The sequence below is a fragment of the Verrucomicrobium sp. BvORR106 genome (assembly GCF_000739655.1).
In the GTDB taxonomy this organism is placed as follows: Bacteria; Verrucomicrobiota; Verrucomicrobiia; order Verrucomicrobiales; family Verrucomicrobiaceae; genus Verrucomicrobium.
Window position 1 is genome coordinate 57,672 of the sequence record NZ_BATR01000069.1, and the last position, 55,444, is coordinate 113,115.

Genomic DNA, 55,444 nt, shown 5'->3' on the forward strand with positions numbered 1-55,444 from the left:
ATCCAAAAAGATATGCAGTTCGACGCACCCAAAGTTCTTGAAGCGCTGGATGCGGAATGGCGATGGGTGTTGCTGAAGATGGATGCGGTCCTGGCAGTGAGTTCCATGGGGAATGTCCTGCTGCGGAGCGTGAACAGATGCTATTGGCGGGTATGTCCGGAAGAACTGTCGGCGGTGAGGTTTGCTGCCGATGACGACGAGCTTGAGGCCGCCTTTGCCGATCCTGAACAGAAGTCTGACTGGCAGATGGCGGCCCTGGTGGAGGAATTGGTGGGGGCTTAAGGCGAGCCGGCAGTTGGAGAGTGCTTTGGACTTGTTGTGCCAGCAGTGCTTGGTGGGAAGTATTCTGTGAACAACATTCGCCGCCGCGGCCTGTATGAGTATTTGCGATTTACCGGTGACATCGGGAATCAAACCAAAGAGATGAAGGATGGAGAAAAGCTAGTGTTTAGGTTTGAGTGAAGGCGGGGTGGAAGCTGGTGATGGCTTGAAGCCGATCCGGCGACCCTCCGGGACGCGAGGGCGGTGGAGGAGGATGATCCGGTGGTTGTCTCCACCGGCTACAGTCCAGGCGTCCCTCCGGGACGGGGACTTCGAAGGCAATGGTAAGGAGGAGTGGCAGGTGGGGGAAAGTGCCTGTGCATATTTGTCTTCGCCCGATGTCTGTTTCAGTCTGTAGGGCATGCGCTCCACGTGTCTCGCATTGCTCCTAAAGGTGGTAATACCGCAAGTTCGGATGGCCCTACGACCCAGGGTGGCTGGAAGTTTGATGCAGGTTAGAGTTGATCGAATTGTCAGGTGCATGACTCTTGCTGAAACACCGTGCGGGCCCTCATGAGCAAACAAGTCACTCAGATTACATGGCTTCTCGCATGCCTAGTGGCCGTCACCGCCTTTGCGACGGAGCCGAAGTCCGATGACGTTCCGAAGACGATCGCATCCGTGATGGATGGCACCCCTAGGGTGACGTTCTCCCCGTGCCCGGATGAACCGCAGATTGTGGCGGCTTACAGTGAGAGGGAGCCTCAGTGGTGGGGACGGTTGCAAGTGTTTCACCGCAAAGGAGACGCCATTCCCTGGGAGTACGTCTTTCCGGAGGACTACGAAGAGTATCGCGGGCACTATGTGGTGCGATTCCGCTGGGTTCGGCTGGAGCGGATCGCAAAGCCCGTATTGGAGGTGATCGAGAGCACCCATATGGGCAACGGCTCATTGCGAATCTGGGAGGTGGAGGGGCGAAAGTTGCGACTGATGCTGGATACGACGGTGCGGGGGCGCTTCTGGTCGGTGCCGGAGGCGTTTGGCGTGCCAGAGAATGGAGAGGCCCGCTTCGAGGGCGACCACTTGCAGGTGGAGTACCGTCGTGCGGCGGATAAGTCGTCGGATGTTGTCTCTTTGACGGGTACAGTGGCGATTCAGGATCTTGAGGGGAGAGCGTTGCCTTCGCGGAGGTTTGAGCAGATCTGTGTGTGGGATGCGGAGAAGCGAATCTTTGTGGCGCAGAGTCCGACGACGCCGTGAGCAACGTGACCGGGGAATTTGGAGGACTTGGTGACCAGGTAGCGTTCGGCACGTGCAACCACTGAATCCAAAGCTTGCGCCGGTTTGAACCGTCAGGCAGTTTGGCATATGAAGCAACCCGAGATCAAAGCTGCGTTGATTCGTGCATTGGAGGACGAAATGGATTCCCCCCTTACGGCACTCGGTTATCACCGACCACCCAAAGGACTGGTCTATTCGCGGCAAGAGGGCGGAATGAAATGTCAGTTTGCCTTCGAGTTCGCAAGTAATCCAAGTTACGCGGTTGGGGCTATAGCGCATCTGACTCCTGCCCTCCGAACGGCCAATGCTCGAATCTCGGAACTCGCCCTTCAATTGACGGAAGATCCTTGGCTTCTCGCGAATGCCCCAGACGTGATCCAAAACCAGCGCCTTACGTTGGTGACGAAGCCGCACATGCCGGAATGCTATCTCGCTAATTTTTCCCAAGTGAGAGACGCTACAAAAGGAATCCTTAGCAAATTCATCGAGCACGGTCTGACATTTCTCGAGGATTACTCGACACCGAGAGGCATTGTGAGCCAATATGAGGCCGGAGATTCGCGGGGGTTGCTTCAACAGCACTATTATGTCTATGTCGTAGCTGCGTCGCTGCTGGAGGGCAGGACGGAGGTCGCGAAGACGATTGTGGAGGACAAATTTTCGAAACCCGGAGTCAAGAAGCGATTCGAAGCCCTCTGGAGGAACGTGAATGCCTGAGGGCGTGTCGCGGATAGTGAATGCTCTCAAGTTAGTTTCGTTCCAATGATTCAAGCAGGCAACAGAGTCAGGTTTGTGAAGATGCCGGATTGGGTGGCTGAGCTTCCTGAGGAAAGCCGCCGCATCTTCGAATTCTGCTTGGGGAGAATCTACTTGGTTAAAGAGGTCGAAGAACGAGGGCTGTGCGTTGTTGACGTGAGCCCGGAGGTTGATGAACGGTTTGGTGGTTTCATGAATGACCTTCGGCTTGAAGAGGATTGTTTGGAGCAGTTGTGATTCTGGGTATTGGTGGCACTGCTGTGAATGAGCGGAGCTGGGAGATGATGGGTTCCGGTGAGTGTCTTAAGGTGGAGAGGGAGCGTGGTCGGCTTCCACACCTGATGGATCGTGTGGCGATGCACCCAGGGTTGACTCGCTTAGGCTCGTCCAACCACTGGGCTGTGGTAGATATCCCTTTCAGCGTCAATAACCGATTAAAATCGGAACAGTGTTCCAGGGAAGTTGGATGCCGGAGGCGACGTCGCTGGCATCCGCTCCGGGATGCAATACTGAATCTGAACTTCCGGAGGTATCAGTCGCTACGCTCCTTCAACCGTCCGGCTAATGGCTTTGATGCCTCCGGCATCGGGCAATCCGGGCGGGGCCACCATCAGATCGTCAAAGTCGACAAGCCAACTTCCCGATGAGGGATGAGCTTCGAGCGGTGCCAGGTGTTTTTAGCGAGGATCGGGCGAAGGCTTGGAGAGCGTGGAGTGAAGCCGATCCGGCGTCCCTCCGGGACGCGTGGGAGGGGGGGCGGTGTGGTCCGGTGGTTGTCACCACCGGCTATAGTCCAGCGTCCCTCCGGGACGGGGGCTTTGAAGGCAATTGTAAGGGGGAGTGGGAGATGTCCGTGACTGGGTGCGCTCGTGAGTTTGGAGCTGGGTTGCGGAGTTCTGGGAACTGGCACTGAGGAGGCCTCCATACACGGAGGAAGATGACAGGGGAGCGGCGAATTGGAGTGGACGGCATGATCAGATCGCGATTTTTTCGATCTGTAGGCCGCCATAGATCTGGTGGTGGGTCAGAAGCTGGGCTAGTTTGCTGTGGAATTTTATCCTTCCTTCATTCCAACCACCTCTCTGAACCTCACTATGGACGGCAAAACTCTCGTCACCCGCATCGCCCTGTTGATCATCGGCTTCTCACTGCTCAATGCTGTCTTGTGGGGCGTCTTGGTCGGCACCCGTGGCCTTGCTGGAAATGTGGCGGGTCTGGTGGTCAACGTGGTGCTGGCCGTGTTTCTCATCTCTGGCCAGGGGTGGGCGCGGTGGATCACGGCTGCTCGTTGTGGGGTGGGGGCCATCATCACGTTTGCCTCATGGACTCAGCTGGGGAATCTGAACGTGAGCTTTTTCTCCATCATCCGTTTGTGGCTGCTTTTCTCTGTCCTGTTCTCGGCCGCGATCGGGGTTTATCTTGTGCTCTCAAAGCGGGTGAATGATCACTTCAATCCGGGGTCGGGCTTTTGATCGACGGAGCGGAAATGACATCGGGAGATCAAAGAGACTGCGGCATGACCCAGCTTCTGCGATTTCGTGGCTCGGTTAACCGAGATCCGGGCATTGAGGTCTGGATGGATGGGCATGCTGGTGAGTTATGCGGGATGGCGCGTCGATGGTTTGAGGTGATGCGCCAGTGTGGCGATGACGTGCGGGAGGTGGGCCGGGGCAAGGTGATGGGGAGGCGTGAAAGTGGCGTATCGCATCTGTTATGGAGGATTTTGTTCCCAGTTATGAGGTCGTTGATGCGGTGGAGCATCAGAAGCTACACGCGGCGACCTTCGAGTTGCCCGATGAATGGAATCGTCAGCGCCTGGAGGTGGGAGAATGGGGCAAGGTGATGTTTCGCTTTCCCGTTAATCGTGATCCTGAGGTGGAGCGTCTGTGGGTGCGCGTCACCGGGTACACGTCGTTGGGTTACAAGGGGGTGCTCGACAACGATGCGTCAAACACTGAGCTTATCAGGACTGGTGAGGTGATCGAGTTTGAGCCGAGACATGTGATCAGCATCTGGCCGCCGAGGTTCTATTTTGATTCGCTGACGTTGGAGGAAGACGAGGGGAATGAGGGAGAGGCGAAGTGAGGGGGTGCGAGGCCGCGTGATGTGAGAGATGGGTCTCCGTGTGAGTCGGGGGTGGCAGTTCGTTTTTGCCGGCTTCCCCACCTGATCTTGATGGGGTGCGGGTACCCAGGGTTGACTCGCTTAGGGCTCGTCCAACCGCTGGGCTGTGGTAGATATCCCTTTCAGGGATGAGCTTCGGAGGGGGGCGAGGAGACGTCGTGGGCGGCTTGTAGAGTGAGCCGCGTAAACGCGGTACTCCAACCCTGTTTGCGGATCTTGTAGGGATGCCAGGGGGTGTTTTGGTTTGGCGGGACTCGTCTGCCGGGAGTCGGAGAACGGAAGCCACGGCGCGTTTGCCTCGAATCAATTCTTTCCTAAAACCTCTGTGCCCTCTGCGTCTCTGTGGTTAAACCTGAACCCGCAAAACAAAAAAGCATGCCCTCTTGCGAAGGCATGCTTTGGGGTGTGATTCCTGAGCTGAACCAAACCGGAGGCAGACGCTGGTCTGCGCCTTATTTGCCGGCGGTTTTTGGGGCGTCGGTTTCGGCGGGGAGGGACTTGTCCTTGAGCCAGACGTATTCCTTCCAGGCGCCTTCATAGAGGCGGACGTTGGGGTAGCCGGCCACGTGCTTGAGGTAGAAGCGCAGGAGGCTGCCTTCGCGGGAGGTGCCGCAGTAGCACATGATCTCCTTGTCCTTGGTGATGCCGGCGGCTTCGAGGTCGGCCTTCACTTCGGAGAAGGGTTTGAACTTGTGGGTGTTGTCCTTCTCGGTGAGGCGGGCCCAGTGGAAGCTCACCGCGCCGGGGATGTGGCCTTTGCGCAGCCAGACTTCGTCCTGGCCGAGGTATTCGTTGATGGGACGGGCATCCACGAGGATGACGCCTTTTTTGTCCTTTTTGGCGATCACTTCATCTGCGGTGAGGGCGACTTCGGGGTTGCCTTTCTCCGGGAGTTTCCCGGCGGGGTTGCCGAAGTATTCCTGGGTGGGCTTGAACCCGGCTGCCTTCCAGGCGGGGAGGCCGCCGTCGAGGATGCGGATGTTCTGGATGCCTTCCTTCTCGAGCACGTGCACCACCATGGTGGCGCTGAGGATTTCGTCGTTGGGGAGGGCCTCACCGGTGGCGTACACGATGTGGAGGCGGTCCTTGTCGGCACCAGCGCGCACGAGGAGGGCCTTGGTCAGGTCCTCGGGCAGGTACTGCACGGGCACGGCATGGTCGGTGCCGCGCAGGGTGTCGAAGTTGATGTGGTGGGCGGTGGGCAGGTGGCCGCGGAAGTAGTCCTTGTAGCCGCCGCGGGTGTCGAGCACGATCGGGCGCTTGGCGGGATCCGGATTCTCGATGAGGGCCTTGGCGTCGGCGGGGCTGATGAGGCCGATCTCGGCCTGGGCCATGCCGGCGAGGAGGGTGGTGACGCCGAGCACGGCGGCAGCGAACAGAGTGGGTTTCATGGGTAGGTTACTTGTCGACTGAACAGGTTTGCGGATGAGGAAAGGGGAGGATCGCTCCGTGAGATCTAGAACTTGAAGACGAAGTTCAGCTTCACGGTGTAGATGGTGTCGCCATCGTCGAAGGGCTGGCTGGCCCAGGACTCGAGCACGACGTTCTCATGCACGGCGTAGAGGAAGCCGAGACTGCCCATCCACTGGGACTCGTCCTGGACCTGGGTGAAGTCGCTGCGCAGGGTGAGGTCGCGCTCGAAGAGCTTCACGGTCTTGTCCACACCGAGCAGGACGCTGTTGTTGTCCGTCTGGAAGCCGTAGCCGGCGTGGGCGCGGAAGAGGCCGCCGAAGTCATGCGAGAGCACGAGGTAGCTGAAGGGATCGCCCGCGCGGTCGCGGTCGTCTTCCGTGATGGCGATGTTCGCCACGCCGATGCCGAGGGAGGGGAGGCCTTCACCGAAGGGGAGGCTGTACTTCGCCTGGAGCACCACGGGGCCGCCCTTGTCCGGGAGGATGTGGGAGTCCGCGCCGAACTCGAACTTCTGGCCGAAGAGGTCCAGGCCGGTCTTGAAGCCGAGGGTGAGGTCGGCGTCCTTGTCGTTGCCGAAGTTCGTGAAGCTCTGGATGACGAGCACGCCGGGAGGGGTGACGTCGGCGGTGGGGATGTTGTTCAGGCCGCTGGGGGTGGCGAAGGCCATGGGAGAGGCGGCCAGGGCGGTGCAGAGGGCTGCCAGGAGGCGTGTTTTCATCAAGGAAGGGTTGAGGATGGCGTTGGAGTGAGGGTGTTGTCGGGCTATATGCGCATAAGCGCAGGCAGACAAACAAGCGAGTCACTGTGGATCTTGCAATCCATTTGTGACAGTCGCGTTTGGTGGTGGGCACCCCACATTGGCAGTTGCACCCGCGCGACAGCCGCCTTTGTTTCACCCCAGTGAGCCAAAATCCCCCTGCACGTACCAAACCCGCGCGCATCCTCGTGGTTGAAGATGCCAACATCATTGCGCTGGCCATGAGCTACGCCCTGGAGGGGGCGGGTTTTCATGTGGATCTGGCCGCCGATGGCGAGGAGTGCATCGTGAAGGTGCGGGAGGATCTGCCGGACCTGATCTTGCTGGATATCATGATGCCCAAGATGAACGGCATCGAGGCGCTGAAGATCCTGCGGGCGGACGAGAAGACGAAGGACCTGCCCGTGATCGTGTGCAGTGCGAAGGACTTCAAGACCGAGCGCCAGGCGGCGGCGGAGCTGGGAGCGCTGGACTACCTGATCAAGCCCTTCAACCCCGCGGATCTGGTGCGGAAGGTCTCCGCCGCCCTAGGCGGCACAATGGTGGCCGATGCGCGAGCGGCGGGAGCGGGGGTGCTGCCAGCCTCAGCGGTGCCGATCAGCTACCAGCCGGTGCTGGACACGCGGCGCACGCACTTCACCCTGTGGGGCACGCGCGGGTCCACACCCACCGTGGGGCATCGGTTCCAGCGCTACGGCGGGAACACCTCCTGCATGTCTTTTGCGGTGGGGAATGACCTCCTCATCTTTGATGCCGGGAGCGGCATCCGGGAGCTGGGAAATCACATTCTGGAGGGCGGGCCGCGGAAGTTGCATCTCTTCATCACCCACACGCATTGGGACCACATCCAGGGTTTCCCCTTCTTCACCCCGGCGTATCTGCCGGGCTTCGACATCACGGTGTACGGCTCCACGGGTTTTGGGAAAAACCTGGAGGCGCTCTTCCGCGGTCAGCTCGATCGCGACTACTTCCCCGTGCAGATGGAGGACATGCGGTCCAACTTGCGCTTCCAGCACATCAGCGACAAGCCGGTGGAGATCGGCAATGCGCGGGTGACCTGGGAGTTCTCCCACCACCCGCTGCCGACGGTGGGCTACAAGGTGGAGACTGGCGAGCAGTCCGTCGTTTGGATGCCGGATGACGAGTTCCTGCAGGGTTACACGGGCGCGCCCCATGCCCTAAGCCGGTATCACCCCCAGGTGGCACCGTTTGAAAAGATCGTCTCCTTCCTCAATGGGGTGGACGTGGTGCTGCATGAGGCCCAATACATGGCGGACGAGTACCCGTCCCGGATCGGCTGGGGCCACTGCTCCCTACCGAACGCGTGTGCGCTGATGAAGCTGGCGCGGGTGCAGCGCTGGATCGTGACGCATCACGACCCCATGCATGATGACGTGTTCCTGGACCGGAAGCTGTGCCTCACCCGGCAGATCCTGGAGGACATCGGCCACGCCATTCCCGTGTCGCACGGGTTTGATGGGATGACGGAGTTTCTTTGAGCGGGCTCCCAGGCCGGTGTGAAATCGGCTTGCCTCCCGAGGGGGCTTTTCGTTAGGCTGGCGCAGCCCCTGAGCCGGGCTGCCCCCGTATGCCCACGGTCGAATTCACCGCCAATCTCGCCCGCCAGACGGCCTCTGCTGCGTGCGAGGTTTCAGGAGACACGGTGCGGGAGGCCCTGCTGGCGGCGTTTGAGCGGCAGCCCCAGTTGCAGGGGTACATCCTGGATGACCAGGGGGCGTTGCGTACCCATGTGGTGGTGTTTTTGGATGGGCAGACCCTCCGGGATCGCAAAAAGTTGTCGGACCCTGTCTCGCCGAACTCGGAGATATTCGTCATGCAGGCGTTGTCTGGCGGCTGAACGAAGCCGCTGCTCGCACCTCTCCCTCCCCCCTTCATTCCACCATGAAACTCTATCTGGGCACCCGCAAAGGATTGATCGAAGCTGAATCGACCCCGGACGGAGGCTGGCGGCTGGGCCGGGCCTCCTTTCTGGGGGTGCATGTGCCCATGCTGCTGCCGGATGCGCGGGACGGCACCCTCTATGCGGTGCTGGAGCACGGCCACTTCGGCACCAAGCTGCAGGCCTCCCGCGATGGCGGGGCCACGTGGGAGGAGCGGGCGAGCCCAGCCTACCCGCCCAAGCCGGAGGGGGCGACGGAGGTGTTGTGTCCCATGAGGCAGGTGCCGGTGCCGTGGAATCTGGAGAAGATCTGGTCGCTAGAGACCGGCGGAGCGGACCAGCCAGGAGTGCTGTGGTGTGGCACCATCCCGGGTGGGCTGTTCCGCTCAGAGGACCACGGGGCCACCTGGTCCTTGGTGGAAAGCCTGTGGCAGCACCCGAAGCGGGCCAAGTGGTTCGGCGGCGGCTATGACTGGCCGGGCATCCATTCCATCCTGGTGGATCCGCGGGACAGCCAGCGGGTGCTCCTGGGCATCTCCTGCGGCGGGGTCTGGGAAACGGCGGATGGCGGGGCCTCGTGGGAGTGCATCGGAGCCGGTCAGCAGGCGGACTACATGCCTCCGGAGCTGGCCGGGGACCCAGACGTGCAGGATCCGCACCGCATCGTGCGGAATGGAGCCCAGCCGGACGTGGTGTGGATGCAGCACCACAGCGGCATCTTCCGCTCTGGGGATGCGGGAAAGAACTGGGAGCGCCTGCGCACGGCGGATCCCGGAGACTTTGGCTTTGCGGTGGCCGTGCATCCGGCGGATGCGGCCACGGCGTGGTTTGTGCCGGGGATCAAGGATGAGCTGCGGGTGCCAGTGGACGGGGCGCTGAGCGTGATGAGGACGCGGGACGGCGGGCGGAGTTTCACCCCGGCGCGGGAGGGCCTGCCGCAGGAGCATGCGTACCATCTGGCCTACCGGCATGGGCTGGCCGTGGCGGAGGACGGGCGGACGCTGGCCTTCGGCACCACCACGGGCTCCGTCTGGACCAGTGCGGATGGCGGGGAGTCCTGGCAGCGCCTGAGCGCGGAGTTGCCGCCTGTGTACTGTGTACGGTTCGGCTGAGGCAGGCCGGGCTTGCATCCGGGCGGAACAGGCTGCAAGAGGTGTATGTACGCCTGCTCGTTTCGCGCCCCCCTTATCCATGAAAGTAAAACTCCACTCTCAGACCCATGAATGGCATGAGCGGGATGAAGACAACCGCCGTCTGCACTTCCGCGCCTGCTGGGATGCGAGAAAGTGGCACTTCTTCCACACGACGAATGAGATGGATGAATGGGAGCCGCTGCCCGAGCCCACGCTGGAACACTATGAGGCGCTGCGGGACGTGCTCTGGCGCAAATACCAACGCAAGCGCCTGTCCTGGCGTTTTGTGGAGGAGATGGATGTCCGCCTGGGCGAGATGAGGTTGCAGTTGGGATTGCCGCCCAAAGGGGCGGAGGAGGAGGATTGATGTCGGTAAGACGGTAATTCAGTGATTCGGTAGGACGGTAAATCAGTGGAGTGGTGGAGTTAGGGAGTGGTGGAATTGCCGGAGAGGCAATGGGGAAGTGCCGTCCCGGTTCTTGTTCGCAGGTAGTTGCGGCATCAGGAGACGAGGCGGAAGGTTCTGCGACCCCTTCAGGGTCGGGGGATGTTTTGAGGTGACCGGGGGTGTCAGTCGCTCCGCTCCTTCGACCCCCGGCTACCGTCTGTGATGCCTTCGGCATGAGGGGCTGGAAGTGATGAGGTTGGGAGGGCGCCTTGGGGCTGGTGATGTTGGAGAGACGCCTGACTGAAGGCTTCTGCAAGATGCAGAAGCCGGCACGCTGGAAGCGTGCGGTCCCCAATGAGACTGACTCTGGGGCGACGCTGCGAAGGAAGTTTGGGGAGCGCACGAATCCTGCGTGCTGTTCCCGGCATTTTGCCGGGAGCGTCGGTCGAGGTGGGAGACAGCGGTTGGGTATCGCTCCTTCCAGCAGCTGAACCCGGAGGGTTCGCCACGAGTAGCCACGGGTCGACCGAGTGAAGCGAGGGCTACCCGTGGTTTGCCCGGCCCGCAGCGCTACCGCGGAGCGGTAGTCCCATGGCGTTGCGCATCCCCTGACCTCTTTCCGCGAATTCGCGTCCGTCGGCGCATGTCCGCTCAGGCCTACCGCTCCGCGGTAGAATTTCGGTCGCATTCATGGCGAACCCTCCGGGTTCAGGGCGGTCTTGGTGCCGTGTTGTGCTTTGGTGCGGGCGGCGGGGACGGGCTTCGGTGGCAGCCGTTGGGGGCTAGAAACTCACCAGGTGTGGCCAAAGCGGTGATGCTCACCGCAGTCCCAAAGTCCCGCAAGCGGGACCAGGTGTTGGGGGATGGTGAGGTCGGGGAGCGTCTGGGGGGCTTGAGAGGTCGGAGGGATGTCTTGAGAGGCCCCTGAGTTTTGCGGGCCGGTAAAGGATGCGGGGGTTCCCAGCCCCGCTCAGTCGAGCGTCTGGTGAGGTGGCGTGGGGGTGGATGTCCGGGGTGGAGCGGGCGATTCTGCGACCCTTTCAGGGTCGGGGGTTTCTTTGAGAATACCGGGGGGTGTCAGTCGCTACGCTCCTTTGACCCCCGGCTACCGTCTGTGATGCCTTCGGCATGGGGGGCGGGGGATCGTGTGGTGTGGCGGGAAGTTTGAAGTCGAGCGTCTAGATGAAATCGGAAGCCGAGGAAGGGTTGAGAAGTCTGGAGACGATCAACATCTGGCCCCGCTTGCGGGGCTCTGGAGTGCGTGCGTGAAGGGCCGCTTTGGTGGATCGGTTTGCTCCCTTGAACCTGGTGGGAAAGCAGGGCTGGCTGGCGGTAGTCTTGAGGTAGTGGGGATGGTGTTGTCGGCAGGCGAAAGCGGCGCTTCACGCACGCACTCCACAGCGACTTCGTCGCCAGGCGTTGGGAGTGGTGAGATTGGGAGGGCGTCTTGGGGCTTGTGATGTCGGAGGGACGTTTGACTGAGGACTTCTGCAAGATGCAGAAGCCGGCACGCTGGAAGCGCGCGGTCCCCAATGAGATCGCTCTGACGCCAAGGGCGTCAAACAAAGTAGCCCAGGGTCAGGCGAGGCACGAGCCGCCACCCTGGGTACATGGGCGGGTGGACCGGAACTCCGAAGTGAGTTCTACAAACCGTGGCCGTATCCCTGAGTTCGTTCACCGTGTGCAGGAGAGGCACCTTGGGTATTCTGGACGGTCTGTAGAACTCCCTTGGAGTTCCATCGCTATCCAATCGATACCCGGGGTGGCGACCGCTTCGCGGTCTGACCCCGGGCTGTTTTGTATCACGCCGTTGGCGTGGGGGTGCCGTTGTGCGAACTCGGGATCAGTCTCCGCTTGGTTCCCTGTATCTTGTTAACCTGACGCATGCGCTACGCGGGAGACACAAGAGTGGGCTGTGGGATGCTTGCGCTCCTCCCGGTGGCACACACCGCACCGGCTGGAGGCTGGAGGCTGGAGGCTGGTGTCGCGGCTACTGCCGGCCTTTCGCCTCGGCGGCGGTGCCGCCGCCGAAGGGGGCACCCAGTCGCAAGGAGACGTGGACGTCGGGGAAGAGGTACGTTTCTTCCTGAACCGCGCGATTGTGCCGGATGCGGCGGGAGAACCAGAGGGAGGCTCCGCCGAGGGCGGCGAGCACGAGGATGACGACGGTGGCGAGTTGTCGGTCGTCCTTGGTGAAGACCTGGAGGCGCTGACGCCGGGTGGTTTCCAGATTGGTGATCTGGGCGGCGGTGGCTTCGATCACGGCGACCATCCGTTCATCCGGGACGGGGTTCCCGTTGGCGAAGATGGTGCTGTTGCGCAGGACCATCATGGTGATGTCGTCCGCAGGGTAGGTGTTCCAGAGTCCGGGGGAGACGGCGATGGCGGGTTGGGAGGAGCCGCGGTCGAAGGCGAAGACGAGGCCGGGTTCACCCCCGAGCCAGAGGAGGGCCAGCCTCTGGGCGCGCTGGCTGACGGTGATGCCGCTGGTGTAGGTGAAGGTGGCAACGGTGATCCTCACTCCGGTCTGCTGTCGGCAGGTGGCCAGGAGGGAGGTGAGCTTCGCCGTCTGCTCGGGATTGAAGAGCCGGGCATCATCCAGGATGGAACTCGGCGGCAGGGGCGGCAGAGGCTCCTGCGGGGCCGCAGCCTGACTGGTCACGGCCAGCAGCCATGCGAGCAGCGGCAGCAGCAGGAGGATGGGGTGACGCATGGCGCAATTCTCTCTGGTTTCTGGTGGGGAGCAAGAGAATCCAGTGTGTCAGTGCGTCAGTGCGTCAGTGGGCAGTGCGTCAAGGTGTTGGGGGCGGGGTATTTAGAGGGCGGGCCTCAGCTTGCGGGAGTCGGGGGTGGCTCTTGGTGAGCTTGCTTATCCCTTGCCCCTTATTCCTTATCCCTTCCCCCATGCTCCATCACCGGCGGGCGGTGATGGAGCGAGGAGTTACGGTTTTGGGACCTTGAGGGTGGTGTCTCAGGGCTTGGCCGCGGCGGCGGCTTCTTGAGCGGGCTTCCACTGCCAGGCTTCGTTGAAGAAGCCGGCGTCGGTGATCTTGCCGGGAGTCACCACATTGGGCGCTTCGCTGAAGTTCACCACGGCCCAGTCGGGCAGCTTGGGCACCTGGCGGGCGTTGTTCAGGTAGTCGTACTCGCGGTAGGTGAAGCTGCTGTTGATCACCACGTAGCGGGCGGGGTTGAGCGGGTTCGGGTAAACAAGCACGGGAGCGTTCTCGCCGGCGGCGTGTTTCTTGCCGTTCACTTCCAGGCCCTCGGCGGTCCACTTGATGGGCAGCTTGTCGGCGATCTTCTTGAACACGGCGTTGCTGGAGGGGTCACCCCAGAGGATAAGGTTGTTGCGGGCGATGTCCTCGTCCTTCACCTCGGTGTCCTTCTTCTGCGGGGCGTCACCGCGGAACTGCTTCTGCCACTCCACCACAGCGTGGTTGAGCTCGCTGCCCACCCATTTTTCCACGGCGGGATTCAGGGCCGGACCGGTGGGGGTGACAAAGAGGAATGCATCCATGAAGGCGTCATCCACCGGGCCGCTCAGGCCGTGGCGCTTGGCCAGCACGTTGCCAGCGGCAGGGGCGACAGTTGTTTCCGCGATCTGCCACTTCCCGTCCTTCTTCTGGAAGGAGGCGGTGTAGGAGCGGTCCAGCTTGGGCGTGCCGGTGGTGAAGGGGGTGCCGTCCAGGGTGATGGTCACCTTCTTTTGCAGATGGAAGGGGCTGTGCCCGGCGTCGAAGTTCAGCGTGAGCGCGGTGATCTTGCTGGTCTTCACCTCCACGGAGGCGTCGCCCTTCACCACGGCATCCACGCGGCCTTTCTCCCAGTGTTCTTCCAGGCCGTCCACGGTCACCCAGTTCATCTGGTTGTAGCGGAGGGTCTTGGTGGCGAAGTGCACCTCCGCAGGGGTGCGGTTGCGGCCCAGGGCGACGATGTCGGCCAGACGCCGCTCGATCTCGATGAGGCTGTCCGGATGGATCTTGTGCGCGGTCTGCGGCCCGATGATGTGGGTGAGGTCCAGGCCCTCAGCCTTGAGGAAGCGGTCCATGATGTCGGCCGCCTGCTTCTGTTTATCAATCTCGCCACTGTAGGCCACGGTGGGGCACTGCATGAGGTTCAGGGCATAATCTGTGGCGTCATACCAGCCCCAGAGCTTCTTGTGCCACCAGGGGACGGTGTTCACATCCTCCGTCTGGAAGACCTTGAGGAACTCCGCAGTCTCCGCGAACCCGGCGCCGGGATTGGCGGCGCACCACTGGTCGGCAAAGTGGGCGGCAAACTGCCACGCCGCGGCACCACCCATGCTGAAGCCGCGCATGACGATGCGGTCTTCATCGATACGGTAGAACTTCTTCGCGTGCTCCAGCGCCTCAAAGAGGTCCACCTCGCCTGCGAACTTGTTGGCGCAGCAATAGCGGCCGTAGGGGTGCAGGACGATGGCGTCCTTCGGCAAGATCTGGCCTTTCTGCTTCATGCGTTGGTCCACAAAGCTGAGCTCGCTGAGCGTCTCGCCACGGCCGTGGATCCAGAAGTCCAGCCGCACCGGAGCGCCGCCGCTGGTGTCGTAGCTGTCCGGGATGACCAGACCATAGGGCTGCACGGAGCCGTCGATCTTGGAGCGATAGGCTCGAACCACGAGGCCCTTCTGGCGGGTCCAGGGGGCGTCGCCTTTCTTCAGCGCTTCGGCGCGGGACTTGCCCTCGGCCAGTTGCTCAAAGGCGAGCTTGATCTCTGGTGGCTTGCTGAAGAGCTGGTAGCGCAGGGCCCAGTCCACCGCCTTGTAGAAGACTTCCACATCCGGCAGCAGGTCGGCCAGTTGCGGGTTCTTGGCCTGGGCCTTCTTTGCGTCTTCGATAGCGGCCTTGAGCTCCTGCAGTCCTTTTTCAATGGCCTCGCGGTCGGCCTGGGGGACCTCCACGCCCACGGGTGGGATGGGGCGGACGTTGGTGGGGATGTTGTCTTTGGGGCCGTCGGCGAAGGCGGGGCCAGCCGTGACGGTGGCCAGCGCCAGAGCGAGGAAGATCGAGGCAGATGGTTTCATGAGTGGGAGAAAAGAACAGGCGCGCCCGGTTTCACCAAGCGCGGAGCAGTCTAACGTCCCGGCCCGTGAGACCCTATCTGCCGCTTCGCACGTAACGGCGGAACTCGAAGCCCTCACCGCGGCCGAGCACCTCCTGCAGGGTGAAATCCGCTTCAAAAGCCGGGAAAAACGCATCGCCTTCATAGGCCTGGTCGATCCACGTGAGCAAAAGTTCATCGCAGACCGGCAGCAGCGCCTCATAGAGCTGAGCCCCGCCGATGAGGTACACGGGCAGGGCAGGATCCAGAGCGGGGAGCTGGGCGAGGTCGGCCAGATCCGTGATGATCTCCACGCCGTCTTGAGGTGGCAGAGTGCTGCTGAGGACGATGTTGCGGCGGTTCGGCAGGGGCTTGCCCAGAGCGGTCACGATGGACTCAAAGGTCTTTCGCCCCATGAGCACGGGATGGCCGGCGGTGGTCTTCTTGAAGAACTTCAAGTCTTCCGGCAGGTGCCAGGGCAGGGTGCCGTTCCGGCCGATCACGCGGTTCGACGCCATGGCGGCGATGGCGATGAGCGTGAGACCGGGAGGAAGGGGGGAGGACATGGGCAGAGCGCACTCTAGGAGGGGCTGGGCGGGGTGCAATGTTGCTTTTCCGCTGGTTGCGCGGGGCGGGACTTGCTCCAGAGTGGCACCAGATGATTGCCACCCGTTTGGGCCTTGTGCTGGTGTTGTTTGCCGTTCAAGGCTGTCGGGAGGCGCGTGTTCCCGGGGCGGAACTGCAGGTGCTGGCGGAGCGTACGGCGGTGTCCAAGGCCAAGAAGCCCATGGATGTGGTGCCCTATGATGACGCGCTGGTCTGGCACGAGTACCAGGTGAAGAAGGTCTGGTTCGGCGAGTGCAAGGCGGACAAGATCCGGGTGGCTCACTGGAGCGTGGCCGGGGCGCAGGAGGTGCCGGTGGAGGAGAAGGTGGGTGATGAACTGGCCCTGAGCCTGCGGCCCTTCGCGGCCAACTCGGCCCTGCAAGAGGTGGCGCAGAGTGATGACCTGGGCTTTGACGAGGACGTGCCGCGTTTCATCGATCTGGGGCAGACGCTGCGGGTGGACAAGACTCCCAAGTCCCTGCGACTGGACTACAGCGGCCTGTTTTCTGAGCAGATGACGCTGTACTGGAAGCTGCGCAGCCAGCTCCGGCTGGTGGCGATGGGGAACTCCCTGGTGACCAAAGGGGTCAACACGCAGCTCTTTTACCCAAGTGAGAATGACCGTACCCCGGTGGCGCTGAACCTGGCTCCGGCTGGCGCCAACAACACGCTGCAGTGCCTGATCGTGCGGGAATACGTACTGCCGCTGCCCAAGCTGGAGTGGGTGGTCTGGGGGGTGAGCCCGCGGGCCTTCAATGCGGAGCGGGTGGATCCCGCGAAGCTGGAGGTCTTCCTGGCCAGTCCGGGGTGGAACTATGACCAGGAGAATGAGGCCAAACTCTGGCCGGCCCCTGCGACAGCTCCCGTGACGGTGGAGGAGCTGGCGCAGCTCAAGGTGACCAAGTTCGACGCCTGGGGGTGGGAGGGGCGCGATCAGGTCGCCCTGCCCAGCACCAGCAGTGCGGAGGATCGCCGCGCCTTTATCAAGAAGGAGTTCAAGGAGCCTGATTTCTCCTGGGGCGAGGACCGCTGGCGGGAGTTCGTGGAAACCCTGCGCGCGCTGAATGCCAAAGGTGTGAAGGTGCTGCTGGTGACCACGCCCATGCACCCGGTAGTGAAGGAAACGGAGGCCGCGGACCCGGACTGGACGAGCCACGAGGGCATGGCGCAGCTCGTGCAGCGGCTGGCGGGCCTGGACCAGGAGCTCCCTCTGAGCTGGTACCGGGACTTCAACCTGGCGGGGCATCACGACTTCGCCCCAGAGGAATTCTATGACGCCGATCACATGAACCGGGCAGGATCCGTGAAGCTGACCCAGAGGATCGTCGCCTGGCAGGCGACCTGTGTGGCCAAGTGAGCCAGCATGTGAGCGCGAATGAGGGGCTGGGGGCTGGCTTGACCGGGCTTGAATGGTGCCCGGGTTTGCTCCAGATTGCCCACCCATGACCCCCCGCTGCATCTGTTTCCTCTGGCTGCTGACCCTGCTGGTGGGGTGTCGTCAGGAAAAGCCCAAGACGGCGGAACGGGTGCCAGGGGCGGAGTTGCAAGTGGTGGCCACGCGGGTGGCCATCTCCAAGAAGAAGCTGCCGGCGGACATCCTCCCGTATGATGACTCGCTGGTGTGGCACGAGTACGCGGTGAAGAAAGTGATCTACGGCACGTGTGATGTGCCGAAAATCCGGGTGGCCCACTGGAGTGTGGCCGCAGCCAAGGCGGTGCCGGTGAATGAGAATCTGGAGGAGGAAGTGACGCTGAACCTCCGGCCGTTCGCGGAAAAACAAGAGCTGCAAGACGTCAGCCAGAGTGATGACCTGGATGTGACCGAGGATCTGCCCAAGTACCTCGACATGACCCCCCTGCCGAAGGGGAAGGAGGCCCCGCTGGTACTGCGGGAGGACTATGGCGGCTTTTTCTCTGAGCAGATGCGGCTCTACTGGAAGCTGCGTCCTCAGTTGCGGGTGGTGGCCATGGGGAACTCCCTTGTGACCAAGGGCATCTCCACGCGCATGTTCTACCGGCAGATCAATCAGGGCACGCCGGTGGCGCTGAACCTGGCCCCGGCCGGTGCGAACAACGCCATGCAATGTCTGGTGGTGCGGGAGTATGTGCTGCCGCTGCCCAAGCTGGAGTGGGTGGTGTGGGGCGTGAGTCCGCGTGGCTTCAATGCGAAGCGGGAGGACCCGCGGAAGTTGTCCGAATTTCTGGCGAGTCCGGGCTGGCACTATGATCAGGAGAACAAGGCCAAGCTCTGGCCGGTGCCTGCCGCGACCACCCCCGTGACCGTGGATGAGGTGCGCCAGCTGAACGTACACAACTTTGACGACTGGGGCTGGGAAGGGCGCAAGCGCGGCGGCATGCCGGATGCCACAGAGCCGGAGAAGCTTCACGCGTACATCAACGAGACCTTCAAGACTGCGAACTTCGAGTGGAGCGAGGAGCGCTGGACCGAGTTCGTGGAAACGGTGAAGGCGCTCAATGCCAAGGGTGTGAAAGTGCTGCTGCTGGTGACCCCCATGCACCCCTGGGTGAAGGACGCGCCCGCGGCGGATCCGGACTGGAGCACGCACGAGGCCATGATGCAGATGGTGCAGCGTCTGGAGAAGCTGGACCAGGAACTGCCCCTGAGCTGGTTCCAGGACTTTAACAAAGGGGGGAATCATGATTTCCCGCCCGACGAGTTTTATGATGCGGACCACGTGAACCGCAACGGGTCGTTCAAGCTGACCGGGCGGGTGGTGGAGTGGATGGATTCGGTAAGTGGTAAGCGGTGAGTGGTAGGTTGGTGGGGAAGTTGAGGTGTGCCGCAAGCGGCACGTTGAGACGCTGCGCTGGTTGAGACGCAGGCCCGGGGCGGCGGCCGGTTGAGGCTCCTGCAGGGCGGGATGGGCAGGAGGGAAGTTCTCACACGAAGGCACAAAGGCACAAAGGCACAAAGGCACGAAGGGATGTTGGAGGAGAGCGAAGTGGGGGATCTGGATGTCGGAGGATGGAGGGATGTGCGAGTGACTCAAGTTGTGCTCCACCTGATCCCGACTTGTCGGGATTTTGGGAGTGCGGCGAGAATCGCCGCTTTGGGGAGTCCTGTGTCGGACTGTTGGCGGTGCGGTGGGAGCGGAGTGGGGTTGGGCTTCGTTGATGATTGTGAGGGGCTCGAACCTCACAAGGTGTAGCCAAAGCGGCGGTTCCCGCACGCACTCCATAGCGACTTCGTCGCCAGGTGTTGGGGGCGGTGGGTTTGGGGGAACGTCGAGGGGCTGGTGATGTCGGGGGGACGTTTGACTGAGGGCTTCTGCAAGATGCAGAAGCCGGCACGCTGGAAGCGTGCGGTCCCCACTGAGATTGAGGCGACGCGGTGATTTCCTGAAATCGCGCCGGACGCCGGATGGGCTATTACCTGGCGGGCGGTTCAGGCAATGATCTCGCGCAGCACCTCGCCATACACGTCTGTGAGGCGGAAGTCGCGACCGGCGTAGCGGTAGGTGAGCTGTTCGTGATTGAGGCCCATGAGATGCAGGATGGTGGCGTGCAGATCATGGACGCTGGTGGGCTTCTCCTGGGCGGCGAAGCCGAGCTCGTCGGTGCTGCCGTGGACGGTGCCGCCTTTGATGCCGCCGCCGGCCATCCAGACGGTGAAGCCATAGTGGTTGTGATCGCGGCCCAGCTTGGAGGTGCCGCCGCCCATCTCCACGGTGGGGGTGCGGCCAAATTCGCCACCCCAGATGACGAGGGTCTCATCCAGCATGCCACGCTGTTTCAGGTCGCTGAGCAGGGCGGCAATGGGCTGGTCAATCTCGGCGGCGAGCTTGCGATGGTTCTCCTCGATCTTCTCATGGTTATCCCAGGGCTGGCCTGCGCCGTGCCAAAGCTGGACGAATCTGACCCCACGCTCCAGCAGGCGGCGGGCGATCAGCGTCTGCCGGCCATGGACGCCATTGCCATAGAGGTCGGTGATGTGTTTGGGCTCGTGCGAAAGGTCAAAAGCGTCTGCCGCCTCGGTTTGCATGCGGAAGGCGAGCTCAAAGGACTGGATCCGGGCATCAAGCCGGACATCGAGCCGCTCCTGGCGGTGGGCCTGGTTGATCCGTTGGAGCAGATCCAGTTGCCGACGCTGGACGCCGGCGGTGGCATGAGGACTGCGGATGTTCTCGATGAGGCGGTCCAGTTCGCGGTGCTGGGTGTCCACATAGGTGCCCTGGTAGATGCCGGGCAGGAAGGCGGACTGCCAGTTCTCCGCGCTCTTGATCGGCTGGCCACCGGGGCACATGGCGATGAAGCCCGGGAGGTTCTCATTCTCCGTGCCCAGACCGTACATGAGCCAGGAGCCGAGGCTGGGCCTGGGCTGCACGGAGTCGCCACAGTTCATGAGCATGAGAGACGGCTCATGGTTGGGCACCTGGGCGTACATGGAGCGGATCACCGCGATGTCATCCATGTGCGCAGCCGTCTTCGCGAAGAGCTCGCTTACCTCGATCCCGCTCTGGCCGTAACGCTGGAAGGTGAACGGGGAGGGGAAGGCCGCTCCCGTCTTCCGCTCGGTGAGGCGGGCCTGGGGCAGCGTTTTGCCCACATACCGCGCCAAAGCGGGCTTGGGGTCAAAGGTGTCCACATGAGAGGGGCCACCGTTGAGGAAGAAATGAATGACGCGTTTGGCCTTGGGTGCGATGTGACTGAGCTGCCCCGCGCCTGTGCTGGCGACGGCCAGTCGTTCGGGAGAAGCCACCAGCCCCGCCAGTCCCATCATGCCGAAGCCAAGTCCGGAGCGGCGCAGGAACTCGCGTCGCGAGAGCGGAAGAGGGGGCGTGAGATTCGGGTTCATAGCCATTCAGTCCACAAACATGAATTCATTCGCCAGCATCAGGATCTGCACGAGCTGGGCCCAGGGATCGAGAGCTCCGTCAGTGGGTTCAGGGAAATCAGCTTCCGCATCCCACACCTGGGCGTCCACATCGCCCCCGGACCCTGCACTCCCGGCGGAACGGATGCGGGGTGACCAGAGGAACTGGTCGCTGTTCAGTCCGTTGCCGATGTCCACCACGAAGTCGAGCGTGTCGCCTGCCTTGAGGGAGAGTCCGTCGAGGTTCATGACCGATTCCGACTGATGCAGGGTGACGGCGCGCAACTGACCCCGGGAGCCCTGGCTGACGAAGGCGCGGATCCCATCACCGGCCGCCGGCTCGTGTTTCAGGAGGGATTCCACGATGTAGTCGCCATCGGCAGGCGCCGTCCAGCGACGCACCACGGCGTGCTCCTTGTCATTGCCAGGATGACCGCCCTCGGGCGTGAGCTGCGCCCACCCCAGCGTGACATCCGGCCAGCGGCTTCCGCCCTGCCAGGCGCGGTCTTTGAGCCGGGGCAGGGCCGTGAAGTTTTTCATACGCCCCGCTTCTTCATCCCATCCGCCGTAGCCATATTGCCAGGCTTTGGCCGTTTCGCGGATGGCGAGACGCTCTGGCGCTGCGGCATCACGCACGTAGTCCAGAGCCACCTGTAGCTCCTCGAACTCAGGGGTTCGCTGATAGAGCAGCGCATAGATCAGGGCAATCCGTTCTGCATCGGTGCGGCAGGCCTGGACTTCCTTCCGGCTGGCCAGAGCGCGGGCCTGCGCGGCAAGGAAGGGATGATTCATGGCGAACAAGGCCTGCTGGGGCACCGTGGTCTCCGTACGCCGGGGAATGGAGAGGTCGGGGTTGGCAAAATCAAAGGTGCGCAAGACCGGAGCAAGGTCCTCGCGATCGACGGTGGCATAGAGGGTGCGCCGGGTGTTGGACTCGGCGAACAGCTCCTGGGGCCGTCCGCCGACGCTCGCATCCAACTGACCTGCGGCGGTGAGCCACGCATCGCGGGCCTCTTCAAAGCTCAGGCGATGCACGTTCATGCGCCAGAGGAGCCGGTTGTCGGCATCACGCTCCTGCGCCACCCGGAGCGCTGCGGGATGCTCCGGTCCTTGCGAGCTTTGTTGATAGGTGGACGAGAGCATGATGAGCCGGTGCAGCTCCTTAATGCTCCAGCCCCGGTCCATGAAGCGCAGGGCGAGCCAGTCGAGCAGTTCCGGATGACTGGGCGGTTCCGCCCGCACGCCGAAGTCGCTGGGGGTGGTCACCAGGCCCTGGCCAAAGTGGTGCATCCACACGCGGTTCACCATGACGCGGGCAGTGAGTGGATTGGCGGGATCGATGATGGCTTGGGCAAGTTCCAACCGGCCGCTGCCACGGGTGAAAAGGCGGGGTGTGTCACCCGAAAGCGCCTGGAGGAACTGGCGGGGGGCTTCGTCGCCCTTCGTCAGCGGGTTGCCGCGCTTGAAGATGCGCGCGGTGACCGGCTGGGCGCGGTCCTCAAGGATGACGGCATGTGCGGGAGCGTGGGAGGGCTCCATGAGGACCCGGTCTACCTCGCCCTGAAGCCGCCAGAGCTCCACGACGACATTGTTGGGGAAGAACATCTCAATGTTCGCAATCGCTTCATCCGGCACCAAGCAGGGCGAGTCCGGCCCATAGAGCACCTGACGGAGTGCTTCCGCAGAGGGATCGGGGAGGGCATTGGCCCCGGGCTGGACTTTCAAGTGGGCTTGCCATTGCTTCTCGAGATCGGCAAACAGGGTGCCGTAACGCTCCGCCACCTCGACCATGCTCGCAGGCGGTTTTGTGAAGAGCGCGGTCACCAGCGGATGCCCTTCGTCTTTGCGGTGAGCCAGCTCGGCGGAAACGGCAGCGGCCTGTTGGGGGAAGTCCGCTGGAGGGAGTTTGGCAAAGGCATGCCAGGCGGTGAAAATCGGGTCATGGCTCACCCGCGCCTTTTCCAGATGGCGTTGCCAGCGTCGGACCACCACCGGATTGAGGTCCTGCGCATCGAGGAGCTGTCCAAAGGCCTCCTCGGGATATTTCTCCAGCTCCAGTTGTGCGGTCAGGTGCTGCGAGAGGGTGGCCCGCACGCGAGCAGCCTGTTCATCCCGGCGCAGGCGGAGGGTCGTCTGAAGCTTGGTTTCCAGAGCGTGGAGCTTCGCGGCGAAGGCCTCATCTCTGGAGGGGGGCGCACTGGGCACGAGCTTCTCGGTGCAGCTCTGGAAAACCCCGTAGAGCGCGTAGTAATCCCGCGTGGGGATGGGGTCAAACTTGTGATCATGACACCGGGCGCAGCCCACGGTGAGCCCCAGCGTGCCGCGCATCAGCACGTCGATGCGGTCGTCGATGATGTCATGAGTGACTCCGAGGAAGCGGCGTCCCAACGTGAGAAAACCCATGGCGGCCAGATGCGGTGAACCCGCGGGCTCCACTTGGTCTGCAGCAATCTGCCGAAGGAGGAAGCGGTCGTAGCCCATGTCCTCGTTGAGCGCCTTCACCACCCAATCCCGGTAGGGAGCGGCATGGACGAAGCGTTTTTCCTCACGGGCATAGACATAACCCTTGGTGTCGGAATAGCGTGCCACATCCAGCCAGTGCCGGGCCCAGTGCTCTCCATAGTGGGGACTGGCCAGCAGTCTCTCTATGACACGGGCGTAGGCCTCCGGGGAGTCATCTCCCAAGAAAGCCTCCACCTCGGCGGAGGAGGGGGGCAGACCGGTGAGATCAAACGTGGCCCGCCGGATGAGCGCCACCTTGCCCGCAGGCGGGGAGGGGGACAGGCCGGCGGCATCCAGCTTCGCCAGGATGAAACGGTCCAGATTGCCCAGGGCTGCCGTAGGGTGCTTCACCTGCGGCGGAACTTGATGCACCGGCTTACGGTAAGACCAGTACTGCGGCTCCGGTCCGACCTTGGCGGGGGACTTCACCGTGATCTTCGTCGTCTTGCCTTCGCGAGGGTCAGGGGCACCCACGCTGACCCAGGTCCCCACGTCCGCGATCACGGAGGGAGGCAGTTGTGCCTTCTTCTTCGGCATCTTCAGATGCGGATCTGTGTGGGAGATGGCGGTCAGCAGTAGGCTCGCGGATGGAGCGCCAGGGACGATGGCCGGGCCACTGTCCCCGCCGCTGAGCAGCCCCTGCCTTGAATCCAACAGCAGTCCGCCCTTGGTCTGGCCAGACTCGGCCGAGTGGCATTCGTAGCAGTGCTCGATGAGCATGGGCCGGATCTTCGTCTCAAAGAGAGCCAGCCCCGCGGCATTGTCCTTGGTTGAGGCGTCGGCGTCCGCAGCGTGAATCTGGTCCGCAGATACACTGCCCAGGAGAAGCAGCAAGCAGGGGCTGATGCGGAGAAGTTTCATCGCAGGGGCAGCATGAGATTCTGATCAACCGTTGCGGATGATCATTACGCGATGGGATGCTGGATCCTTGCTTGGCAGGTGGAGGTTGAGACGCTGCGCTGGTTGAGACGCGGCCGCCGGGGCGGCTGCTGGTTGAGACGGCTTCGCCTGGTTGAGACGCTGCGCTGGGGTGGGGAGTGGCGGTAGCGTGGATTGGCGGTTGGTGAGTGGAAAGGGAGGGATGGTCTCGCACGAAGGCACGAAGGATGCATGGGGGCAGTGGGCTTCGTTGGGAGGGGTGAGGGGCTCGAACCTCACCAGGTGTAGCCAAAGCGGTGATGCTCACCGCAGTCCCAAAGCGACTTCGTCGCCAGGTGTTGGGGGCGGTGGGTTTGGGGGAGAGTCGAGGGGCTGGTGAGGTTGGAGGGACGTTTGACTGATGGCTTCTGCAAGATGCAGAAGCCGGCACGCTGGAAGCGCGCGGTCCTCGAGATTTTGGTTGAGGCGTCGGCAAACGAGGATTGCCTCCATGCTGGCATGGTCTCATACTCTCCGAAAATCAGCCCCCTTTTTGTCGTCTATGAGGAACGTCAATTCGATCTGCTCCCGGTTGTTGCTGCTGGCTTTGCTGGCCTTGGGTTCCTCCAGTTGCGCAGGGTTCCAGCAGAAGGGTGGGGAACGGCGCGAACCGATCCCAGCCAGTCAGGTGATGGATGACCTGCGGCGGGGGCCGGAGCGACTGGAGTCGGTCTCCCTGCAGATGGACGAGATCCTGGCGGAGTTCAGGAAACTATCGGCGCGCTCCGGCGGTGCGTGGAGGGCTCGGGGGTATCTGGATGCGGGGGAGAGTGACCGCATGGAGACGCTCCTCTTCAAGTATATGACGGCGCGGGAGGTATTGTGCGAGTTGGTCGCCACACTGGGAGGGAAGCGATCACTGCCAGCGAGTGCGTCGGCTGACGAGGCGAGGGCGGCGCATCTGCTCACGGTGGATGCCCAGTGGGTGCTGGTACGGCACAGCGCGGAGCTGGTGGCCCTGTTCGCCGGGGACAAGGTGGCAGCGGCCAAGCTGAATGAGGCACAGTTTGAATCGCACCTGCCCGCGGGCAGTTTCGAGACGTTGCAGCTGAATGTGACCGCGACGGATCTGGAGCGGCGGTTGGAGGCATCGCAGGTGCTGTTTGAAAAGGAAGCGCAGGCCGCAAAGCAGGGGACGGGTGCGTCATTACTGAGCAGTCCGGGGTATGAGCGTTTGCTGTCGCAGGCACCGCAAGATCAGGCGCGGGCCGTGGCGGCGGTGCGTCGTGCGCAGGGGTTGCGGCCGGGATTGAAGGTGTCGGTGGAGAACCGCATGTCGCACACAGAGGCGGCCAAGGTGGCCCGTGAACTGGGGGCGGAAGGCGGAGATCTGGCCTACTCGGCGCGATCGCTTCTGTTCAAGGTGGTGAGTCGCATGAAGAACCCGCGCGTGAAGGTGATCCAGTTCAGCAAGGCCCAACATGCCGAGGTGGAGTCGCTGCTGCAGCCGGGTGATGTGATCCTGACCTACACGGCGGGGTACATGAGTGATGTGTTCATCCCCGGAGCGTTCAAGCACGGCATCACATTTGTGGGCACTCCGGAACAGCGGGCGGCAGCGGGTGTGGAAGTGGCCCGGTTGCCCGGACTGGCCGGGCCGGAGAAGGCGGCGGTGAGTGAGCGCATCCAGCAGCGGGAGACGGTGAACGGTCAGAAGGCGGATGTGATCGAGGCCGTGGCGGAGGGGGTTATTTTCAATAACCTGGGCCACATCATGGACACCAATGTGAACCGTCTGGCGGTGCTGCGTCCGCGCTTGTCAGAGGCGGACCGCGCGGCGTTTGTGACCGAGGTGTTCGCGTATCAGGGCGATGCGTATGACTTCCTCTTCGACTTCGCCGATGCTTCGCGGCAGGTGTGCACGGAGGTGATCTATCGCGGGCTGAACGGGAAGCAGGGCATTCGGTTCGCGCTGACGAAGCGTGGCGGGCATCCCACGCTGAGTGCGGACGATGTGGTGAACTACCATTTCAAAACCGGCGGGCGGCATTTTGAGTTTGTGTTGTATGCCGAGGAGGATCTGGGCAAGAGCGGGCACCGGGCGAAGGTGCTGACGGGGAAAGAAGGGGAGGGGAGGTTGAGGGAAGTGATGTCGGTAAAACAGTAATTCAGTGAGACGGTAAATCGGTAGGACGGTTAAACCACAGAGGCACAGAGAGCACAGAGACTGAAACTGAGGTTTAGACAGAATTAACAGAATTTACGGAATTGGGATTCGGTTTTGGGGTGGTTGAAGGTGGGCGCGGTGTTTACGTGCTGTGGTTGAGTTTTTGGTGTTGGTTCATGAACCCGAAGGGTTCGCCATGGGTGGTTTTGGAGAGGGCGAACAAGGCGGTCTCGGGGTACGCTTGGGGCGGACCGGGACAAGAATGTCCCTCACTCCTTTTACTGAACTCAAACCCTGCTTTTGGGAATGGGTTGGTGGAGAGGCTGTTGATCGACGTGGGACTGCTACTTGTCTCTCGATTCCAGATCACCCAATTGAAGGAGACGCTCGGACCGCATGACGTAGACAATGAAAACGGTGTTCCCGGAAACTCGGTAAAACACGCGAAGCGGGTTGATGACCAGATGCCGGTAACGTGAATCGGGCAAGTCATGAGGGACCGCGCCCATCTCGGGAAAGGTGCGGAGCATTTCGACCTCTTTGAAGACGCGTTTGACCAGCTTCTTCGCGGCGGGCGGGTGGTCCAGCGCGATGTAGTCGGCGATCTGCTCCAGATCCTGAAGGGCGGGTTCGGCCCAGACTATTCGAGCCATCGGGAGAGCCGGTTCTTTGCTTCCTTATGGCTGACCGTGCGGCCTTCCTGAATGGCTTTCTCTCCTTTGGCGATGCCTTCCAGAAGCTGAAGTCGGGCCTCCATGGCGTCAAACGTGGCCACATCCACCAGATAGGCGGCGGGCAGCCCGTGTTGGGTGATGAGCACGGGCTGATGATCAGCGGTCACCTCGCTGATGAGATCGGTTGCCTTGCGCTTGAGCGTCGTGACGAGCTCGGTTCTCATGAAAGTGATACTAGAGTATCACTTGGCGGGGTGCAACGGGTATTGGGTTAAACCACAGAGGCACAGAGAACACAGAGACTGAAGCTGAGGTTTAGACAGAATTAACAGAATTTACGGAATTAGGTTTAGCTTCCAGATGACGGTGTCAGCGCAGGTCTGTTCGAAGCTAAAACCTGAATTTTGTTAATTCCGTTAATTCTGTCTAAAAAGCATTCCTCTGTGTTCTCTGTGCCTCTGTGGTTTAACTGATTTCCCGCCTGCCTCAAAGCCCCAGCGCTTTCCGCGGATTCGCCACGGAGAGGGTATGCAAGTCTTCCTGGCTCAGGCCGAGGTGCTTTGCATTGTTCTCCTGGATGCGGGGCCAGGTGACGGTGGAGCCGACGAAGTGGGAGCCATCGGGGGAGCGGGCGACGAGGTCTTCGCCGATGACGATGTCCCAACCGGCGAGGGTGAACTTGCCGGGGCCGAGGCGGGAGGCGGAGATTGCGTCGGTGACAAAGATGCTGTGCTCCACGCCGGCGGCACGGAGGTGGTTCTGGAGGGCGAAGAACTCGATGTGCACACCATCGGGGATGAAGCAGAGCCAGAGGCGGTCGCGGAGACTGAGGGCCCGTTGCACGATGTTGTCATGCCGGTGCATGAGCATGGGGCAGCCGTTGCCGACATGCGTGAACATCTTGAGGCCGTGGTTCGTGGACTCACGCAAGACTTCCAGGGAGGGATTGCAGTGGCCGGCGGAGACGCACACGCCGTTCTCGGAGAGATAGGCGGTGGTGGCAAAGCCAGCATCATTCTCTGGGGCGAGGGTCACGAGTTTGGCGAGGCCTTGGGACGCATCGAGCAGGCGCTTGGCGTGCTCCACCGTGGCGGGCTTGACCGCATGCGGAGGATGAGCACCGACATAGCCTTTCTCCGGATTGATGAAGGGGCCCTCGATGTGAAAACCGGCGATGATTTCCTGGGCGAGCGGATCGGCCTCACGTAAGCGGGCGAGGGTGGAGAGCCGGCTCTCCATGGCCGGCAGGTCATCCGTGATGATGGTGGCCAGGATGCCGGAAGCGCCGTCTTCTCTCAGGCACACGCACGCGTGATGCAACGCCTCTGCGGTGAGGCCATCGCGGTTGAAGTCGGTGCCGGCGTATCCGTTGACTTGGAGATCGAACATGGTGGGAAAATTGGGCGATCCCCGCCGGGCGTAAAGGTCAAACGTTGGAAGCGCTGGGCAAAGGATTGAAAGGAGTCACTTTCGTATGAATCGATTTAACCACAGAGGCGCTGGGAATTCGAAATTATGAATTATGAATTATGAATGTGGGGAGCGGAGATGTGGACGTCGCTTGAAATCCAGGCACCTCAAAGAATTCCATTCCTAATTCCTAATTCAGCATTCCTAATTTTAGGCTCCTACTCTGCTTCGCGGACTTCGCTGATCATGAGCTGCCAGGATTCCTGGCCGCGCCAGACCTGGCGCTGGACTTTGAGGGCGACGTCCCAAGGGGGCGGGGGAACGTCGTTGAGGGGGGCGTTGAACCACATGGCGGGGCGGGACTGGCCGCCCTGGCGGAGGGTGAGTTTCCAGTGCTTTTCCTTGAGCACCTGGCCGGGCAGGATGGGCTCCATGCCGCGGCAGAGGAAGATGGGCTCGTGATTGCCCATGCCGAAGGGTTCGAGGAGTGTGTACTGCTCCAGGAAACGCGGGGTGAGGTCGGCAAGGGAGATCTCGGCGGAGAGATGGAGCCGTGGAGTGAGTTCGTCGGCGGTGATCTGACTCTCCACGGCAGCGCTCATGGCGGTGCGGAAGTCGGCGAGGTTTTCCTCCTTGAGGGAGACACCCACGGCCATGGGGTGGCCACCTCCTTTGATCAGGAGGTGGCGGCACTGATCGAGCGCGGCTACCAGAGAAATGCCGGTGACGCTGCGACCGCTGCCCTTGCCATGGCCATCCTGACCAAAGGCGAGGAGCAGCGTGGGGCGATGGTGATCGCGCATGAGACGGGAGGCGACGATGCCGACCACACCCTGATGCCAGGTGCGGGAGCCGAGCACGATGCAGGCGGATTCGCCGAGGCTGGGATCGGCCGCCATCATGGCCTGGGCCTCCTTCTGGGCGACGGACTCGACGTCCTGGCGTTCGCGGTTGTGCTCGTCCAGCAGCTCGGCGCACTCCCGGGCGAGCTGGGGGTCCTCACTGAGCAGGAGATCCAGCGCGGTCTGCGCGGTATCGAGACGGCCGGCGGCATTGAGCCGCGGCCCCAGGCGATAACCGATGTGATGGGCCTGGATGAAGCCATCGACGCCGGCGACCTGCTTAAGCGCACACAGGCCGACGCGGCGGGTGGTGGCGAGCTTTTCCAGGCCTTTGCGCACGAGGGCGCGGTTCTCCTCCTTGAGCGGGACGAGGTCGGCCACGGTGCCCATGGCGACGAGGTCCAGATGCTCCTTGAGGTCGAAGTTGTCCAGCTTGCGCGTCTTGAGCAGAGCGTGGGTGAGCTTGAAGACGAGCCCGACGGTGCAGAAGTAGGTGAGCCCGGTGTGGACCTCCAGCTTGGGGTTCACCAGCGCGACACAGGTGGGCAGGCGGTCGGCAGGCTCGTGGTGATCCACGATGATGCAGTCCACGCCCTGTTGCTGGAGCCAGTCGGCCTCCACCACGGAGACGGTGCCGCAGTCCATGGCGATGAGGAGAGCGGGCTTGCCATGCTCTTCAAAGCACCGGACGAGGCCGTCGTGGCTGAGGCCGTAGCCCTCCTCCATGCGCAGGGGGAGGAAGGCGTGCGGTTGCAAACCGTAGGCCTGCAGCACCAGCGTCATCAGGGTGAGGGAGGTCACGCCGTCCACATCATAGTCCCCATAGAGCACCACCTGCTCCTGCCGGTCCACGGCCTGGAGAATGCGGTCCACGGCCTGCCGCATTTGGGGGAGGACGAAGGGGTCGCCCAGCTCCGCCAGACGGGGCTGGAGGAAGCCCTTGGCCTGGGCCTCCGTGGCCAGTCCGCGCAGGGCCAGCAGGCGCACCAGCAGCGGTGGCAACGTGGTTCCCAGAGCCGTGCTCCTCAGGCTGGTGAGAACCTCGGCATCAACGGGTTCCAAGATCCAGCGGACAGCTTTCTGAGAGGAGATGGGCATGAGGAGAGGACGGCGGCAGAGGGAGAGAGTTTTCACCCTAGCGGTTGTGGAGCCTGCGTACATGTCTTTTTTGTTTCCGAGAAGGGGAGGGCGGCATCTTGTCGCTCGACAGAAGGGGCTTCACGCGCACCATCAGGCATGACCGACACCAGAGGAGACCGCGCCATCAAAGCAGCCATGGGACTGTTCCTTGCGATGATGGGGGCGATTGCCACCTGGTTGCTCTGGCATGCGTACCAGCGGGCCGAGGAAACCCGGCACTGGCAGCCGGTGGAGGCCGTGGTCATCATGTCGCAGCTGATCACGAACCGTCCGAGCCCGCACTCCCCTCTGGGCTACCGGGCAGAGATTCACTATCGCTACACCGTCGGCGACAAGACCTACACAGGCACGAAGGTGGAGCGCGTGGAGGGCTCCTCCAACAAGCAGGACAAGCCCATGGCCAAGGTAAAGCAGTTTCCCGTGGGGCATGTCGTCACCTGCTATGTGAATCCCGATCATCCTGAGACGGCGATTCTCCAGCAGGGGTCGCGAGCGGCGTTGTACTCCTTGTGGTTCCCCATGTTGTTCGTCGTGGGGGGGCTGGGCATGACCGTCTCCGCCCTCCTCCGGCCCAGAACCAAGTCATCCGCAGCCTCATGAGTCGCTCCTGGCAACCTGCTGAAAGCAAGCTCCGGGTCTGGGACCTGGTGCTGGCGATGCTCTCCATCTATCTCCTGGTGGCTCTGGGGGTGGAGATGATCCTGGATCTGGATGACGACATCCGCTGGGGGCTGAACATCACGGACAATGTGATGTGCTTCATCTTCATGGGAGACTTCTTCCACCGCCTGGCCACGGCGCCGAACCGGCTGGCTTATTTGAAGTGGGGGTGGATCGACTTTATTTCCAGCATCCCCTCGCTGGACATCTTCCGCTGGGGCCGGTTCTTCCGGCTGTTCCGCATCCTGCGCATCATCCGCTCTGGCCGGCAGATCATGATGGTGCTGCAGCAGAGCCGGGCGCAGAGCCTGCTGCTGAGCGTGCTCTTTGGCTGCTTCCTCATCGTGGACGTGGGCGCGATGGCGATGCTCCACTTTGAGAAAGGCGTGGAGGGCTCCAACATCCAGAGCGTGCAGGACGCCTTCTGGTGGGCGGTGGTGACGATGACCACCGTGGGCTATGGCGACCACTACCCGGTGACCCCTCAAGGCCGGCTGGTCGCCGCGTGTCTCATGATCATGGGCATCGGATTGTTCGGCTCGCTCACGGCGTATCTTTCATCGAACCTGCTGAAACGGGATGCTGAGAAGGAAGTGGGAGATTTGAAGAAGGTGCTGGAGAAGCTGGAGGCTGTGGAGAAGAAGCTGGAAGCGGTGGAAGAGAAGCTGAAGCAAAAATTATGAATTATGAATTATGAATGGGCTGCAAGCAGTCTTCGTGGCGGGGTGACCCGATGGTCATTCCTAATTCCTAATTTATAATTCATCATTCAAAGACGAAAAACCCCGCGAGCCTGGGGCTGGCGGGGTTTTAGGAATTACTCTGGCGAGAGGTTAGTCTTCGCGGTTGCCGAAGGGACGGCGTTTCTTGAAGCCGCCGCCGTGGCTGCCGCCACTGTATCCGCTGCTGGTGCCGCCGCCGCCGTAGGAACGGCGTTCGGGGCCGCCTTCACGGCGGGGGAAACGGGGGCGATCCTGCTGGCCGCCGCCCTGGTATCCGCCACCGCCGCCGGCAGCGCCACCACCACCACCTTGATAACCGCCACCACCGCCGCCGCCTTGGGCTTCCTGCTGGTCGGCCATGTCCATGCGAAGGCTGCGACCGCGGAGGGACGAGCCCTCGATGCCGCTGAGCACCTGCTGCACAAACTCGGTGGGTACGCCCACGTAGCTGCACTTGGAGAAGATCTCGATGCGGCCGAGGGAGCCCTGGGGGAGATTGGCGGTGCGGTAGATGGCACCTGAGATCTCACGCGGGGTCACTTCGTCCATCGCACCCACGTTGATGAAGAGGCGGGTGTAGCCTTCCTGGGTGGATTGGGGACGCGGGCCGGGCGGGCGGAATTCACGGCCACCTTCGCGCTGTTCGAAGCGCTGCTGCGGCGGGCCGGAGCGTTCGTAGTCCTGGCGGTCTTCGCGGCGCGGCTTGCGCTCGGGCTTGGGACGGTCCTCGAGAATTTCCTCGGACTCGCGGGCGGAGTCGGAGAGGAGCAGGTGGAGCAGGGCGCTGGCGATGTCCGTGCTGCTGTGGCCGGCGTCCAGGAGACGCTGGACGGTGCTCTCGTGGGAGGTGAACTTGCCTTCTTCCAGCGTGGCTTGCAGCTTGGCGAAATGGGTGTCCACACGCTTGCCGTCCACTTCTTCACGGGTCGGCACCTTGTGGCGCGCGATGTTGACCTTGGCGTAGCGCTGGATGCGCTGCAGGAGGAAGATGTCGCGACCGCTGACGAGGCTCATCGCCTTGCCGCTGCGGCCTGCACGACCGGTACGGCCGATGCGGTGCACGTAGTCTTCTTCGTCATAGGGGAGGTCGAAGTTGACGACCAGATCCACGTCATCCACGTCCAGGCCACGGGCGGCCACGTCGGTGGCGGCGAGCACTTCCACATTGCCGGCGCGGAAGTTCTTCATGACGCGGTCACGCATGGTCTGGTTGAGGTCGCCGTGAAGGCGGTCCACCCCATAGCTGCGGGCCATGAGGGCATCGGTGATGTCGTCCACGGCCTTCTTCGTGTTCGCGAACACGATGGCGAGGCGCGGGTTCTCGATGTCGAGCAAGCGGCAGAGCACCTCGATCTTGGAGCGGCTGTTTACTTCATAGTAGCGCTGCTCAATGGTCGGCACGGTGAGGGCCTTGTGCTCGATGGTGATGAGCGCGGCGTTCTTCGTGTAGCTCTCCACCAGGTGGCGGATGGGGCCGGCGAGGGTGGCGGAGAAGAAGAGGGTCTGGCGGTTCTCCGGCACGAGGGCCATGAGGGAGTCGATGTCCTCACGGAAGCCCATGTCGAGCATTTCGTCGGCTTCATCGAAGACGAGGGTCTGGAGGGCGTCGAGGCGGAGCATGCCGCGCTCGAGGAAGTCGAGGATACGGCCGGGGGTGCCGACGACAATTTGCGCGCCGTCGCGGAGACCGCGGATCTGGCGGTCATAGGTGGCGCCGCCGTAGATGGGGAGGGCCTTCAGACCGGGCTTGTGGACGGTGAGCTTGGCCACCTCTTCACAGACCTGCATGGCGAGCTCACGCGTGGGGCACATGATGAGGGCACGCACGCCGCGGTCGCGGGGATCGATCTTCTGCACGACCGGGATGGCGAAGGCCATGGTCTTGCCGGAGCCGGTCTGGGACTGGCCGACGACGTCGCGGCCTTCCAGGGCGGGCGGGATGCCTTTTTCCTGAATGGGAGAAGGCTGCTCAAAGCCCAGGGCCGTCATGGCCTTGAGGATGTCTGGGGCGAGGCCCAGCTCGGTAAACAGTTTCCGGTCCCCGGCCGGACGGGTGGGGGGGACGTCTGCCACGGGCGCAACGGGAGCCTCCGACATGAGGGGGGCATCCATCGGCGGCAACGTCTCAGCCACAGGGCTGGAATCGGGGAACGGGTTCTGATCCATATTCAAATACCCCCTTGGTATTTGGGGGTTCGAAGGATCTCACACCTCAGGCGAAAGGCAAGTGATACGTTTTTTGGGCGGGCGAGTGTAGGGAAAGGCGGAGCGGCGTCAATGGGGAAATCGGGGCCTAGCCCGCTGCGCGGGAGACAGAAGACGGGAAGACGCAAGACGCAAGACTTGAGGTCTGGGGAGTGATGGAGTGATGAGGTGGCAGGGGTGGGGGGCTATTCTCACACGAAGGCACAAAGGCACGAAGGGTTTGGGGTAGGAGCGGGTTGTGGGTGGGGCGGGGATTGCTGCGACCCCTTCGGGGTCGGGGAGCTTTGATTGATGATTCCGGTGGTGTCAGTCGCTTTGCTCCTTCGACCACCGGCTAATGGCTGTGATGCCTCCGGCATCGGAGATGGTGGAGGGGCCGGGAGGGTTCTTCTATCTTGGGGGGGCGGTTGAGGCGGCAATCCCGACGGGTCGGGATGCTCTGCAGCCCGGGAGGTTTGGAGATGGGGAGAGGATTTGGCTGTGGTGGCTTGCTTGGGTGCTGCCTCCTGACCGCGTAAACGCGGAACTCCAACGCTGCCGACGGATCTTCTTTGGTGGTTTGATTGTCGGCGGCCGACGTGGGCACGCAAGGCGCGGGGCTGGGAACCCCCGCCTCCTGTACCCGCGAACAAGCGGCTGGGTCAGATGGCTGCAGAGTAAAGGAGGCGGGGTCTCCGGCCCCGCGGTCTGTGGGGTGGGCGGAGCGGGAAGGGGGCCGAGGGACGATTGAGGCGTGAGCCTGAATGAGGCCGGGCTTTCAGCCCTCAGTTTCTTCTCTTTGCGAGAACCTGGGGCGTTGCCCCAGGCTGGTATGAGGTCGGGCCGTTGGCCCTGAGATTCGGGGGAGGCGATCGCTTCCTGACCGCGCAAACGCGGAACTCCAACGCTGCCCACGGATCTTCTTTGGTGGTTTGATCGTCGGCGGCCGACGTGGGCACGCAAGGCGCGGGGCTAGGAACCCTCGCCTCCTGTGCGCGGTTTCACATCACTCCATTACTCCCCCACTCCCACTCCATTCCCCCCCGAAGCTCCCGCCCCCTCAATACGCCAGCCAGGGGCCGAGCCATTTCTCCATGTGCTCCACGGTCTCGCCTTTGCGGGCGGCGTAGTCTTCGATCTGGTCTTTGTTGATCTTGCCGACGGCGAAGTACCGGGCATCCGGGTGGCCGAAGTAGAGGCCACTCACGGCGGCGCCGGGGTGCATGGCGTTGCTTTCCGTGAGGAAGACGCCGGTGCGCTCGGTGGCATTGAGCAGGTCAAAAAGAATGGGCTTCTCGGTGTGGTCGGGCTGGGCGGGGTAGCCGGGCGCGGGGCGGATGCCGCGGTAGCGCTCGCGGATGAGGTCGTCATTGCTGAGTTCCTCGGGCTTCTCATAGCCCCAGGCGAGACGGGCCTGCTTGTGCATGTACTCGGCCGTGGCCTCCGCGAGGCGGTCGGCGATGGCCTTGGCCATGATGCCGTTGTAGTCGTCCAGAGCGATCTTGAACTTCTCCGCCCATTCGTCGGCTCCGTGGATGCCGACGCAGAAGCCGCCGATGTAGTCGGCGCGACCGCTGTCCTTGGGCGCGACGAAGTCGGCCAGGGCGTAGTTGGGTTTGTCCTTCTTGGGCATCTGCTGGCGCAGGGTGTGGAAGACGCAGCGCACCTCCGTGCGGGTTTCGTCTGTGTACACCTCGATGTCATCGCCAATGCGGTTGGCGGGGAAGAAGCCGAAGCAGGCGCGGATGGTGTAGAGGTTCTCCGCGATGACCTGATCAAGGAGGGCGCGGGCGTCCTTGTAGAGCTTCGCAGCCTCGGGCTCGACCTGGTCCTGGAACTCGGGCAGGGCGCTCTTGAAGCGTTGTTCTTCCTCGTTCCAGCGCCCGCGGAGTTCCCAGGTGTGAAAGAACGGGGACCAGTCGATGAACGGCACCACCTCGCTGATGGGCAGCGGATCAAACACACGCACGCCGGTGAACTCGGGCACGGCGATCTCCTGGGTGCTCCAGTCGAACTGGGACCCTTTGGCCTGGGCCTCGGCCAGGGGCAGGAGCTTGCTGGCATCATCGCGCTGTGCGTACTGCTCGCGCAGCTTCGCGTGGCGCTCTTCGTTTTGCACCTTGAACCCGGCCTTCTGCTCCTCGCTGAGCAGGGAGGTCATCACCGGCACGGAGCGGGAGGCATCCAGCACGTGGACAATGGGCTCCTTGTAGTGCGGGGCGATCTTGATGGCGGTGTGGGCGGCGCTGGTGGTGGCCCCGCCGATGAGCAGGGGCACGGTGAAGCCGTTGCGCTCCATCTCCTTCGCCACATGCACCATCTCATCCAGTGAGGGGGTGATGAGGCCGCTGAGGCCGATGACATTGGCTTTCTCCGCCTTGGCCACTTCCAGAATCTTGTCGCAGGAGACCATCACGCCAAGGTCGATGACGCGGAAGCCGTTGCAGGCCATGACCACGCCCACGATGTTCTTGCCGATGTCGTGCACGTCCCCTTTCACGGTGGCGAGCACGATGGTGCCCGCACCTGAGGATTCGGCCTCTGCCTCCACGGCGTTGGCATCCGTCTCCAGGGCGATCTTGTGCGCGGCGGCGCGTTCCGCGGCGCGGGCGGCTTTCTCGGCCTCCATGAAGGGTTCGAGGTAGGCCACGGACTTCTTCATCACGCGGGCGCTCTTCACCACCTGGGGGAGGAACATCTTGCCTGCGCCGAAGAGATCGCCCACCACGCTCATGCCGTCCATGAGGGGGCCTTCGATGACCTTGAGGGGCACCTTCAGTTCATCCAGTGCCTCCTGCGTGTCCTGGTCGATGAAGTCGGTGATGCCGCGCAGCAGGGCGTGTTCCAGCCGCTTGCCCACGGATTGCTCGCGCCAGGCGAGGTCCACCTCCTGCTTCTTCGCGCCGGTCTGTCCTTTGAACTGCTCGGCATAGTCCACCAGGATCTCGGTGGCATCGGGCCGGCGGTTGAGGAGCACGTCCTCCACCTTCACGAGCATTTCCTGCGGGACGTCCTCGTACACCTCCAGCATCCCGGCGTTCACAATGCCCATGTCCATTCCCGCCTTGATGGCGTGATAGAGGAAGGCGCTGTGCATGGCCTCGCGCACCTTGTTGTTGCCGCGGAAGCTGAAGCTGATGTTGCTGACGCCGCCGCTGACCTTGGCCCCGGGGAGGTTCTGCTTGATCCAGCGGGTGGCCTCGATGAAGTCCACCGCGTAGTTGTTGTGCTCATCCATCCCCGTGGCGACCGTGAGGATGTTGGGGTCGAAGATGATGTCCTCGGGATTGAAGTCCACTTCGTCCACGAGGATGCGGTAGGCGCGCTCGCAGATGCGGATCTTCTCGTCATAGGTGGCGGCCTGGCCGTTCTCATCGAACGCCATGACCACCGTGGCGGCCCCGTAGCGCTTGATGGTGCGGGCGCGCTCCTTGAAGAGCTCCTCGCCCTCCTTGAGGGAGATGGAGTTCACGATGCCCTTGCCCTGGAGGCACTTCAGACCGGCCTCGATGACCTCCCACTTGGAGGAGTCCACCATGAAGGGCACCTTGGCGATCTCCGGCTCGGCGGTGACGAGGCGCAGGAACTTGTCCATCATGACGACGCCGTCGATGAGGCCTTCGTCCATGCAGATGTCGATGACGTTCGCGCCGTTCTCCACCTGCTGGCGGGCGATGCCGACGGCCTCTTCCAGTTTGCCTTCCTTGATGAGCTTGGCGAATTTGGGCGAACCGGCGACGTTCGTGCGCTCGCCGATCATGAGGTAGTTGGAGTCCTTTTCCCGGGTGAAGGGCTCGGTGCCGCTCAGGCGCAGCAGGGGCTCGATGACGGGGATCTCGCGCGGCGGGATGTTTTCCGCCGCTTTGGCGATGGCGGCGATGTGGTCGGGCGTGTTGCCGCAGCAGCCGCCCACGAAGTTCACCAGTCCAGCGCCGGCGAAGTCTGTGATGTACTCGCCCATGTGCTTCGGCTCGAGATCGAAGCCCGTGGGGGTGAGGGGGTTGGGCATCCCGGCGTTCGGGTAGGCGGAAACAAAGGCGTCCGCCTTGGCGGAGAGTTCCGCAAGGAACGGGCGCATCTTGTCCGGGCCGAGGGAGCAGTTCAGGCCGATGGCGAGCGGATTGGCGCTGCGCACCGCGTTCCAGAGGGCCTCGGCCTTCTGCGCGGAGATCATGGTTTCCCCACCCAGACCGACGGCGGCGGAGACCATGAGGGGGAGTTCGATGCCGTCTTCCTTAAAGACTTCCTGGAGAGCGACGATGGCCGCCTTCGCGTTCAGGGAGTCGAAGATGGTCTCGACGAGCAGGATGTCGCAGCCGCCGGCGATGAGGGCGCGGGTCTGGCGGCGGTAGTCCTCCACCACCTGGTCGAAGGTGACCACGCGGAAGCCGGCGTCGTCGGCGTCGGGCGAGACGGAGAGGGAGACGGTGAGTGGCCCGATGGCCCCGGCCACGTAGCGCTTGCGCCCGGTGTCGCTGCCGATGTTGTCTGCCCACTTGCGGCAGAGCTGGGCGGAGTCGTAGTTGATGTCCCAGGCAAGGTCGCGCAGGAACTTGTCGTCCATGACCTCCTGGTAGAAGGCGGGGTCCTTGCGGCCCTTGCCGGTCTCACGGGGGTCTTCCTTGAAGAACTCGCTCTGGGCGATGGAGGAGCCGGAGAAGGTGTTGGTCTCGATGATGTCCGCCCCGGCCACGAGGAAGCGGCGGTGGATGTCGCCGATGACGTCCGGGCGGGTCAGGGAGAGGATGTCGCCGTTGTTCTTGAGATCCTTTGGCGCATCGGCAAAGCGTTTGCCCCGGGTGTCTTCCTCACTGAGACCGTAGCCGCGGATGGTGGTACCCATGGCGCCGTCAATGACCAGGATCCGCTTACGGAGAAGCGCTTCCAGTTCTGGGCGGGCATTGGGTTGGGCAGGCATGGGGCACGTTAGCGGGGTGGGCGTGAGGTTTCAAGTACGCATGAACGCATCACGATATGTGGATACGAACTTCAGGGGTTTGGCGGAGGGATTGTTGCGGAATCCGGCTTGCATCCCCGCCGCGTAAGCTATGCTCACCGCCCTGTCCCTACCCCCTCCTCATGAGCGCCGCCGACCGTGAAGTCATCCTCGAAGCCAACGATTTGACCCGGGAGTTCGACGGTGTGACCGTGTTGGACCGGTTCAACTTCAAACTCCACAAGGGGGAAGTGCTGGGCCTGCTGGGGGCGAACGGCGCGGGCAAGACCACGGCTATGAACATGCTGCTGGGGCTGACCACGCCTACCTCGGGCGCGATCCGGGCGTTTGGCATGGATTTTGTGAAGCACCGCCTGGAGGTGCTGAAGCGGGCGAACTTCTCCTCCGCCTACACCAGCCTCCCCAGCAACCTGCTGGTCTGGCAGAACCTGACCGTCTTCGCCAAGATCTACGGCGTGCCGAATGTGAAGCAGAAGATCACGGAGCTGCTGGAGCTTTTTGAGATCGCAGACCTGCGCAAGCGGGTGACCGGCCAGCTCTCCGCCGGGGAAAGCACCCGGCTGAACCTGTGCAAGGCGCTGCTCAATGATCCCGAGCTCCTCCTGCTGGATGAGCCGACCGCGAGCCTGGACCCGGACATCGCGGACAAGGTGCGCAAGACCATCCGCAAGGTGCAGAAGGAGCGTGGCATCAGCATCCTCTACACCTCCCATCTCATGAAGGACATCGAGGAGGTGTGTGACCGGGTGATCTTCCTGCACAAGGGCAAAATCGTGGCCGAGGGCACGCCGGAGGAGATCGTGAAGAAGTCTGACGCGGCCTCGCTGGAGGAGGTGTTCATCAAGATCGCCCGCAGCGGGGAGGTGGAGGCTGCTCCTGCTTCCAACTAGGACCTTGCTTCTCTCTCATCTCGCTCACTCCCGACTTATTTCCTTGGCATGAATCCTCGCATCGTCAGCGCCCTTGTTCTCCGTTACCTGTATCTCTATGGCCGCACGCCCATGCGGCTCGTTGAGCTCATCTTTTGGCCCATCGTGGAACTGCTCATCTGGGGCTACCTGGGCATGTACCTGCAGGAGCATGCGGGGTCGAAGGTTCCCACCATCGTGGGGCACCTCCTGGGCGGGATCATCCTGTGGGACGTGATTTTCCGCGCGCAGCAGGGGGTGGCCATCTCGTTCCTGGAGGACGTGTGGACGCGGAACCTCCTGAATGTCTTTGTCGCCCCGGTGCGGAACATGGAGTACCTGACGGCCACGTTCATCATCGGGTTCTTCCGCATCCTGGTGACGGTCACCATGCTCTCAGTTATTTCCTTTTCGAGCTTCCAGTTCAACGTGTTTGAGATGAACTGGGCCATTGTGCCCTTCTTCGGGAACCTGCTGGTGACTGGATGGGCGCTGGGCATGATCTCCACGGCGTTGATTCTGCGCTGGGGGCAGGCGGCGGAGTCGCTGGCCTGGGCGGTGCCGTTCTTCATCCAGCCTTTCACCGCCGTGGTGTATCCGGTGAAGCAGATCACGCCGGTGTGGGTGCAGTGGTTGTCCCTGGCCCTGCCTTCCACGCATGTGTTTGAGGGCATGCGCGAGGTGCTGAGTGAACACACGTTCAACTGGAGCCACTTCTACTGGGCCTGCGGATTGAACGTGGTGTTCCTAGGGGTGGCGGGATGGATCTTCTCGTCCACGTTAAACGCGACGCGGAAGCGCGGGTTGTTGACGAAGTTTGCAACGCAATAGCGCCGCCTGCGGCGGAGACACAAGACTGGAAGACACAAGAGGCAAGACTTGAGGTCTGGGGGGCGTGGATGTCTGGGGTGGAGCGGGCGATTCTGCGACCCCTTCAGGGTCGGGTGCTTCTTTGAGAATACCGGGGGTGTCAGTCGCTCCGCTCCTTCGACCCCCGGCTACCGTCTGTGATGCCTTCGGCATGGGGGGGATCGTGTGGTGAGAAATGATGCGTTCGGTTTCGCGAGATCTTGTAGCGGCAGGCCTATTTCAGAGGTCTTGCAAAATCTGGGATTTCAGGGCATCGTGTCTCATGGTCTCTTCTGTGGACATCGTGTTTCAAGAAGCTCTTCAATTGCCTGAGGAGTCGCGGATGGAGTTGGTGGAGAGGCTAATCGTAAGCCTGCCTGCTGAGAACGATGTTGAACTGGAGCAGTTGGCTACGGCAACCCGACGTCTGGAGGAGATGAAGTCAGGTGCTGTTAAGGGCGTTTCTTTGGAGGAAATGGTTTCCAGGGTCTCTTCCATTCTGTCTGCAAAGCCTGGGAAATGACCATTGAGATCCACCCGGAAGCGGAAGCCGAGATTACTGATGCGGTGCGATGGTATGAGGAACGGAGTGCCAAATTGGGGGTGAGATTTCTGGCCCAAGTTACCCTGGCCCTACAGAAGATAGCTGACGATCCGTCACGATTTCAGTCCGTCGGCGGAGGGATCCAAGTGTATCGGATGGATCGCTGGCCCTACAAAATCATGTACGCCTATGATGAGTCCGCCTCGTTGGTGCGTGTCGTTTGTGTGATGCACAACAAACGTAGGCCAGGCTACTGGAGCGATCGTCAGTTTGAAGGTTAGGCCCTGGCTTCCTCAGCGCATCCTTGGTCTACCGCTTTCCTCTTGCTGCGGGACGTCGCCGTCTGGTAACTTGGCAGCCGTTGAGCGGAGGGCGTTGTGGCCTGACGTATTTTACAGCTGTGAAGATGAAACGCGTGACGAAATTCACTGCCTGGGTCTTCTGCCTGCTGGCGGCAGCGGTGCCGATGTCAGCCACGGCGAAGGACGAGCCGACGGCGGTGTTGGCGGCGCTGCCTGAGAAGGCGGGGATGTTTGAATCGGATGGGGAGGTGCAGACCTTTGAGGAGCACGGGCTGGGGGCCTCGCGACTCTATCGCGTGCCGGGCGGCACGTGGATCACGCTGTATCTCTATGACTTGGACACGCAGGTGATCCGCAACGGGGTCGAGGATCAAACCATCAAGGATGCCTGCAAGCAGGCGATGGGTGACATTCGGGAGATGGAGCGTCAGGGCCACTATGCAGATGTGAAGATGGCGGGGGAGAACAAGGTGACGCTGAAGCTGCCCTCCCAGAGGAAACTGGAGTTCCTTAACGTGACGTACTCGCTTACGTTCGTGAAGCAGGGGGCGGACGGGGAGGATGTGAAACTGGTTTCCCAGCTCTTTGTCACGGGGCTGAGAGATCACATTTTCAAGATCCGGGTGTCGAGCCCGGAGGGGAGCAATGCGGTCTCGTCTGAGGAGACGGAAGCCGCGCTGAAGCTTCTGATGGATGCGGTGCTCGCCGCGCCCAAGAAAGAGCTGCCCGCAGATTGAAGAGAGAAGGGGCTGGGATGCCGAGGGGCTTCGATTGACTTGACGGCATGGGTTCGCTGCCTTGTCTGTGGCCATGGGATTTATTGCCTGGCACTATCTTATTCGCATTGGGTTTCCGCTGTTTATGGTCTTGGGGGTGATGGGCATGTTGCTGCCGAAAACCGGACTGGGGAACGTGGTGGGGGCGCTGGGAGGCTTGATCGCGGTAGTCATGGGGGCGACCGGGGCCGTTCTGGCGGTGCGTCTTCTCCTGCGCGGGTTCAAGTTTGCCTGCCCGCAGTGCAAGGAGCGGAATACCGACTTGGGAGGGCGGAAAGGTGCTTTGTGGCTCTACTGTCCGAAGTGCGGGTTGTTTGAGGAGTCAGGGTTCATGAAGACGCAGATCTCGCATGACACGGGAGGCCCGGATGGTGGAGATGATGATGAGGAGGAGGAAGAAGAGGAAGACCAGGCCGACGGGAAAGTTTCGAAGTAGCGCGATTTTTGGCGAGAGGCGGGAAGGGCCGGCGGTGTATGGTCACCTTATGAAGCTTCCTTTTTCTCGTTTCCTCGCTCCGTTGTCATTGGCATGGGGAGTGTTGCTGCTGGGCACTGGGCTGGTGCAGGGTGCAGAGCCCAAGACGGTGATCGCGTATGGTGATTCCATCACGCAGGGCGGGGCGTTGAGCGGGGCGGACAAAGCGAAACTCTGGGTCACGCTGGTGGAGGCGCAGTCGGGCGGGAAGCTCAAGCTGGTGAACGAAGGCAAAGGCGGTCGGCCCACAAAGTCGCTGCCGGAGTTCGAGGCCATGCTGACGCGCCAGCCCAAGGCGGATGCGCTGATCATTGCGCTGGGGGCGAATGATGCGCGGCTGGACATCAAGGACACCTGTGTGCCCAACGCGGTGGCGAATGTGACCAAGATGATCGAGCTGGCCCGTAAGGCCTACGGCGCGAAGCTGCCCATCCTGCTGGTGGGGCCGACGAACATCAGGAAGGATGCACTGGGACCGTCCAAGCCAATCGCGAATGAGCGTGAGGCGAAGGTGAAGGAGTTGGGCGAGGGTTTTGAGAAGCTGGCCAAGGAACAGGGCTGCGCCTTTGTGAATCTCTACGGCGTGGTGCCAGACGCGAGCCTCGCCAAGGACGGCGTGCATCCTGACGGCGCGGGGAACGAGGCGATGGCGAAGGCATTGCTGCCGGCAGTGGAGAAGGTGGCGGGAGTGGGGAGTTGAGGTGTGCCGCAAGCGGCACGTTGAGACGCTTCGCTGGTTGAGACGGTGCCGCCGGGGCGGCACCTGGTTGAGACTCCCGCAAGCGCCTGGATGAGGGGAGGATGCGATAGGTGGAGGCATCGTTTTCGTGGTTTGTGTCGTCTTCCTGAGACTTTACATCTGTTAAAGTAGTGCGAAGATGACATTGTATGCCTACTCCCCATCACCCTTCTGCTGCGGTACGGCGGGCCATGAGCAAGCTCGGAGAGGACCTTCGTGATGCTCGCCGTCGGCGGCAGCTACCGATGTCGGTGGTGGCTGATCGTGCCTTCACCTCCCGCTCGACCTTACAGCGAGTGGAGGAAGGGGACACTGCGGTCAGCATAGGGATCTATGCGGCCGTGCTACAGGCTCTGGGGTTGCTCGATGGGCTTGGGCAGTTGGCAGATTTGAGCCGGGATCGGGTGGGGCAAGAGCTCGCCAGCGTTGCCTTGCCGAAGCGTGTGCGCTTGAAGAAAATGCCTCATCCCGCTGCGCGGGAGACACAAGACTAGAAGACACAAGACAGAAGACCTGAGGTGATGGGTGAGGTAGGGATGGCCGGGTGTGGCGGGCCTGAGCCTTCCGCAAGATGCGGAAAGGCAGCACGCTGGAAGCGTGTGGTCCCCTGGTTTCGATGAACCGGGTGAGGGAGTGATTGGGTAGATTGGGGAGCGCGGGTGGCTCGCCCGCTGCCTGCTTCTGGGGGCGTGTATGAAGAAGGTGCCTGCTTTCGCTCCGATGCTGAGTTCCCGGCGAGCCGCCGGGAACGGCAGTCGGGCCGACTGCGCTCCCCAATGCGAAGGTGTGTTGGTATCGAGGGAAGCTTGGGGGCGACTACTACGGCGCGGGTGCAGTCATCGTGTTTGAGTGGCCCGGGTTTTGGTTTGACGACCGTGAACCGTGGCTGTCTTCTGGAGAACTGCGAATCTAGGTCGCGAGCTTTATGAACCGGCGCAAAGTTTCCTACAGGCTTTGGTCGCTAAGTACTTCTTGGATAGGGTGGCCGCTTCGGGCGTTTGCTGAACTTCTGATACGGTTGAGGAGGCATCCCAAGGTCGACGGCGTCAGGATTGTGACGGCTGCTGTGGAGGAAGACAGGCGTGAACGGTGGGTCGCAACGCTGCGAGAGGCATTGCTGTATATTGAGCAACATGACCCTCGTCGCTATCGGCGGATCAAGAGGGAGATTCGGTCCATCTTCATTGGGCCTGAAATGACTCGGGGTAAGTACGATAGGCCCTACCGGGATTGCCGAATCAACTACCGCGGCTTGGAAATAGAAGACCATCCATTGTGGCTTCGGTTCCGTTTAACCACTCTTTTGGTCCACGAAGCCACTCACGGAAGCTGCTGCTCACGGTACATCGGTTATACGAAGGAGCTTCGCGGGCGCATTGAGCGATTGTGTCACCGGGAGGAGGTGAGGTTTGCGAGAAGGGCCTTTCCCGATTTGCAGCCTGAGTGGATCTGTGAGTTTGATATCACACCCTATCAAACTCATTGGGATACGCCGAAAAGAGTGTTGAGGCGACGCTTCTGGAGCCTGCTGAAGAACGAACTCATTCTGCCGGCACTGAGGAGGAAGGAAGTCCCTCCGGCTGGGAAACGCGAGGATTGAGGTCGTACGCAGGGATGACGGTGATCGGGGGCGGGGGCAAGTGGCCTGTGTCCTCTCCGGACTTCTCCTGGCGCGAATGTTGGGGAGATAGCGGACATTCTCGATGGCTTGGGGCGTGAGCCGCGTAAACGCGGTACTCCAACCCGGTTTGCGGACGTGGTGGGGAGGTGGAGGAGGCGCTGAGGGTTGGAGGGGCTTGGACTGCGAATCCGCGCAAAAACACCCTTCCAAGGAAGCTGAACCCCATTCCGTGAATTCTGTTAATTCTGTCTAAACCTCAGTTTCATCCCTCTGTGTTCTCTGTGCCTCTGTGGTTAATCCCCACCGTCCAACCACCCCTGACCCCTCCCCCCGCTTGCTTTTGCAAAGAACTGACGGACTGTCGTCGGCCAATTTCATGGAAACACGCACTCTCCCTACCGACCATCCCGAAGCCTTTCGTTTAGCCGTGGATGAGGCGGTGCGTGCTCTGGCCGCCGGGGAGGTGGTGGCGCTGCCGACGGAGACGGTGTATGGCCTGGCGGCGGATGCGCTGAATGCAGATGCAGTCGCGAAGGTGTTTGCGGCAAAGGAACGCCCGGCGTTTGACCCGCTCATCGTGCACCTGCCGCACAAGAAGGACCTCGACATCGTGGCCGAGGTGCCGGAGGACATCGCGGAGGTGGTGAAGAAGATCACCGAGAAATTCTGGCCGGGGCCGCTCACGATCATTCTGCCGAAGAAGCCGGTGGTGCCGGATCTGGTGACCTCGGGCATGCCGACGGTGGCGGTGCGGGCGAGCAATCACCTGGTGTTCAACCGCGTGGCGCGCACGCTGGACAAGCCGTTGGCGGCACCGAGTGCGAACCGTTTTGGCTCGATCAGCCCGACTTCAGCCTCGGCCGTGCAGGCGGAGCTGGATGGTCGCATCCCTCTTATTTTGGACGCTGGCGCGACCATGCACGGCCTGGAGAGCACGATCATCCGGATCGAGGCGGCGAAGCCCAAGGCGCGCATCATCATCCTGCGCCCCGGTCCAATTACGCCAGATGACCTGAAGCCCTTTGGCAAACCGATCCTGGCCAGAAATCTGAAGCCGGAAGAGCAGGAGAAGCTGGAGGCCCCGGGCCAACTGCCCTCCCACTACGCTCCCCGCACGCCGCTGCGCTTGCTCGAGTCGCCGGAGGAATTCACCCCCGAGCCCGGCAAGAAGTACGCGCTGCTCAGCTACCGCGGTGACGCGGACGATGGCTACTCGGACCTGGCGGAGTGGGACCACGTGATGGTGCTCAGCCCCGGGAAAGGGAAGCTGCCGGAGGCGGCGGTGCGGTTCTTCTTTGCCCTGCGGGAGCTCGACAAGCTGGGGGTGGATGAAATCATCGCCGAACCTCTGCCAGAGAGGGAGCTCGGCCTGGCCATGATGGATCGGCTGCGCCGCGCGTCGGTGAAACGATCTTAATCTGACAGCGCCAACGTCCCCAACTCTGCTGCTGCGACATGAGCGACGCCAGTCCCCTTTCTGAACCCAAGCCAGAAAAACCCGCCCCGTCAGCCACCGCCAAGCAGAGTGCTGCGGTGAGCACCAAGGCCTTCGGGATTGTCACCCTGGCGATCTTCAGCAGCCGCCTGCTGGGGCTGGTGCGGGAGATGGTGCTGGCGGCCCTCTTTGCGGGGGAAAACCGCCGTTGGCTGGACTGCTTCAACCAGGCGTTCCGCACGCCGAACATGCTGCGCGACCTCTTCGCGGAGGGGGCGCTTTCCACGGCCTTCGTCACCACCTTCTCCAAGAAGATGCAGACGGAGGGCGATGAGTCCGCCTGGGATCTCGCGCGGAAGATGCTCACTCTGGCCGCGGTGTTCATGAGCTTCGTCTCCATCCTCGGGGTGCTGCTGGCCCCGTTCATCATCCGGATCATGGCCCCGGGGTGGATGGATGATGAGAGCAAGATCCATTTCACGGTCCTGCTGGCGCAGATCATGTACCCCTTCATCCTGCTGGTGTCCCTGGCAGCGCTGGTGATGGGGATGCTGAATGCGAAAAAAGTCTTCGGCATTCCGGCGGTGTCCTCCACGTTCTTCAACCTCGGCTCCATGATCGTGGGCGGGGTGGTGGGCTGGTATCTGGACCCGAACTTTGGGCCCAAGGCGCTGATCGGCTTTGCTATCGGCACGCTGGCGGGCGGTCTGGCCCAGTTGCTCATTCAGGTGCCCTCGCTGCGGAAGGTGGGCTTCAAGTTCAAGCCGGACTTTGGCTGGCGTGACAGCGGGGTGGCCAAGGTGCTCCAGCTCATGTGGCCGGCAGTGATCTCTGGAAGCGTGGTGCAGTTCAATGTGCTGCTGAGCAGCATCTTTGCCTCCTGCCTAGTGGTGCGGGACGGTCCGGTGACCTGGCTAGGGCAGGCCTTCAGGCTGGTGCAGCTCCCGCTGGGCCTTTTTGGCGTGGCGGTGGCGACGGTGACGGTGCCTGCGATGTCCCGCCTGGCGACGGAAGGAATCACGCCGGAGTTCAAGCACACGTTGGTGAAGGGGATCAAGCTGGTTTTCCTGATGACCCTGCCTGCGGCGGTGGGCCTGGCGATCCTGGCGGAGCCGATTGTGGGCCTCATCTTCCAGCGCGGTCGGTCCACCTACTACGACACCCAGATGTCCGCGATTGCCCTGCAGAGCTACGCCTGGGGTTTGGTGTTTTACTCCGCGATCAAGGTGATCCAGCCCGCGTTCTACGCGATCGACAAGCGGTTTGTCCCGCTGAAGGTCAGCTTTGTGGCCGTGGCGGTGAGCGCGATCATGAACACTCTGACGGTCTTTGTCTTCAAGCTGGGGCATGAATGGCTGGCGCTGAGCACGAGCGTGTCTGCGCTGGTGAACTTCAGCCTGCTCTTCCTGGCGATGCGGAAGATTGCGGGCCGCATGCAGGGGCGCAGCCTGGCGATCAACGTGGGCAAGCTCCTCATCGCCGTCGTCTGCATGGCGGGCGTCTGCTGGCTGGGGCAGGTCACGATCCTGTCTGACTGGCGGCATCAGCACACGGCCATGCGATTGGTGAGTTTGTTTGTAACCATTGGGGGGGCTGCGGCCGTCTATTTCGGGGTCAATGCCCTGCTGCGGAATGAAGAATTGGATGGCTTCAAGGCCATCGTCATGCGCAAGCTGGGGCGGAAATAACCCCCCTCAGCCATGTCTTCCAAAGCTCTGATCGTCACCCTGATCGCCCTGGTTGCGATCTGGGGGGCGGTGGCGGCCGTGATGAACGTCACGGACAAACACACCTCCACCCCGGAAAAGGTGCTGAACCTCATGGCGGGAGCGCCGTGGCTGCAGGAGGGGGCGGGGGACCTGAGCGAGGCGGAGCGCCGGAAGCAGATGGAGGCCACCATCGCCCAGATGAACCTGCTGGACTTCGACCAGCGCCGGCAGATGCGGGAGGACGGGCAGGATGTGAGTGACCGGTACTTCAACTCGCTGTCCAAAGAGGAGAAATCCTACTTCCTGGAGCAGACGGTGGAGCAGCACTTCAAGTCCGTGATGAAGGCCTTCAACGCCATGTCGCCCGAGGATCGGCGGAAGGCGGTGGAGCGGGCCCGGGCGGACATGAAGCGCAACCAGGGCGACCAGCGCGGCATGGAGCGCATGCAGAAGGAGGATGCGCAGGCGTTTGAGAAGATGGTGGAGAAGGGCATGGGCGCCTACTACGAGGAGGCCAGTGCCGAGACGAAGATGGACCTGGCCCCGCTGCTGGAGGAAATGCAGCAGCGCCTGCGCTCGCTGCCCGGGCGGTGAGCGATCTGGGGTTTGGTTGACCGATACGAATCGACGACTTTCACGCTAGCCTGCTACCTCCGCCTGACATGAAACCGCACTTGCGAACCTCTGCCGGCCCCCGTGGCTTCACCCTCCTGGAACTGCTGGTCACGGTGGTGATCATCGGCATCCTGGCCACGATCGCCGTGCCCGCCTCGCAGCGGGTGGTGGCGGGATCCCGGGCGGTGCACTGCATGAACAATCTGAAGGGGCTGGGCGGGGCGCTGCAGCTCTATCTGGCGGATCACAACAACCTCATGCCCACGATGCTGGTGGCACGGGAGAGCAAGGACTCTGACGAGGCGGTGATGGACAACACCCTGAGCGACTACGTGGACGGCACGGACGTCTTCTGCTGCAAGGCGGATAACAAGGGCCTCTTTCAGAAGACGGGCACGAGCTACCTCTGGAACAACCTGCTGAACAACCAGACGGCCAACAACATGAACTTCATGGGCTTCATCAAGGACGGCAGCCGCATCCCAGTGATGAGTGACAAGGAGAACTTCCACAAGTACCGCGACGTGCAGGTGAACATCCTCTACGCCGACGGGCATGTGGCGAAGGAGATCCAGTTCGTGGTGAACGAAGGCAAGGAGTGAACCCGGGAGCAAAGGCAGATGATTGAGGCAAACGGACTCACCAAACGATTCACCGCAGGCCGGCTGGCGCTGGACGACGTCACCTTCTCCGTCAAGGAAGGGGAAATAACCGGGCTGCTGGGCCACAACGGCGCGGGCAAGAGCACGGTGCTGGGCATCATGCTGGGCATGGTGCGGCCGGACGCCGGGGAGGTGACGCTGGCCGGGCACAGCGTGCAGAAGGAGCGCTCCCGCGCGCTGCGGCATGTGGGGGCCATCTTTGAGGCGCCCTCGTTCTACGAATACATGAGCGGCTGGCAGAACCTCCGCTCCCTGTGTGCCCTGAGCGGCTGGTGGGAGGAGAAGGAGGTGGTGCGGGTGTTGCAACTGGTGAACCTGCACGAGCGGGTGCACCACAAGGTGCGCACCTACAGCCACGGCATGCGCCAGCGGCTGGCCCTGGCCCAGGCGCTGCTGCCCATGCCGAAGATCCTGCTGCTGGATGAACCCACGGACGGCTTGGACCCGGAGGGGATTCACGAGTTCCGCTCCACCGTGCTGGCATTGAGGAAAGAACATGGCCTGACCATCCTGCTCAACTCCCACCTGCTGGCGGAGGTGGAACTTATGTGTGACCGCTGCGTGATCCTGAAGGCGGGGCACAAGGTGTATGACGGGGCCCTGGGCCGGCGGGAGGAGGCAGGGCGCGAGTACCTGCTGGATACGCCGGACACAGAGCGGGCGAAGTTCATCGTGCAGCGCTCCGGTGCGGTGTGGAAGGAGCAGGGCCTGGTGGAGCTGCCGGGCCACTTGAACGGCCCGGGCCTGCTGGAGCAGCTGGTGCTGGACGGCGTGAAGGTGCAGGCCTGGACGCCGCACCGCAAGACCCTGGAAGATTGGTACCTCGAACTCTCGGCGAACTCGAACACGGCGGCATGACACTCTTTTTCACCCAATGGGGCGCGGAGCTGCGCAAGATGCTCTCCCGGAAGCGCACCTTCATCGGCTTTGGCGCATTCCTGCTGCTGGAGGCGGTGCTGCTCTATGTGTTCAAGCGGGATGGTTCCGCGAACTTCTTCCGTCGCATCATCTCGCGGCAGGGGGAGGCGTTTGAGTCGTACTTCTCTGCGCTCACCCTGGGGTTCCTCATAGTGGCCTCGGCGGTGTTCATCCTGGGGGGCATCTACATCACCCTGGTGGCGGGGGATGTGGTGGCAAAGGAGAGTGAGGATGGCAATTTGCGCCTGCTGCTGGCTCGGCCGATCAGCCGACTCCGGCTGCTGGTGCTGAAGTTCCTGAGCTGTCTGGTTTACTCCTGGATCCTCATCCAGTTCATCGCCTGGTCCGCGCTGGGGCTGGGGGTGCTGCTGCAGGGCTGGGGAGGCGGGTTGTTCGTCTTTGCCCCGGATCAGGGGGTGTTGGAGTTCTACAACGCCTCGGACGGTCTCTACCGGTATGCGTTGGCCTCGGTGGCGCTGAGTCTGAGCATGAGCCTGGCGGCGTGTGTGGCATTCTTTTTCTCCTGCTGGCGGATCAAGCCCTCGGCGGCGACCATCACGGCCCTGTCGTATCTCCTGATCGACATGATCGTGAAGCGCGGGAAGTTCATGGAAAGCTACAAGCACCTCTTGATGACCTCCTACATGGAGTCCTGGGTGCACCTGTACGCGGAGCGCATCCCGTGGGCGCTGCTGCTGAGAAACTACTCCATCCTGGCCGGGGTGGGCTTGACGTTGTTCGTGCTCGGTGTCCTCGTGTTCGAGAGCCGTGATCTGAAATCCTGACATGACCCTTCTTCCCACCCTTGCTGAACTGAACACCTGGCGGTCCGCCCAGCGCGGGCCGGTCGTCTTTGTTCCCACCATGGGGGCCCTGCATGAGGGGCACCTGCAGCTGATGCGGGATGCCCGCCAGATCGCCGGAGAGGGCGGCAGGGTGATCGTCAGCATCTTTGTGAACCCGCTCCAGTTTGGCCCGAAGGAGGACTTCGCCAAGTACCCGCGGGAACTGGAGGCGGATGCGGCCAAGTGCGCGACGGTAGGGGTGGATGCGATCTTTGCCCCGGACGCGGTGGACATGTACCCGCCGGACCGGTCCGTGATGGTGCTGGAAACGAAACTGAGCACGGGCCTCTGCGGGGCGAGCCGGCCGGGGCACTTCGACGGCGTGGGCACGGTGGTGCTGAAGCTTTTCAATCTGGTGCAGCCGCACACGGCGGTCTTTGGCAAGAAGGACTACCAGCAGCTGGCGATCATCCGTCGGGTGGTGCGGGATCTGAACGTGCCGGTGGAGATCGTGGGCAGTGAGACGGTGCGGGAGGAGGACGGGCTGGCTATGAGCTCCCGGAACCGCTACCTCGCGCCGGAGCAGCGGGCGCAGGCCCCGGCGATCCGGCGGAGCCTGCTGCATGTGCGGCGGCGCTGGCTGGCCGGGGAACGGGATGCGGGGGCGCTGATCCAGGCGTTTCGCACGGAATTGCAGACGCATGCCCCGCTTGGGGTGATCGATTACATCGCCTGTGTGGACCGCGATACCCTGGAGCCCCTGACGGAGGTGGACTCCAACGCGCTCCTGGCTACGGCGGTGTTCTTTGACCGGACGCGGCTCATTGACAATCTGGAGCTGGACGGGACCCTTTGAGTTCATGCGTCCCGCTTGCATCTGCGAGCGTTCGCAACGAAAAGGACATATGCAGGAATACGACTTCATTGTCGTTGGAAGTGGTGCCGGTGGTCTGACCGCGGCACTGAAAGCGGCGCGCCATGGGCGCGTTCTGGTCCTCACCAAGCGCTCGGCGGAGGATTCAAACTCTGCATGGGCCCAAGGCGGCATCGCCTGTGTGCAGAGTGATGAGGACTCCTTTGACCGCCATGTGCAGGACACGCTGATCGCCGGGGCGGGGCTCTGCAAGGAGGACGCTGTGCGCACGATCGTGAGCGAAGGACCGGCGCGCATTGCGGAGCTGGTGGACCTGGGCGTGGAGTTCGACCAGCGCGAGGTGGACGGGCACCTGGAATTTGACCTCACTCGCGAGGGCGGGCACAGCAAGCGCCGGATCCTGCATCATCATGACACCACGGGGAAGGAGATCTCCGACCGGCTGGTGGCGGCGGCACGCCAGGAGCCGAACATCACCCTGCTGGAGCAGCATTACGCCATTGACCTGATCACCACGGCGAAGCTCGGCTTTGTTTCTGAGGACCGGGTGCTGGGGCTCTATGCCCTGAATGAGGAGACGGGCGAGGTGGAGACGTATCGCAGTGATCGCGTGATCCTGGCCACGGGCGGCTGTGGCCGGGTGTATCAGTACACGACCAATCCCAAGGTAGCGACCGGCGACGGGGTGGCCATGGCCTGGCGCGCGGGCGCGAGTGTGGAGGACATGGAGTTCATCCAGTTCCACCCCACCTGTTTGTATCACCCACAAAAGCGCTCGTTCCTGATCACAGAGGCCCTGCGCGGCGAAGGCGCGGTGCTGGTGGGCAAGGACGGGAAGGAGTTCATGCAGAAGTATGATCCGCGCGGCTCCCTGGCCCCGCGTGACATCGTGGCGCGGGCGATTGACCATGAGATCAAGCGGACGGGTGGCCCGTGTGTGTATCTGGACATCACGTCCAAGCCCGCGGACTTCATCATCTCCCACTTCCCCAACATTCATCAGACCTGTCTGAGCGTGGGGATCGACATGACCAAGGAGCCGATTCCCGTGGTCCCGGCGGCGCACTATCAGTGCGGCGGCGTGAAGACAGATATCAACGGCGCGACCACCCTGCGCGGCCTCTGCGCCGTGGGGGAGGTGGGCTGCACGGGCCTGCACGGGGCGAACCGCCTGGCCAGCAACTCGCTGCTGGAGTGCGTGGTCATCGCCCACCGGGCAGTGGAGTTTTTGATTCACAAGATGCCGATGGGCAAGGCCCAAGAGCAGCAGTACCAGATCCCGCAATGGCAGTCGGGCGATGCCCAGGACATCGATGAACTGGTGGTGATCTACCACAACTGGGACGAGATCCGCCGCCTGATGTGGGACTATGTCTCCATCGTGCGCACCACCAAACGACTGCAGCGCGCGGCGGCGAGATTGCGGAATCTGAAGCGGGAGGTGCAGGAGTTTTACTGGCACTTCCACATCACGCGGGAGGTGCTGGAACTGCGCAATCTCGTGGAAACGGCATCGTTGATCGTGGACAGCGCGATCCGTCGGCATGAGAGCCGCGGGCTGCATTACACGCTGGATTACCCGGAGACGGACAACAGCAAGCCGCCGGTGCGGACGGTGTTGAGGAGGTACTGAGAATGCGAAATGCGGAATGGGGAATTCGGAGTGATGGAGTGTCAGCGGGGCCACAGAGGGAGATTCGTAAATTAGGAATTAGGAATGATGAATTAGGAATGGGGAGGTTGCAGGGGGTGCAGCTTCCTGTGGCGGGGCTTTATACAAGGAGCGGCGGTTTGTGCTCGCACAACCGCCGGAGGTGGCCTGAGGGAGGGCGTGCCCAAGCTGGAATACAGCGGTGGGGTGGCCCGAGGCGATGGGTATTTGGCGGTCTGGTGCTCCGTTCTTGATCGGCGGTTGTGCAAGCACAAACCGCCGCTCCTTGGAGGGTTGCCGTTGCCCGCTCCGCTCCCGCAAAACTTTTTCCGCACGGAAACCGCAACTCGACAGGGGCGGCGGCGTTTCATAGACTTCCTCTGTCCTCCCAGCTCAGTCCAGCTCAACACTCACATGAAAAAGACGGCGTCCTTCCTCCCCGCGCTTCTCCTGGCGTTTGCCCTTTGTCTCGGCGCGGTGACCTCCGCCCAGGCGCAGGTGGCTGTGTACCGGCTCACGTTTGAGCAGACGGGGGACAGCATCAATTACCGCCCGTACCAGAACGGCTACTACATCGCCCCAATCCAGGGCGGCGAGGGCACGCTGATCCTCACGCTGGTGACGGGGAACACGAAGCAGTACTTCACCTACGAGGGCTTTGGTGAAATGTTCGTGGCCCTGAAGGGCGAAAACCAGCGCATGGTGATCTCCGCGACGGCGACCAATGACGTGAGCACCACGGTATTCTACGCTCTGGGCAAGACGGAGAAAGAGCTCAATGTGGAAAGCCGCAACGCCAAGAGCAAGATCAAGGTGGCGGAGAAGATGGTGGGCTATGCCGTGAGCGCCGACAGTGAGAAGGACCTGCCCTTCAGTGGAGCAGGGACCTCCGTTGGCGTCGCCGGGGTGAGCATCCTGACCGCCCGTCTGGACGAAACGCAGACCCACACCGCGATCCGCGACAACCTGGATACTGCGGCGCAGCTGGAAGTGATCGTGAATTCCCTGGAGGCCGGCGGCTATGTGGATGGCAATCCGCAGACGACCGGCAATGGCGGACAAACGCCGACGAACTAAAAGGCAAATTCTGAATTAGGAATTAGGAATTGAGCTTCCCGCTTGGAGCCCGCTGACAGCGTAACTCATTTCATAATTCAGCATTCATAATTCCTAATTTTTTCAGGGTGGCGGTTCGTTTTCCTTCATCAGGCGCACGATGTTCTGGTGGGAGAGGGCGGAGTCGAAGATGTACACTTCATCCACCTCGCCGCGGAAGAACTTGGAGACGGGGTTGGCGGTTTTAGGAAGCAACGGGAAGGCGACGTTGCGGCCGATCCAGACGCCGTGGTGGGCGTTGGCGACATCGGTGTCGACTTCGCGGAGGGAGCGGTGGGCGATGGGCTCGGGGCGGCCGTCCACGTAGAAGAGCATGTTCTTCACAGCCTCGGTGGAGCGGGCGCCGCCGTACATGACGACGGCGACGTGGTGCCAGTTGCCATCGCGGAGGTCGGTGGTGCCCACCATGGCGCCGGTCTGGTAGGTGCCGACGCGGAGACGGCCGATGGGGCCGTCTTCGGTGATGCAGTTGGCGGAGAGCTGCCAGGCACCGCCAGATTGAAGGGTGCCCCAGCTCACGATGCCGTGGCCCTGGTTGACGTCGAAGCTCTTGGGCACCCGCACCCAGAGGGCGACGGTGCGGGCGGCGTTGCCAGCGATGCCGGGGAAGGGAGTTTCCGCGTACCCGGTGCGACCGTCAAAGGACATGGCGTGGCCGAAGGGGCCGCGCAGCCACTGGGTGCCGGCACCGGGAGTTTCGGGATTGGGATGGCCGCGCAGGTAGAGCTTGGTGTCCTCCGTGCGGCCCAGGGCCTGGCCGCGGTTTTCTGCCACCCAGCCGCCGGCTTCATCGAAGCTCCAGTGCACGAAGTGGGAGGGCTCCTCAGAGGAGGTG

Annotated in this window: 46 protein-coding genes; 32 read left to right on the forward strand and 14 right to left on the reverse strand. The window is 62.4% G+C overall.

What is annotated here, in order from left to right; genetic code table 11:
* The first annotated feature begins 12 nt into the window (after positions 1–12).
* The 6 genes from BV106_RS10655 (at position 13) to BV106_RS35405 (ending at position 4,383) form a co-directional block, all read left to right on the forward strand.
* Positions 13–282 (forward strand): hypothetical protein, encoded by a 270-nt coding sequence (locus BV106_RS10655; protein ID WP_265595536.1) that lies wholly within the window; start codon positions 13–15, stop codon positions 280–282.
* A 552-nt stretch (positions 283–834) separates the two neighbouring features.
* The gene (locus tag BV106_RS10660) at positions 835–1,521 is read left to right on the forward strand and encodes a hypothetical protein (protein WP_038164293.1); all 687 of its coding nucleotides are present in this window, start codon (positions 835–837) and stop codon (positions 1,519–1,521) included.
* Between the two features lie 108 nt (positions 1,522–1,629).
* The gene (locus BV106_RS10665; RefSeq protein ID WP_038164295.1) at positions 1,630–2,259 is read left to right on the forward strand and encodes a hypothetical protein; all 630 of its coding nucleotides are present in this window, start codon (positions 1,630–1,632) and stop codon (positions 2,257–2,259) included.
* A 45-nt stretch (positions 2,260–2,304) separates the two neighbouring features.
* Positions 2,305–2,535 (forward strand): hypothetical protein, encoded by a 231-nt coding sequence (locus BV106_RS10670; RefSeq protein WP_038164297.1) that lies wholly within the window; start codon positions 2,305–2,307, stop codon positions 2,533–2,535.
* Positions 2,536–3,392: 857 nt separating this feature from the next.
* Positions 3,393–3,770, forward strand: coding sequence for a hypothetical protein (locus BV106_RS10675; protein ID WP_265595537.1), 378 nt, complete (start codon positions 3,393–3,395; stop codon positions 3,768–3,770).
* 241 nt (positions 3,771–4,011) lie between these two features.
* A complete protein-coding gene (locus BV106_RS35405) occupies positions 4,012–4,383 on the forward strand; it encodes a hypothetical protein (protein WP_051945622.1) in 372 nt (123 codons plus the stop codon).
* Positions 4,384–4,874: 491 nt separating this feature from the next.
* Here the strand turns inward: BV106_RS35405 and BV106_RS10685 are convergent, their stop codons facing one another.
* Positions 4,875–5,813 (reverse strand): rhodanese-like domain-containing protein, encoded by a 939-nt coding sequence (locus BV106_RS10685; protein ID WP_038164300.1) that lies wholly within the window; start codon positions 5,811–5,813, stop codon positions 4,875–4,877.
* Between the two features lie 65 nt (positions 5,814–5,878).
* Positions 5,879–6,553 (reverse strand): hypothetical protein, encoded by a 675-nt coding sequence (locus tag BV106_RS10690; protein WP_038164302.1) that lies wholly within the window; start codon positions 6,551–6,553, stop codon positions 5,879–5,881.
* A 182-nt stretch (positions 6,554–6,735) separates the two neighbouring features.
* Here BV106_RS10690 and BV106_RS10695 point away from each other — a divergent pair, with 182 nt between their 5' ends.
* The 4 genes from BV106_RS10695 to BV106_RS10710 all read left to right on the forward strand — a co-directional run bounded on the left by BV106_RS10695 (position 6,736) and on the right by BV106_RS10710 (position 9,992).
* Positions 6,736–8,091 (forward strand): response regulator, encoded by a 1,356-nt coding sequence (locus BV106_RS10695; protein ID WP_265595538.1) that lies wholly within the window; start codon positions 6,736–6,738, stop codon positions 8,089–8,091.
* Positions 8,092–8,180: 89 nt separating this feature from the next.
* Positions 8,181–8,450 (forward strand): MoaD/ThiS family protein, encoded by a 270-nt coding sequence (locus BV106_RS10700; protein WP_038164306.1) that lies wholly within the window; start codon positions 8,181–8,183, stop codon positions 8,448–8,450.
* A gap of 44 nt (positions 8,451–8,494) precedes the next feature.
* Entirely contained in the window at positions 8,495–9,604 is a 1,110-nt protein-coding gene (locus tag BV106_RS10705; protein ID WP_038164308.1) for a sialidase, read from the forward strand.
* 79 nt (positions 9,605–9,683) lie between these two features.
* On the forward strand, positions 9,684–9,992 hold the full coding sequence (locus tag BV106_RS10710) for a hypothetical protein (protein ID WP_038164310.1): 309 nt from the start codon (positions 9,684–9,686) through the stop codon (positions 9,990–9,992).
* Positions 9,993–12,003: 2,011 nt separating this feature from the next.
* Here BV106_RS10710 and BV106_RS10720 read toward each other — a convergent pair.
* The 3 genes from BV106_RS10720 to BV106_RS10730 all read right to left on the reverse strand — a co-directional run bounded on the left by BV106_RS10720 (position 12,004) and on the right by BV106_RS10730 (position 15,640).
* A complete protein-coding gene (locus BV106_RS10720; RefSeq protein ID WP_038164315.1) occupies positions 12,004–12,726 on the reverse strand; it encodes a TPM domain-containing protein in 723 nt (240 codons plus the stop codon).
* Between the two features lie 258 nt (positions 12,727–12,984).
* Positions 12,985–15,057, reverse strand: a complete 2,073-nt coding sequence (locus tag BV106_RS10725; protein WP_038164316.1) for a prolyl oligopeptidase family serine peptidase — start codon at positions 15,055–15,057, stop codon at positions 12,985–12,987.
* Positions 15,058–15,130: 73 nt separating this feature from the next.
* Positions 15,131–15,640 carry a dihydrofolate reductase gene (locus BV106_RS10730; protein ID WP_038164318.1) on the reverse strand — a complete coding sequence of 170 codons (510 nt, stop codon included), beginning with the start codon at positions 15,638–15,640 and terminating at the stop codon, positions 15,131–15,133.
* A 92-nt stretch (positions 15,641–15,732) separates the two neighbouring features.
* Between BV106_RS10730 and BV106_RS10735 the strand changes: the two genes are divergently transcribed.
* A complete protein-coding gene (locus BV106_RS10735) occupies positions 15,733–17,037 on the forward strand; it encodes an SGNH/GDSL hydrolase family protein (RefSeq protein ID WP_038164320.1) in 1,305 nt (434 codons plus the stop codon).
* A gap of 85 nt (positions 17,038–17,122) precedes the next feature.
* Complete coding sequence (locus BV106_RS10740; protein WP_038164322.1) at positions 17,123–18,451, forward strand: hypothetical protein; 1,329 nt, start codon at positions 17,123–17,125, stop codon at positions 18,449–18,451.
* 635 nt (positions 18,452–19,086) lie between these two features.
* On the opposite strand, the gene BV106_RS10745 is transcribed toward BV106_RS10740, so the two are convergent.
* The gene (locus BV106_RS10745; protein WP_038164323.1) at positions 19,087–20,496 is read right to left on the reverse strand and encodes a DUF1501 domain-containing protein; all 1,410 of its coding nucleotides are present in this window, start codon (positions 20,494–20,496) and stop codon (positions 19,087–19,089) included.
* A 6-nt stretch (positions 20,497–20,502) separates the two neighbouring features.
* Positions 20,503–23,877 (reverse strand): PSD1 and planctomycete cytochrome C domain-containing protein, encoded by a 3,375-nt coding sequence (locus BV106_RS10750; RefSeq protein WP_038164325.1) that lies wholly within the window; start codon positions 23,875–23,877, stop codon positions 20,503–20,505.
* Between the two features lie 559 nt (positions 23,878–24,436).
* On the opposite strand from BV106_RS10750, the gene BV106_RS10755 reads away from it, so the two are divergent.
* Positions 24,437–26,041 (forward strand): YiiX/YebB-like N1pC/P60 family cysteine hydrolase, encoded by a 1,605-nt coding sequence (locus tag BV106_RS10755; RefSeq protein ID WP_038164327.1) that lies wholly within the window; start codon positions 24,437–24,439, stop codon positions 26,039–26,041.
* Between the two features lie 344 nt (positions 26,042–26,385).
* On the opposite strand, the gene BV106_RS10760 is transcribed toward BV106_RS10755, so the two are convergent.
* The 4 genes from BV106_RS10760 to recJ form a co-directional block, all read right to left on the reverse strand.
* Positions 26,386–26,694 (reverse strand): type II toxin-antitoxin system RelE/ParE family toxin, encoded by a 309-nt coding sequence (locus BV106_RS10760; protein ID WP_038164329.1) that lies wholly within the window; start codon positions 26,692–26,694, stop codon positions 26,386–26,388.
* The gene (locus tag BV106_RS10765) at positions 26,682–26,939 is read right to left on the reverse strand and encodes a type II toxin-antitoxin system Phd/YefM family antitoxin (RefSeq protein WP_038164330.1); all 258 of its coding nucleotides are present in this window, start codon (positions 26,937–26,939) and stop codon (positions 26,682–26,684) included. The genes BV106_RS10760 and BV106_RS10765 overlap by 13 nt, the downstream gene beginning before the upstream one ends.
* Before the next feature lie 262 nt (positions 26,940–27,201).
* Positions 27,202–28,104 (reverse strand): N-acetylglucosamine-6-phosphate deacetylase, encoded by a 903-nt coding sequence (locus tag BV106_RS10770; RefSeq protein WP_038164332.1) that lies wholly within the window; start codon positions 28,102–28,104, stop codon positions 27,202–27,204.
* Between the two features lie 239 nt (positions 28,105–28,343).
* Positions 28,344–30,065: a single-stranded-DNA-specific exonuclease RecJ gene (gene recJ / locus BV106_RS10775; protein WP_038164334.1), complete on the reverse strand. Its 1,722-nt coding sequence runs from the start codon at positions 30,063–30,065 to the stop codon at positions 28,344–28,346.
* A gap of 138 nt (positions 30,066–30,203) precedes the next feature.
* On the opposite strand from recJ, the gene BV106_RS10780 reads away from it, so the two are divergent.
* Together BV106_RS10780 and BV106_RS10785 are read left to right on the forward strand one after the other, a co-directional pair.
* Positions 30,204–30,707: a DUF3592 domain-containing protein gene (locus BV106_RS10780; RefSeq protein WP_038164336.1), complete on the forward strand. Its 504-nt coding sequence runs from the start codon at positions 30,204–30,206 to the stop codon at positions 30,705–30,707.
* On the forward strand, positions 30,704–31,450 hold the full coding sequence (locus tag BV106_RS10785; protein WP_038164337.1) for an ion transporter: 747 nt from the start codon (positions 30,704–30,706) through the stop codon (positions 31,448–31,450). Before BV106_RS10780 ends, BV106_RS10785 begins: the two co-directional genes overlap by 4 nt.
* Before the next feature lie 150 nt (positions 31,451–31,600).
* Here the strand turns inward: BV106_RS10785 and BV106_RS10790 are convergent, their stop codons facing one another.
* Together BV106_RS10790 and metH are read right to left on the reverse strand one after the other, a co-directional pair.
* A complete protein-coding gene (locus BV106_RS10790; RefSeq protein WP_265595539.1) occupies positions 31,601–33,622 on the reverse strand; it encodes a DEAD/DEAH box helicase in 2,022 nt (673 codons plus the stop codon).
* Positions 33,623–34,733: 1,111 nt separating this feature from the next.
* The gene (gene metH, locus BV106_RS10800) at positions 34,734–38,591 is read right to left on the reverse strand and encodes a methionine synthase (RefSeq protein ID WP_038164339.1); all 3,858 of its coding nucleotides are present in this window, start codon (positions 38,589–38,591) and stop codon (positions 34,734–34,736) included.
* A 161-nt stretch (positions 38,592–38,752) separates the two neighbouring features.
* Here metH and BV106_RS10805 point away from each other — a divergent pair, with 161 nt between their 5' ends.
* The 17 genes from BV106_RS10805 to BV106_RS10890 all read left to right on the forward strand — a co-directional run bounded on the left by BV106_RS10805 (position 38,753) and on the right by BV106_RS10890 (position 54,570).
* Complete coding sequence (locus tag BV106_RS10805) at positions 38,753–39,520, forward strand: ABC transporter ATP-binding protein (protein ID WP_038164340.1); 768 nt, start codon at positions 38,753–38,755, stop codon at positions 39,518–39,520.
* A gap of 48 nt (positions 39,521–39,568) precedes the next feature.
* Positions 39,569–40,369 carry an ABC transporter permease gene (locus BV106_RS10810; RefSeq protein WP_038164342.1) on the forward strand — a complete coding sequence of 267 codons (801 nt, stop codon included), beginning with the start codon at positions 39,569–39,571 and terminating at the stop codon, positions 40,367–40,369.
* Between the two features lie 301 nt (positions 40,370–40,670).
* Entirely contained in the window at positions 40,671–40,910 is a 240-nt protein-coding gene (locus BV106_RS10815; RefSeq protein ID WP_038164343.1) for an addiction module protein, read from the forward strand.
* Positions 40,907–41,212 carry a type II toxin-antitoxin system RelE/ParE family toxin gene (locus BV106_RS10820; RefSeq protein WP_038164344.1) on the forward strand — a complete coding sequence of 102 codons (306 nt, stop codon included), beginning with the start codon at positions 40,907–40,909 and terminating at the stop codon, positions 41,210–41,212. Before BV106_RS10815 ends, BV106_RS10820 begins: the two co-directional genes overlap by 4 nt.
* A 119-nt stretch (positions 41,213–41,331) precedes the next feature.
* Entirely contained in the window at positions 41,332–41,970 is a 639-nt protein-coding gene (locus tag BV106_RS10825; RefSeq protein ID WP_265595540.1) for a hypothetical protein, read from the forward strand.
* Positions 41,971–42,043: 73 nt separating this feature from the next.
* Positions 42,044–42,445 carry a hypothetical protein gene (locus tag BV106_RS10830; RefSeq protein WP_038164346.1) on the forward strand — a complete coding sequence of 134 codons (402 nt, stop codon included), beginning with the start codon at positions 42,044–42,046 and terminating at the stop codon, positions 42,443–42,445.
* A gap of 49 nt (positions 42,446–42,494) precedes the next feature.
* A complete protein-coding gene (locus BV106_RS10835; RefSeq protein ID WP_265595541.1) occupies positions 42,495–43,184 on the forward strand; it encodes an SGNH/GDSL hydrolase family protein in 690 nt (229 codons plus the stop codon).
* Positions 43,185–43,372: 188 nt separating this feature from the next.
* Positions 43,373–43,717: a helix-turn-helix transcriptional regulator gene (locus tag BV106_RS10840; protein WP_038164348.1), complete on the forward strand. Its 345-nt coding sequence runs from the start codon at positions 43,373–43,375 to the stop codon at positions 43,715–43,717.
* Between the two features lie 1,503 nt (positions 43,718–45,220).
* Positions 45,221–46,261 (forward strand): L-threonylcarbamoyladenylate synthase, encoded by a 1,041-nt coding sequence (locus BV106_RS10850; RefSeq protein ID WP_038164350.1) that lies wholly within the window; start codon positions 45,221–45,223, stop codon positions 46,259–46,261.
* A gap of 38 nt (positions 46,262–46,299) precedes the next feature.
* Positions 46,300–47,967 (forward strand): murein biosynthesis integral membrane protein MurJ, encoded by a 1,668-nt coding sequence (gene murJ / locus BV106_RS10855; protein ID WP_051945626.1) that lies wholly within the window; start codon positions 46,300–46,302, stop codon positions 47,965–47,967.
* 12 nt (positions 47,968–47,979) lie between these two features.
* Positions 47,980–48,582, forward strand: coding sequence for a hypothetical protein (locus BV106_RS10860; protein WP_038164351.1), 603 nt, complete (start codon positions 47,980–47,982; stop codon positions 48,580–48,582).
* Between the two features lie 68 nt (positions 48,583–48,650).
* On the forward strand, positions 48,651–49,205 hold the full coding sequence (locus BV106_RS35410) for a type II secretion system protein (RefSeq protein ID WP_051945628.1): 555 nt from the start codon (positions 48,651–48,653) through the stop codon (positions 49,203–49,205).
* 18 nt (positions 49,206–49,223) lie between these two features.
* Positions 49,224–50,123 (forward strand): ABC transporter ATP-binding protein, encoded by a 900-nt coding sequence (locus BV106_RS10870; protein WP_038164352.1) that lies wholly within the window; start codon positions 49,224–49,226, stop codon positions 50,121–50,123.
* Complete coding sequence (locus BV106_RS10875) at positions 50,120–50,968, forward strand: ABC transporter permease (RefSeq protein ID WP_038164353.1); 849 nt, start codon at positions 50,120–50,122, stop codon at positions 50,966–50,968. Before BV106_RS10870 ends, BV106_RS10875 begins: the two co-directional genes overlap by 4 nt.
* A gap of 1 nt (position 50,969) precedes the next feature.
* Entirely contained in the window at positions 50,970–51,824 is an 855-nt protein-coding gene (gene panC / locus BV106_RS10880; RefSeq protein WP_038164354.1) for a pantoate--beta-alanine ligase, read from the forward strand.
* A gap of 49 nt (positions 51,825–51,873) precedes the next feature.
* Positions 51,874–53,475 carry an L-aspartate oxidase gene (nadB, locus tag BV106_RS10885; RefSeq protein WP_038164356.1) on the forward strand — a complete coding sequence of 534 codons (1,602 nt, stop codon included), beginning with the start codon at positions 51,874–51,876 and terminating at the stop codon, positions 53,473–53,475.
* A 432-nt stretch (positions 53,476–53,907) separates the two neighbouring features.
* Positions 53,908–54,570, forward strand: coding sequence for a hypothetical protein (locus tag BV106_RS10890; RefSeq protein ID WP_038164358.1), 663 nt, complete (start codon positions 53,908–53,910; stop codon positions 54,568–54,570).
* A gap of 102 nt (positions 54,571–54,672) precedes the next feature.
* Here BV106_RS10890 and BV106_RS10895 read toward each other — a convergent pair.
* Positions 54,673–55,444 (reverse strand): LamG domain-containing protein (locus tag BV106_RS10895; protein WP_038164360.1); only part of this gene is annotated, 772 nt, incomplete at its 5' end.

Excerpts from the sequence above, each read along its gene's own strand:
- BV106_RS10780 (WP_038164336.1), top strand. The coding sequence starts at position 30,204 with ATGACCGACACCAGAGGAGACCGCGCCATCAAAGCAGCCATGGGACTG.
- BV106_RS10670 (WP_038164297.1), top strand. The coding sequence starts at position 2,305 with ATGATTCAAGCAGGCAACAGAGTCAGGTTTGTGAAGATGCCGGATTGG.
- BV106_RS10710 (WP_038164310.1), top strand. The coding sequence starts at position 9,684 with ATGAAAGTAAAACTCCACTCTCAGACCCATGAATGGCATGAGCGGGAT.
- BV106_RS10760 (WP_038164329.1), bottom strand. The coding sequence starts at position 26,694 with ATGGCTCGAATAGTCTGGGCCGAACCCGCCCTTCAGGATCTGGAGCAG.
- BV106_RS10745 (WP_038164323.1), bottom strand. The coding sequence starts at position 20,496 with ATGAACCCGAATCTCACGCCCCCTCTTCCGCTCTCGCGACGCGAGTTC.
- BV106_RS10755 (WP_038164327.1), top strand. The coding sequence starts at position 24,437 with ATGAGGAACGTCAATTCGATCTGCTCCCGGTTGTTGCTGCTGGCTTTG.
- BV106_RS10735 (WP_038164320.1), top strand. The coding sequence starts at position 15,733 with ATGATTGCCACCCGTTTGGGCCTTGTGCTGGTGTTGTTTGCCGTTCAA.
- BV106_RS10660 (WP_038164293.1), top strand. The coding sequence starts at position 835 with ATGAGCAAACAAGTCACTCAGATTACATGGCTTCTCGCATGCCTAGTG.
- BV106_RS10720 (WP_038164315.1), bottom strand. The coding sequence starts at position 12,726 with ATGCGTCACCCCATCCTCCTGCTGCTGCCGCTGCTCGCATGGCTGCTG.
- panC (WP_038164354.1), top strand. The coding sequence starts at position 50,970 with ATGACCCTTCTTCCCACCCTTGCTGAACTGAACACCTGGCGGTCCGCC.
- BV106_RS10705 (WP_038164308.1), top strand. The coding sequence starts at position 8,495 with ATGAAACTCTATCTGGGCACCCGCAAAGGATTGATCGAAGCTGAATCG.
- BV106_RS10665 (WP_038164295.1), top strand. The coding sequence starts at position 1,630 with ATGAAGCAACCCGAGATCAAAGCTGCGTTGATTCGTGCATTGGAGGAC.
- recJ (WP_038164334.1), bottom strand. The coding sequence starts at position 30,065 with ATGCCCATCTCCTCTCAGAAAGCTGTCCGCTGGATCTTGGAACCCGTT.
- BV106_RS10655 (WP_265595536.1), top strand. The coding sequence starts at position 13 with ATGCAGTTCGACGCACCCAAAGTTCTTGAAGCGCTGGATGCGGAATGG.
- BV106_RS10835 (WP_265595541.1), top strand. The coding sequence starts at position 42,495 with ATGAAGCTTCCTTTTTCTCGTTTCCTCGCTCCGTTGTCATTGGCATGG.
- BV106_RS10750 (WP_038164325.1), bottom strand. The coding sequence starts at position 23,877 with ATGAAACTTCTCCGCATCAGCCCCTGCTTGCTGCTTCTCCTGGGCAGT.
- BV106_RS10730 (WP_038164318.1), bottom strand. The coding sequence starts at position 15,640 with ATGTCCTCCCCCCTTCCTCCCGGTCTCACGCTCATCGCCATCGCCGCC.
- BV106_RS10690 (WP_038164302.1), bottom strand. The coding sequence starts at position 6,553 with ATGAAAACACGCCTCCTGGCAGCCCTCTGCACCGCCCTGGCCGCCTCT.
- BV106_RS10785 (WP_038164337.1), top strand. The coding sequence starts at position 30,704 with ATGAGTCGCTCCTGGCAACCTGCTGAAAGCAAGCTCCGGGTCTGGGAC.
- BV106_RS35410 (WP_051945628.1), top strand. The coding sequence starts at position 48,651 with ATGAAACCGCACTTGCGAACCTCTGCCGGCCCCCGTGGCTTCACCCTC.
- BV106_RS10675 (WP_265595537.1), top strand. The coding sequence starts at position 3,393 with ATGGACGGCAAAACTCTCGTCACCCGCATCGCCCTGTTGATCATCGGC.
- murJ (WP_051945626.1), top strand. The coding sequence starts at position 46,300 with ATGAGCGACGCCAGTCCCCTTTCTGAACCCAAGCCAGAAAAACCCGCC.
- BV106_RS10850 (WP_038164350.1), top strand. The coding sequence starts at position 45,221 with ATGGAAACACGCACTCTCCCTACCGACCATCCCGAAGCCTTTCGTTTA.
- BV106_RS35405 (WP_051945622.1), top strand. The coding sequence starts at position 4,012 with ATGGAGGATTTTGTTCCCAGTTATGAGGTCGTTGATGCGGTGGAGCAT.
- BV106_RS10830 (WP_038164346.1), top strand. The coding sequence starts at position 42,044 with ATGGGATTTATTGCCTGGCACTATCTTATTCGCATTGGGTTTCCGCTG.
- BV106_RS10725 (WP_038164316.1), bottom strand. The coding sequence starts at position 15,057 with ATGAAACCATCTGCCTCGATCTTCCTCGCTCTGGCGCTGGCCACCGTC.
- BV106_RS10875 (WP_038164353.1), top strand. The coding sequence starts at position 50,120 with ATGACACTCTTTTTCACCCAATGGGGCGCGGAGCTGCGCAAGATGCTC.
- BV106_RS10890 (WP_038164358.1), top strand. The coding sequence starts at position 53,908 with ATGAAAAAGACGGCGTCCTTCCTCCCCGCGCTTCTCCTGGCGTTTGCC.
- BV106_RS10840 (WP_038164348.1), top strand. The coding sequence starts at position 43,373 with ATGCCTACTCCCCATCACCCTTCTGCTGCGGTACGGCGGGCCATGAGC.
- BV106_RS10815 (WP_038164343.1), top strand. The coding sequence starts at position 40,671 with ATGGTCTCTTCTGTGGACATCGTGTTTCAAGAAGCTCTTCAATTGCCT.
- BV106_RS10810 (WP_038164342.1), top strand. The coding sequence starts at position 39,569 with ATGAATCCTCGCATCGTCAGCGCCCTTGTTCTCCGTTACCTGTATCTC.
- BV106_RS10740 (WP_038164322.1), top strand. The coding sequence starts at position 17,123 with ATGACCCCCCGCTGCATCTGTTTCCTCTGGCTGCTGACCCTGCTGGTG.
- BV106_RS10805 (WP_038164340.1), top strand. The coding sequence starts at position 38,753 with ATGAGCGCCGCCGACCGTGAAGTCATCCTCGAAGCCAACGATTTGACC.
- metH (WP_038164339.1), bottom strand. The coding sequence starts at position 38,591 with ATGCCTGCCCAACCCAATGCCCGCCCAGAACTGGAAGCGCTTCTCCGT.
- BV106_RS10700 (WP_038164306.1), top strand. The coding sequence starts at position 8,181 with ATGCCCACGGTCGAATTCACCGCCAATCTCGCCCGCCAGACGGCCTCT.
- BV106_RS10770 (WP_038164332.1), bottom strand. The coding sequence starts at position 28,104 with ATGTTCGATCTCCAAGTCAACGGATACGCCGGCACCGACTTCAACCGC.
- BV106_RS10685 (WP_038164300.1), bottom strand. The coding sequence starts at position 5,813 with ATGAAACCCACTCTGTTCGCTGCCGCCGTGCTCGGCGTCACCACCCTC.
- BV106_RS10820 (WP_038164344.1), top strand. The coding sequence starts at position 40,907 with ATGACCATTGAGATCCACCCGGAAGCGGAAGCCGAGATTACTGATGCG.
- BV106_RS10860 (WP_038164351.1), top strand. The coding sequence starts at position 47,980 with ATGTCTTCCAAAGCTCTGATCGTCACCCTGATCGCCCTGGTTGCGATC.
- BV106_RS10765 (WP_038164330.1), bottom strand. The coding sequence starts at position 26,939 with ATGAGAACCGAGCTCGTCACGACGCTCAAGCGCAAGGCAACCGATCTC.
- BV106_RS10870 (WP_038164352.1), top strand. The coding sequence starts at position 49,224 with ATGATTGAGGCAAACGGACTCACCAAACGATTCACCGCAGGCCGGCTG.
- nadB (WP_038164356.1), top strand. The coding sequence starts at position 51,874 with ATGCAGGAATACGACTTCATTGTCGTTGGAAGTGGTGCCGGTGGTCTG.